Source organism: Streptomyces sp. NPDC056883 (assembly GCF_042788835.1).
Lineage (GTDB): Bacteria > Actinomycetota > Actinomycetes > Streptomycetales > Streptomycetaceae > Streptomyces > Streptomyces stoeckheimensis.
The window spans coordinates 266,291-322,846 of sequence record NZ_JBHUBS010000002.1 but is presented as its reverse complement, the minus strand read 5'-3'; the positions used below and the strand labels follow the sequence as shown (position 1 = coordinate 322,846).

Below are 56,556 nucleotides of genomic sequence, written 5' to 3'. Positions count from 1 at the left end.
CGGTGGCGGCCGAGCTGTGGCCGAGGGTGCTGGTCCCCTCGCCCGGTGAGGTGTGGCGGCAGTTCCTGCTGGCGTCCACCACGCACGACGGGGTCCGCGGCTACGGCGGCCACCTGCTGGTGGAGCACCTCGGGGTGAGCCTGGGCCGGATCGGCACCGGCTCCGCGTACGCCGTGCTGGCCGGGGTGCCCCTGGGGCTGCTGATCGGCACCATCCGGCCGCTCGCGGTGGTGCTGGAGCCGGCCGTGACCTTCCTGCGCACCCTGCCGCCGCTCGCGTACCTCTCGCTGCTCGTCATCTGGTTCGGCATCGACGAGGCCCCGAAGATCTGGCTGCTGGTAATCGCCGCGCTGCCGCCGATCGCCGCGGCCACGGCGGCGGCCGTACGGACCGTACCGGACGAACTCGTGGAGGCGGCAAAGGCGTTGGGCTCCGGTCCGGCATCCCTGCTGCTGTCGGTGCGGCTGCCCGCCGCGCTGCCCGAGATCCTCACGGGCATCCGGATCGCCGTCGGGGTCGCCTACACCTCCGTCGTGGCGGCGGAGACCATCAACGGCGTGCCCGGCATCGGCGGCATGATCCGCGACGCCCAGCGCTACAACCTGACGGCCCTGGTGATCGCCGGCATCCTCGCCATCGGACTGTCCGGGATCGTCCTCGACGCCCTGCTCCGCGGAATCGAGCGGTACGCCGTCCCCTGGCGCGGCCGCGGCTGACCGCCCGCACCTCCCCTCTCTCCCCAACCCCCTTCCTCACTACTGGAGTTCCGTCGTGCCCAGAAACGTATCCCGCCGCGCCCTGCTGCTGGCCGCCACCGTCGCCCTGACCGCTTCCACCACCGTCGCCTGCGGGGCGGACGGGGACGGACCGGCGGCCGGGCCGGGGCGGACCACCGTACGGATCGCCTACCAGGCGATACCCAATGCCGACCTGATCGTGAAGAACCAGCGGCTGCTGGAGCAGGCCCTGCCCGAAGCCGACGTGAAGTGGGTGAAGTTCGAGTCCGGCGGTGACGTCAACACGGCCGTGATCGCCGGTTCGGTGGACCTGGGCCTGGCCGGGTCGAGCCCCGTCACCAAGGGCCTTTCGGCCCCGCTGAACATCCCGTACAAGGTGGTGTGGATCCACGACCTGATCGGCGACAACGAGGCACTGGTCGCCAAGCCGGAGATCGGCTCGGTCAAGGACCTGGCCGGGAAGAAGGTGGCCACGCCCTTCGGCTCCACCGCCCACTACTCGCTGCTCGCCGCGCTGAAGGCCGCCGGGGTGGACGCGGGGGCCGTGCAGACCATCGACCTCCAGCCGCAGGACGCCCTCGCCGCCTGGAAGCGCGGGGACATCGACGCGGCGTACGTGTGGACGCCCACGCTCAGCGAGCTGACCAAGGACGGGAAGGTGCTCATCACGAGCCGGCAGCTCGCGGAACAGGGCAAGCCCACCGCCGACCTGGGCGTGGTGACCAACGCCTTCGCGGCCGCGCACCCCGAGGTGGTCACGGCTTGGATCAAGGCGCAGGACCAGGCCGTCGGGCAGGCCCGGACCGCCCCCGACCAGGCGGCGAAGTCCATCGGGGCGGAGCTCGGACTGCAGCCGGAGGAGGCGAAGCGCCAGCTCTCGGAGCTGGTGCTGCTGAGCGCGAAGGAGCAGACCGGTCCCGACTACCTCGGCACGCCGGGCGCCCCGGGGAAGCTGGCGGCGACCCTGCGCGACGCGGCCGTCTTCCTGAAGGAGCAGAAGAAGGTGGACGCCGTCCCGGACGAGGCCGCCTTCGGCCGGGCCCTCGCGGTGGAGGAGCTCGGCCGTGCCGCGCACTGATCCTGCGCCCGAGACCGACACCGCCGGTGCTGGTGCTGGCGATGCCGGTCTCGCCGTGGACCTCGCGCGGGTGTCGGTCCGCTACGGACCGGCGAAGCAACCGGTGACGGTGCTCGACGCGGTGGACCTACGGGTCCGCGCAGGCGAGTTCGTCGTCCTCGTCGGCCCCTCCGGCTGCGGCAAGACCACCCTGCTGCGGGTGATCGCCGGTTTCGCCCGCCCGGCCTCGGGCACCGCCCTGGTCCGCGGCGCGGCCCCGCGTCCCGGGCGGGGCGCGGGGGTGGTGTTCCAGCAGCCGAGGCTGTTCCCGTGGCGCACCGTCGGCGGGAACCTCGGCTTCGCGCTGGCCCGCCACGGGGTGCCGCGGTCCCAGCGGCCGGGCCGGATCGCCGAGTTGCTGGACCGGGTGGGTCTGCCCGGCATGGGCGGCCGGCGCACCTGGGAGCTGTCCGGGGGCCAGCAGCAGCGGGTGGCGCTGGCCCGCGCGCTGGCGGCGGAGCCCGAACTGCTGCTGATGGACGAGCCGTTCGCCGCTCTGGACGCACTGACCCGGGAGCGCCTCCAGGAGGAGGTCCGCTCCCTGGCCGGGCGGCTCGGCACGACCGTGCTGTTCGTGACGCATTCGGTCGAGGAGGCGGTGCTGCTGGGATCCCGCGTCCTGGTGATGGCGGCCGGGCCGGGCCGGGTGGTGGCGGACCTGCCGGTGCCGCTCCCCCGCGACCCGGCCACGGACCTCGCGGGGTTGCGGGCCTCCCCCGAGTTCGCCCGGCTGCGCGGCCGGCTGGCCCGGGAGCTGCGCCCCGGCTGACGGGTGCCGGGCCGACGGACGCCGGGCTGCCTGGCCGACCGGCTCCGTCCGCCGGGCTCCGGCCACCTGGCTCCGGGCTCGGGCTCCGGGCCGATCGGCGCCCGCTCCTCACACCTGGCCCGCCGCCAGGCTGCCTCCGCCCAGGGTGAGCGCGGTGTTCACCAGGCCGACGTGGCTGAACGCCTGGGGGAAGTTGCCGAGTTGGCGTCCGGAGACGGGGTCGTACTCCTCAGCGAGGAGCCCCACGTCGTTGCGTACGGACAGCAGCCGCTCGAAGAGCTCCCGCGCCTCCTTCTCCCGCCCGGTCAGGTACAGGGCGTCGGTCAGCCAGAACGAGCAGGCGAGGAAGGCCCCTTCGTCGCCGGGCAGGCCGTCCACCGAAAGCCCCTCGGTGCTGTAGCGGCGGACCAGGCCGCTGCGGCCCAGCTCCTCGCGCACCGCGTCGACCGTGCCGATGACACGGGGGTCGTCAGGCGGCAGGAAGCCGACGCGCGGGATGAGGAGGGTGGCGGCGTCCAGTTCGCGGGAGCCGTAGTACTGGGTGAAGGTGCGCCGCTCGGCGTCGTAGGCGTTCTCGCAGACGTCGCTGTGCACCGCCTCCCGCATGGCGCGCCAGCGGTGCACGTCGCCGGGAATTTTGGGGTTGAGTTCCAGGGTGCGCACGGCCCGGTCGGCGGCGACCCAGGCCATCACCTTGGAGTGCGTGAAGTGGCGGCGCGGGCCGCGCACTTCCCACAGTCCCTCGTCGGGGCGGTGCCAGTTCTGCTCCAGGAAGTCGAGGAGCGCGAGCTGGATCTTCCAGGAGTGCCACTCGGCGGGCAGTCCGGCGGAGCGGGCCACGTAGAGGGAGTCGAGGACCTCTCCATACACGTCGAGCTGGAGCTGGTCGACGGCCGCGTTGCCGACCCGGACGGGCGCGGAGGCCGCGTACCCCTTCAGCCAGGGCAGCTCGCTCTCCGGGATGCGCCGCTCGCCGCCGATCCCGTACATGATCTGCAGGTCCGCCGGGTCGCCCGCGACGGCGCGCAGCAGCCACGCCCGCCAGGCGCGGGCCTCCTCGAGGTACCCGGTGGCCAGCAGGGAGCCGAGGGTGAGGGTGGAGTCGCGCAGCCAGCAGTAGCGGTAGTCCCAGTTGCGGATGCCGCCGAGCTCCTCGGGCAGGGAGGTCGTCGCGGCGGCGGCGATTCCGCCGGTCGGGGCGTAGGTGAGGGCCTTGAGGGTGATCAGGGAGCGGATCACCGCCTCCCGGTAGGGGCCCTCGTACGTGCACCGGCCGGTCCATTCGCGCCAGTCGGCGAGGCTCTGCTCCAGGGCGGCGTACGGGTCCAGGGGCTCGGGGCGCGGTTCGTGCGAGGGGTGCCAGGTGAGCACGAAGGCGACGCGCTCGCCCGCGGCGACGGTGAACTCGGAGCGGGTGCTCATGTCCTCGCCCCACGTGTGCACGGGAGGTTCGCTGCGCAGCCACGCGGCGTCGGGCCCGGCGACGGCGACCCGGTCGCCCTCGCGGTTGCCGCCGCGCCGGACCCAGGGCACGACGTGCCCGTAGTCGAAGCGCAGGCGCAGGGTGCTGCTCACGGTCGATTCGCCGGTCAGGCCCTCGACGATCCGCATCAGGTCGGGCGCGGTGTCGCGCTGCGGCATGAAGTCGATGACCTTGAACGAGGCGCCGTCCCCGGTCTCCCAGAAGGATTCCAGGACGAGCGTGCCGTCGACGTAGCCGCGGCGGGTGCAGCGGGCGGAACCGGGGGCGGCGGCCGGGGCGATGCGCCAGTGGCCGTTCTCCTCGTCACCGAGGAGGGCGGCGAAGCAGGCCGCCGAGTCGAAGCGCGGCAGGCACAGCCAGTCGATGGACCCGTCGCGGCCGACCAGCCCACTGGTCATCAGGTCGCCGATGAGTGCGTAGTCTTCGATGGGTTGTGTCATTTAGGGCACTTTCCCCCGGATGCCCCCACTCAATCAGCCCGTCCGGGTCCCCGCGCAGCGCCGCCCCCGGGGCGGCCGCGCCCGCCGGCTCAGTTCCGCACGAGGAGGAGCACGCTCGCGGTCACGACGCCGAGGGCGACCGCGAGGGCGCCGTGGGCGAGGCGGTGGCCGCGCAGGACGGGCAGGAAGCGGTCGACGGCGTACCGGCCGGGGCCGGTGAGCGCGAGGGCGGCGGCGCCGGCGGTGAGCAGGAGCTCGTACTCGATGCCCTGCGGGGCGAAGAAGGAGCCGGCGCCGTGCACGGCGATCGCGTTGATCATGGTGCCGACCAGGGCGGCGCCCGCCAGCGGCGTGAGCAGTCCGAGGGCGAGGCCGAGCCCGCCGAGGGTCTCGGTCAGTCCGGCGAGGACGGCCATGGCATCACCGGCCGGGTATCCACTGGCGGTGAAGAACTGACCGGTGCCGCTGATACCGCCGCCGCCGAACCAGCCGAAGAGCTTCTGGGCGCCGTGGCCGGCCATGGTCAGGCCGAGGACCACCCGCAGGAGGAGCAGGCCGACGTCGTGGGCGGGGGTGGACAGCGCCGGGACGGAGGCGCGCGCGAGGGACACGGCAGGTTCGCCGGTTCGCGGCTTCGGCGTGGTGACGGAGGGGCTGGTCATGGGGGGGGTCCTTCCGGTCGGGCGGCCCGAGGGACAGGCTGCTCCCTGGTTGTTCAAATTCGAACGACTCACCCGACCCTAGCCCCGCATCCGCCGCTGATTCAAATTGGAACGCCACGTGTAGCCTGGTTCCATGGCTGAAACGAAATGGCTGGACGACCGCGAAATGCGGGCCTGGGAGGGGTTCCTGGCCGCTTCCGCCCTGGTCAACCGCCGTCTCGATCAACAGCTCAAGGACGATTCCGGACTCTCCCACCCGCAGTACGAGATCCTCGTGCGACTCGCCAGGGCGCCCGAGGGCGAACTGCGCATGACGGAGCTCGCCAACGGGCTCGTCAACTCCAAGAGCGGCCTGACCTACCAGGTCACGCAGATGGAGAAGGCGGGCCTGGTCCGGCGCCGCACCTGCCCTTCCGACGTCCGGGGGATCTACGCCGTCCTCACCGAGGCGGGCCGCGCCCGGCTCACGGAGGCCGCGCCGGGGCACGTGACCACGGTGCGGGAGGTCTTGGTGGACGTGCTCACCCCCGAACAGCTCGACGTGCTCGCGGACGGGCTGGGCGAGGTCAGCCGCCGGCTCCGGACCCAGGGCGCCTGATGGACGCGACGACCGTCTGGATCGTCGTGGCGGCGGTGGTGGCGGCCGGCCTGGCGGTCACCGCGGCCGTGCTCCTCGTACGGGTCTTCGCGGCCCGCAGGCTCCTGCGCGACGCGGGCATCCCCCTGCGCGACAAGGCGCTGTTCTGGGCCGCCGTGGCGTACACGGTCTCCCCGGTGGACCTGATCCCGGACCCGGTCTACCTGGACGACATCGGCATCCTGCTCCTGGCCCTGCGCTCCCTCCACGCGGCGGCCTCGGCAGGCCGCCCGCCCAAGGAACTCGACGCGGCGTAACGCCCGTCCGCGGCATCCGCGGCGTCCGCGCCCGCCGGCTCAGCTCACCCCGCGCGGGCGGAACTGGACGCTGATGCGGGGGCCGACCGGGCGGGCCGTCTTGGGGACGGCGTGTTCCATCGTGCGCTGGCAGGAGCCGCCCATCACCACCAGGTCGCCGTGGCCGAGGGGCAGGCGGAGCAGGGTGGGGCCGCCGTCGCGCGGACGCAGGGCCAGATCGCGGGGGTCGCCCACCGAGAGGATGGCGACCATCGTGTCCTCGGTGGCGGAGCGGCCGGTGCGGTCGCCGTGCCAGGCGACGCTGTCACGGCCGTCGCGGTAGAGGCACAGGCCCGCCGTGACGAAGGGTTCGCCCAGCTCGGGGGCGTAGTGCCGGCTCAGCGTGACACGGGCCTCGGCAAGGGCGGGGTGCGGCAGCGGGTCGGCCGCGCCGTAGTGGGCCAGCAGGCGCGGGACCGCCACCTCCCGCTCGTACATCTGCCGCCGCTCGGCATGCCACGGGACGTCGGCCGCGAGGCGTTCGAAGAGCGCGTCGGCCCCCGTCAGCCAGCCCGGCAGGTGGTCCACCCAGGCACCGGCGCCCAGCTCCGTGCGCCGGGCGCCCACCAGCGGGCCGAGGCGGATCTCGTCGCCCTGGTCGAAGAGCGAGCCCTGGAGTGCGTGCATGGGTCCAGGGTAACGCGCCATTCGAACATGTGCGCGAGTAGAGCGGGAGTAGGGCGTGCGCAGAGCCGTCCCGCTCACTTCCGCTTACGAATTGTCCCGAGGGGGCGGGGCGCAGGCCCCACAACAAGGGCCGTTCACCGCCCCCACGAAGCATTCGATGGTCGTTTCCTGGAAGAGGTCGGAGCGAGAGACCGGGCACCGATCCCCGTGGCACCGCAGCAACTGCGGACGAGAAGTCCACCACCGGTCATGAGGAACACACGATGAGCGCAATCGACGAATTCACCTCCCACACCGTTCCCGCGGTCCTCCACGAGTCCTACGCCTTCAGCTGCCTCGACTGCGGCCTCGGCTGGGAGAAGCAGTACGACGTCCAGCACTACATCGACGGCACCGGCGTCCAGCGCACGCTCTGCACGGTGGACGGCGACCGGGTCCCCTCCCCGCTGACCCGCTCCGAGTGCGCCGCCTGCGGCAGCCACGTCATCCGCATCCTGCGGGCCGGCACGGTCTCGCACGCGCACATGGCGATGACCAGCGGAGCCCGCCCGATGGAGATCCCCTCCTTCCTCTCCCTCCTGCACGGAGGCAAGTGACCGCCATGAGCACCGACACCGTCCCCACCGTCCCCGCCACACCCGCGTCCCTCACCCCGGCCGCCGGTGCGGCCACCGGAACCTCCTGCGGACCGGCCACCGGACCGGCCGATCCCGTCGCGCCGGAGGAACCCGAGGATTTCGAGCCCCCGGCCTCATGGCCGGACGGGCTCACCACCGCCGAGGCACACCGCCTCCTGCAGGAGCACGGTCCGAACGAAATCGCCGAGGAACACAAGAACCCCCTGCGGGAGTTCCTCGGCTACTTCTGGGCCCCCATCCCCTGGATGATCGAGACCGCGCTGATCCTCTCGATCGCCGTCCAGCACTGGGTCGACGTGGCGATCATCGGCGTCCTGCTCGTCGTCAACGGCGTGGTCGCCTTCATGGAGGAGCACGAGGCCGCCAACGCCATCGCCGCCCTCAAGCAGCGCCTCGCCACCGAGGCCCGCGTCCTGCGCGACGGGGTCTGGCGCACGGAGGCCGTCCGCGAACTGGTTCCGGGCGACATCGTCCGGGTCCGGCTCGGGGACGTCGTCCCGGCCGACGTACGGGCGCTGGGCGCCGGCACCCTCGACGTCGACCAGGCCGCCCTCACGGGCGAGTCCCTGCCCGTCGAGCGCGGCCGCGGCGAGACCCTCTACTCCGGATCCGTCATCGTCCGCGGCGAGACCGACGCCGTCGTCGAGGGCACCGGCGCGAACAGCTTCTTCGGAAAGACCACCGCCCTCGTCGGCGAGGCCGGCACGGTCAGCCACCTCCAGCAGGCCGTCCTGAAGATCGGCAACTACCTGATCCTGCTGGCCGTCGCCCTGGTCACCCTCACCATCATCGTCTCGGTGGCCCGCGGGAACCCGGTGCTCTCCGTCCTGGAGTTCGCGCTCGTCGTCGTCATCGCCTCCGTCCCGGTCGCCCTGCCGGCCGTCATGTCCGTGACGCTCGCCGTCGGCGCCCGCAACCTCGCCAAGCGCGGAGCGGTCGTCTCGAACCTGCCCGCCGTCGAGGAACTGGGCAGCATCGACATCCTGTGCTCCGACAAGACGGGCACCCTGACCGAGAACCGCCTCGCGATCCTGGATCCCTGGGTCCCGGACGGCGTCGACCAGGACGACCTGCTCGGCTCCGCCGCGCTGGCCTCCCGCGCCGAGAACGGCGACCCCATCGACCGGATCGTCATCTCCACCGCCACCGACCGGCTGACCGACTCCGACACCGGCTGGGCGCACGGCCTGCCGGTCACCGACTTCGTCCCCTTCGACCCGGTCACCAAGCGCACCGAAGCCACCGTCGCCTTCGGCCCCGGTCCCGGCCCGGCGCCGGACTCGTACCACGTGAGCAAGGGCGCCCCCCAGGTCATCGCCCGGCTCTGCGACGGGGACCCGGCCGCCGCGCACGTGGCGCGCATCGCCGACGAGTTCGCCGCGCGCGGCTTCCGCTCCCTGGGAGTGGCCCGTACCGACGAGTCGGGCGCCTGGCGCCTGCTCGGCATCCTGCCGCTGGCCGATCCGCCGCGCGAGGACACCGCGGACACCGTGGCCGCCGCGACGGAGCTGGGCGTCTCGGTGAAGATGGTCACCGGCGACCAGGTCGCCATCAGCCGGGAGCTGGCCCGCCAGATCGGGATGGGCGACAACATCCTGAACACCCACGCGCTGGACGACAGCCGGCCGGAGGCGGAGCTCGCCGAACTCGTCGAGATCTCCGACGGCTTCGCGCAGGTCTTCCCGGAGCACAAGTACCGCATCGTCAAGATGCTCCAGGAGCGCGGCCACATCGTCGGCATGACCGGCGACGGAGTCAACGACGCCCCGGCGCTGAAGCAGGCCGACGCCGGCATCGCCGTGGCCGACGCCACGGACGCCGCGCGGGCCGCCGCGGACGTGGTGCTGCTGACGCCGGGCCTGTCGGTCATCTCCCACGCGATCAGCCAGGCCCGGGAGATCATCCAGCGGATGGTCAACTACGCCACGTACCGCATCACGGAGACCATCCGGGTGCTCGGCCTGATCACCCTGACGATCGTCGCGTACAACTTCTTCCCGGTCACCGCGATGATGATCGTCCTGCTGGCCCTGCTGAACGACGGCGCGATCCTCACGATCGCCTACGACAAGGTCCGCGGCTCCCACAAGCCCGTGACCTGGGACATGCGCAGCGTCCTGACCGTGGCCACGGTGCTGGGAGTGGTCGGCGTCGCCGAAACCTTCCTGCTCTTCGTCCTCGGCCGTGAGGTCTTCCACCTGAGCGACGGCCTGATCCACTCCCTCGTCTACCTCAGCCTGTCGGTCTCCGGTCAGCTGACCATCTTCGTGACCCGCACCCGCGGCCGGTTCTGGACCTCCCCCGCCCCGGCCAAGCCCCTGGTCATCGCGGTCGCCGTCGCCCAGACCATCGCCACCCTCGTCACCGTGTTCGGCGTCGGAATGACCCCGCTCGGCTGGGGCTGGGCCGCCGCCGTCTGGGGCTACGCGATCTGCTGCTTCCTCCTGGAGGACCAGCTCAAGCTCGCCGCCCACTGGTTCCTGGACCGCCGCCCCGGCCTCCGGTCCGCCGCCCACTGACACGGCCGCCCCCTCGTGGGGCACTGGATGCGCGTCCCGTCCGGAACGGTTCCGGACGGGACGCGCACCGTGTCGCACGCCGGGCCGGACCACCTGCCGATGGCAGGGTGCTCGTACACGAAATACCCGAAGCAGGCACATATCGGCAGGTGAGGAGGGAGAGGGCCATGAGGTGGAACTCCTGGGGGCCCGTCGCCTGGGACCGGGCCGCCGCCCTCACCTGCCTGCTGATCACCGTCCCCTTCGAGGTCTACGCCGAGGTCGCGCACCAGTCCTGGGCCAGCCACCCCCTGCTGCGCTGGCTGGGGATCCTCGTTTCCTGCGCCGCACTGCTGTGGCGCAGGACCCGCTTCCCGCTCGCCGCCCTCGTGGTCCTGGCCGCGACCGCACTCAGTGCGAAGTTCATCGCCCTCTTCTTCCTCGCCTACGCCGCCGGCCGCCACCAACGCACCGCCTACGCCTACGGGTTCGGGGTGGCCGCCACCGCCGAACTCATCACGCTCAGCGCACTGGGCTCCGGCCCGCCCCTGATCCGCGAGAGCTCCCCCTCCAGCCTGGCCCTGCTGGCTTCCACCGTGGCCCTGACGAGCGTGGTGGGCGCGACCCGGAGCCGGCACCTGGCGGAGCGGGCCCACCTCCAGGAGGTGGCCCGGGAGCGGGCGGCCGAGGCGGTCAACTCCGAACGGCGCAGGCTCGTAAGGGAGTTCCACGATCTGCTCGGCCACGACGTGGCCCTGCTGAACATCCTGGTCGAATCGCTACGGAGCTCCGTGGGCGGCCGGGATCCGGCGGCGGACGGGCTCCTCGACGCGGCGCAGCGGCAGTGCGCGGCCGCCTCGGACCATCTGCGGGGCATGACCGCCGTGCTCCGGCTGCGCGAGCTGGACACCAGGGCGCCGGACGGCGTCGCGGGACTCGACGCCCTGAGCCGCTCGCTCGACAGCGTCAGGGCGGCGGGGGTCGACGTACGGCTCGCGGACGGGTTCGCCGAGGGCTTCGAGCGGCTGCCCGCGGCCCACCGGGAGGCAGCCCGCCGGGTGGTCACCGAGGGGCTGACCAACATCCTGCGGTACGCGCCGGGTTCGGCGGTGCTGCTGTCGTTGCGGGCGGATCCCGCCGGTTGGACGCTCGACGTCCGCAATGGGCCGCCGGGAGCGCCCGTACGGTCGCTCGCGCCGGGCACCGGTCTCGGGCAGGCCGGGCTCCGCGGCCGGCTGGAGTCGCTGGGCGGCGGGCTCGAGGCGGGGCCGGTCACCGGGCCCGCCGACCCGCATGCCGGAGCCGATTCCGGTGCCGGTGCCGACGAGGCCCTCCGGGGCGACGGCTACCTGCTGCGCGCCCACGCCCCCCACCCACCCGAAGGAGCAGAGCAGTGATCCGTATCGTGATCACCGATGACGAGGACGTCATCCGCGCGGGACTGCGCACCATCCTCGCCGTCCCGGACGAGATCGAGGTCGTGGGCGAGGCGGGTTCGGGCTCCGAGGCCCTACAGGTCGTCGCGGCGCACTCCCCCGACGTCGTCCTCCTCGACCTGGCCATGCCCGACGGCCCGGACGGCGCCGAGACCGCCCGGCTGTTGCGCGAGGAGCACCCGGGCCTCGGCATCCTCATCCTGACGACGATCGCCGACGAGGAACAGGTGGCCAGGGTCTGGCGGGCCGGCGCGGACGGCTACCTGCTGAAGACCGCCTCGGGCGCGGAGATGCGCGAGGCCGTGCACAGTGCGGCCGGCCACCGCGCCGTGCTCAGCCCCGACGTGATCTCCACCGTCATGAGCCGGTTCGCCACCCACCACCATCCGGCGCCGACGCCCGAGGTAATGGCGCGCGTCCACAGCCTCTCCCAGGGCGAACTGCGCTGCGTGGTCGCGCTGGCCGACGGACTCGGCAACCGGGAGATCGCCGACCGGCTCGGCCTCGCGGAGGGCACGGTCAAGACCCATCTCTCGCGCGCCCTGCACAAGTGCGGCCTGGACAACCGCACGCAGCTCGCCCTCCTCGCCAACGACCAGCGCGAGCTCCTGACCGGGCTCCTCCACTGACGGGCCTCCTGCACCGACGGGCTTCCCGCGCCGGGAGGTAAAGGAGTCGACAGCGCGCCCCGGTGCCCGGCAGAGTGGCCGCCCGTGACGAGCAGTGAACTGTGGACCCGCGCGACCGCCGACCGCTACGACGCCGAGGAGACCGAGATGTCCTCGGCCGCCGTTCTCGGCCCGACCCTCGACTTCCTCGCCGAGCTCGCCGGAGACGGCCGGGCACTGGAGTTCGCCATCGGGACCGGACGCGTGGGCGTCCCGCTCCGGGAACGGGGCGTGCCGGTCGTGGGCGTCGAACTGTCCGAGCACATGGCGGCGGTGCTGCGGAACAAGGTCGACGAGGAGACCCTCCCGGTGGTCATCGGGGACATGGCCACCACCGTCGTTCCCGGCGGGTTCGCCCTCGTCTACCTCGTCTACAACACGATCACGAACCTGCTCACCCAGGACGAGCAGGTCGAGTGCTTCCGCAACGCCGCACGTCATCTGGAGCCCGGCGGCCGGTTCGTCGTCGAGCTGGGCGTGCCTCCGCTGCGGTTCCTGCCGCCCGGCCAGGTCGCGGTGCCGTTCGACGTCTCCGAGCAGCATCTCGGCTTCGACACCTTCGACCTCGTCGAGCAGGTGCTCGTCTCGCACCACCTCACCCGCGACGGCGACGACGGCCGCTACCGCCGCGACAACTCCCGGCACCGCTACGCCTGGCCTGCCGAGCTCGACCTGATGGCACGGATCGCCGGGCTGGAGAGGGAACGCCGCGTCGGGGACTGGGACGGGGCTCCGTTCACCCGGGACTCCGCGAAGCACGTCTCCGTGTGGCGCAAGCCGGCCTGAGGCCGGCCGCCGGGCGATCGCCGGGCGGCCCCGTGGGGAATCCCCTCCCTTGCGGGAGGGGATCGCCGGTCACTTCAGGTAGGGGCCGGCGGCGCCCACCTTTCCGGGGGCGGCGTTGCTGCCGCCCAGGTCGAGGACGTAGACCCGCAGGTTGCCCTTGCCGGGGGCGGGGACGGACAGGGTGCCGCCGGTGACGGTCTTCACGTCGCCGGTGACCGCGTCCTTGTACGTGCCGTTGGGTACGCCCGTGTACGTGGCGGCCCCGGTGACGGCCACCAGGGCGAAGCTGTCCACGCCGCCGGCGGTGTCGGTGTAGCGGCGCTTGAAGGCCATGCCGCCCGAGACGCCTTCGGTGGAGTACTGGCCCATCTGGAGCGCGGGCACGGCGCGGCGGATCTCGTTCAGCCGCTGGAGGTGCTTGACGAGGGGGGATTCCAGGGTGGCTGCCACGGGCCCGGTGGCCGAGGCGACCTTCGAGAAGCCGGAGGCGGTGACCGATCCCGCGATCTTGTCCCCGTAGTAGGCGCGGCCGGTGCCGGCGAGCGGGCAGGTCGGGCCGCAGTCGATCTGCTTGCCGGCCTGGAACTCGGTCTCGGAGCCGTAGTACAGGGTCGGGATGCCGCGGAAGGTCCACATCAGGGCCATGTTCTCGGCCCAGGCGTCGGTGCCGCCGGCGTAGCGGGTGGAGGACTTTCCGGGGCCGAAGTCGTGGCTGTCGACGTAGACGACGTTGTAGGTGGCGTCGTTGTAGCTGTCGTCGGAGTCCTTGCCGTTCTGGAAGGCGTTGCCGGCGTCCCCGAAGTTCATGTGCATGCGCATGTCGATGACGTTCATGCCGGAGAACTTGCTGTGGTCGGGGGCGTGGTAGAGGTTGCCGTTGAGGAAGGCGTTGGTGCTGGTCGGCTGTTTGGCCGGGTCGTTGTCGGTCGTGTACTGCTGGACGGCGGCGGTGGCGTCGTCCGCGCTGTAGGTCGCCGACTCCTTCCAGGTGTAGTACTGGGCGGACTGGTTGGCCGAGCCGCGGTTCCACTTGTCGTTGACGAAGGAGCCGACCTCGCCGAACACGTAGAAGTCCTGGGCCTTCTGGGCGCCGAACTGCTGGGCCACGCGCTGCTGGATGGCGGGCAGGAAGCGCCGGTTCCAGGTGACGCGGGGGATGTGCACGGCCGTGTCCACGCGGAAGCCGTCGACGCCCATGTCGATGTACTTGTTGTAGGCGCCGATGAGGTAGTTCTGCACGGTCGCGTTCTCGGTGTTGAAGTCCGCGAGGTCCTCGTGGATCCAGCAGGAACGGGCGTCCTCACCCTCCCAGTTGCCGATCCAGCACTGGTGGAACAGGGCCTTGGGGAACATCCCCGAGGTCGGGTTCGGCCACTGGCAGTTGTAGATCGTGTAGCCCTCGGCGCTCTTGTACTGCGTGGCCGCGCCCCAGTTGACGCAGGTGTTCCCGGTCGGCTCGGCCGTGGACCACAGGTCGCCGTTGTAGTAGGACTTTCCGCTCTTGGGGTCCACGGTGAGGCCGTCGTACTCGAAGCCGGCCTGCTTCTCGTCGTAGTACCAGGACCACTGCGCGTCGCGCACGCCGTAGACGGTCGGGGTGAACAGGCCCTTGGCTCCCCAGCGGGAGCTGTGGTTGTAGACCACGTCCTGGTAGATCTTGACGCCCTTGGCGTGGGCGGCGTTGATGAGGTCCTGGTAGGAGGCGCCCGCCGATTCCAGGCGGGGGTCGACCTTGTAGAAGTCGTAGCCGTGATAGCCGTGGTAGTCGTAGTCGGAGCGGTTCAGGACGACCGGGGTGATCCAGATCGCGGAGAAGCCGAGGGCTTTGACGTAGTCCAGCTTCTCGACCAGCCCCTTGAAGTCCCCCCGGAACATGGGGTCGTTGTTGGCCGCGTTCCCGGACTTCACGTGCTGGCTGCCGCCCCGGTTGTTGGCGCCGTCGCCGTCGTTGAAGCGGGCGGTGAGCACGAAGTAGATCGGGTCCTTGCGCGGGTCTCCGCCCAGCGGCGCCGATCCGGCCGGGGCCGGGGGCCGGGTACCCGTGGTCGCGACCGCTGCGGCGGAGGAGGCGGAGAGGTTCCCCGCGGCGTCCACCGCCCTGACGGTGTAGGTGTAGGCGGTGCGCTCCTCCAGGGCCGATTCGGTCAGGACCGTGGAGGTGACGGAGGTGACGGAAGTCCCCTTGGTGCCCCCTGAGCGGGTGACCTGGTAGCCGGTCACTCCCCGGTCGTCCGTGGCGGCGTCCCAGGTCACGACGGTGGACACGTCGGTGGCGGCGGCCCGCAGGCCGGTGGGCGCCGTGGGCGCGGTGGTGTCGGGTACGACGGCGGCGCACGGGTCGGCGGCGTTCGCCGTGACCGTGGCGTCCTTCACCGTGGACAGGCCCGTGCCGAGGGCGTAGTTCCTGCCGCTGTTGTTGTCCCAGGTGCCGTTGCCGTTGTTGAAGGCGGCGGCGAGTCCGGCGGCCGAGCCGAGCGGGACCGTCTTCTTCACCCAGCCCGTGCACGCCGGCTCCATGCCGATGCCGGGGACCGTGGTCCAGGAGCCGCCGGTCGGGGCCCAGTGCAGGTTGACGGTCGACCAGCCGACCGTGCTCGTCGCGTAGTAGACGGTGGCGCTCGCGCCGGTTCCCGTTCCGTTGCCGGGGTCCGCGGCGCAGGGGTCGCTGTGGGCCACGACCCCGTCCTTGACGGTGATGACCCCGGTGCCGAGGGCGTAGTTCTTGCCCCCGTTGTTGTCCCAGGTCCCCTGGCCGTTGTTGAAGGTCGCCTGGAGGCCGGCAGCCGCGCCGAGGCTGACGGTCTTCTTCACCCAGTCGGTACAGGCGGCTTCCATCCCGGTGCCGGGCACGGTCGTCCAGCTGCCGCCGTCGGGTGCCCAATGCAGGTTGTAGGCAGCCCAGTTGCGGGTCTTGGTGTAGTAGAAGACCGTCGCCGTGCCGTCACCCGAGGCCGTCACGGCGGCAGGGGCCGCTTCGGCGAGAGAGGCTCCGGCGGCCGGCAGCGCGGCCGCCAGACATCCCGCGACGGCCAGGGCCAGGGCCGTGGACCGCCCTCCGGGATGTGATCGCGTACGTGATCTCAAGGTCTGCTCCTCGAAGCGGGGCCCAACAGCCCTGCAGCTCCGCGGCATTGAAAACTTGCCGCAAGGTTTTGCGGGGAGGTTATCCGTGTGTCACCAGCGCGTGAACCCCTCGTGAACCGAAAATCTCGCCACCGACCACACTGAGGCGACCTCTGTGGACCCTTTATGGGGAGAACCACCGCAATGGCTTGCAGCAATTTTCGCCACGCGGGAACGGGGGCGGCGGCGCCCGGCACGAGGAGGGGCTGCATCAGGGAAGTCGATAAGTCGACATGAGTGACGTACGTGCGCCCTCACGGAACGGTCGCCCCGGGAGCCACCGTCAGGGCGGAGCCTCCGGGGGCGACCCGTGAGGCTCCGCCGCTACGCTCCTACCGGCCGCCGCGCAGGGTTTCGATCTCGCGGCGTTCGCGCTTGGTCGGGCGGCCCGCACCGCGGTCGCGGATGCCGACCACCGCCGCCTCGACCGGGGTCGGCGGCGGCGGGCTGTTGTCGGTCAGGCATTCCGCGGCGGCCGGAGCGCCGACCCGCTTGGACACCGGACGCCGGACCACCACGATGCGCTCGCGCCCCGCATGGAAGAGGCGCACCTCGTCCCCGGCCCGCACCGCCTGCGCCGGCTTCGCGCGCTCCCCGTTGACCCGCACGTGTCCCGCCCGGCACGCCGTGGCGGCGATCGCCCGCGTCTTCGTCAGCCGGACCGACCAGATCCACACGTCGACCCGCGCCGACCCCGAGCCCGCGCCTGCCGTTCCCTCTTCAGCCATGCCCCGACTTTAGCGAGGCGAGCCGGACCGGACCGAGCCCGTGGAAGCGGAATCGTTTTTGGCGGTTACGACAAGGTCGCTGGTATCTGCCATGGATATCATCCCAATGGAATTGCAAATGCCGCACACGTGCCCCTACCTTGTCGCACATGCAGTCCTACACCATCGGTCAGGCGGCCCGTCTCCTGGGCGTCAGCCCGGATACCGCGCGCCGCTGGGCCGACGCCGGCCGCGTCGCGACCCATCGCGACGAGGGCGGTCGCCGGCTGATCGACGGCCGCGCCCTGGCCGCCTTCTCCATCGAGGTGGCGCAGGGGGCACACACCGAGGACGGCGAGACCTACACCTCGGCGCGCAACGCCTTCCCGGGCATCGTCACCGCCGTCAAGCTCGGCGACGTGGCCGCCCAGGTCGAGATCCAGGCAGGTCCCCACCGCCTGGTCTCCCTCCTCACCCGGGAGGCCGTCGACGAGCTCGGGCTGCAGGTCGGCATGCGGGCCACCGCCCGCGTGAAGTCGACCAGCGTGCACATCGACCGCGCCTGACCCCGCCCGGCACCACCCAGTCCAGCACCGCCCAGCACCGCTCAGCACCGCTCAGTACGACGCGTCCCCACCCGCTCCGCCCGTCACCGGCGCGGGTCACCACCGCGCGCATCCGGCACCAGGCCGGCCGCCGACCCGACCGAGGAGCACCAGCTCATGTCCCCGATCCTGCCCCTGAACCGCCGCACCGCCGCGCTCGCCCTCTCCGCCGCCCTGCTCGTGCCGGCGCTCGCCGCCTGCGGCAGCAGCGACGACAAGAAGGACGCGGCCGCCTCCCCGAGCGCCTCCGCGTCCGCCGAGCCCAAGGCCGCAAATCTGACGGTCCTCGCCGCCTCTTCCCTCACCGACGTCTTCAAGACCGCCGGCGCGGCGTACGAGAAGGCGCACCCGGGCACCAAGATCACCTTCTCCTTCGCCGGTTCGCAGGAGCTCGCCGCCCAGGTCAAGCAGGGCGCCCCGGCCGACGCGCTGGTCACCGCCGACACCAAGACCATGACGGGTCTGCTGGCCGAGACCAACGACCCGGCGATCATCGCCAAGAACCGTCTGGTCATCGCCACCGGCAAGGACAACCCGTTCAAGATCGCCGGCCTCAAGGACCTCGCCGACACCAAGATCAAGGTCGTGCTGGCCGCGCCCGAGGTCCCGGTCGGCCGCTACAGCAAGCAGATCCTCGACGCCCAGAAGATCGAGGTGAAGCCGGTCTCCCAGGAGCCCAACGTCCGCGCCGTGCTGAGCAAGGTCGAGCTGGGCGAGGCCGACGCCGGTCTCGTCTACAAGACCGACACCCTCAAGTCCGGTGACAAGGTCGCCGTCGTGGAGATCCCGGACGCCGAGAACGCCGTGGCCTCGTACCCGGCCGCCTCGCTCAAGGGCTCCAAGAACGCCGAGGCCGCAGCTGCGTTCGTGGCGTGGCTGACCACCCCGGAGGCCCAGAAGATCCTCCAGGACGCGGGCTTCCAGAAGCCGTAACCGGCTGACGGTCCGGTGACGGAGAGGGACCGCCCGGTCCGGGGGGACGGGCGGTCCCTCTCCGTTTGCCTCCCGCCGCACTACGCTTCACACGCCGCCCGGGGCGTCCCGACGTCCCCGGCGGCGTCCCGACATCCCCGGCCAGGAACCCACATGAGCAGACTCCGTACCCGCCGCGCCCGGCCCCCCGTGGCTCTGGCGCTCCCCGCGCTGCTCGCCGTGGCGTTCCTGCTGATGCCGCTCGTCGGCATCCTCACCCGCACCCACTGGAGCGATCTCGGCGCGCACCTCACCAGCCCCGGTGTGGTCGAGGCGCTCCGGCTCTCGCTGATCGTGTCCCTGTGGGCGCTCGGCTTCTCCCTCCTCCTCGGGGTGCCGCTCGCCTGGCTGCTGGCCCGCGTCGAGTTCAAGGGCAAGGCTCTGGTGCGTTCGCTGGTCCTGCTGCCCATGGTGCTGCCGCCCACGGTCGGCGGTGTGGCCCTGCTGCTCGGCTTCGGCCGGCGCGGGCTGCTCGGACCCTGGCTGGAGGGCACCTTCGGCATCACGCTGCCCTTCCACACCTCCGGTGCGGTCGTCGCGGCCACCTTCGTCGCGATGCCCTTCCTCGTGATCAGCCTGGAGGGCGCCCTCGCCGGGCTCCGGCCGAGCTACGAGGAGACCGCAGCCTCCCTCGGTTCCACGCCGCTGCGCGTGTTCTTCACCGTGACGCTGCCGATGGTGGCCCCGGGCCTGATCGCCGGAGCCGCGCTGACCTGGGCGCGGGCGCTCGGCGAGTTCGGCGCCACGATCACCTTCGCCGGCAACCTTCCGGGCACCACCCAGACCCTGCCGCTCCAGGTCTACCTGCTGCTCCAGGACCAGCCCGAAGCCGCCACCTCGGTGTCCCTGCTGCTGCTCGTGATCGCCATGGCCGTACTCATCGCCCTGCGCGGGAGGTGGACGGGAACCCCCGTCGCCCGCAAGGACCCCGGTGCGCCGGTGGTCGCCGAGGAAGCCGCCGGTACGGAGCCCGTGGGCCCCGTACCGCCCGGGTCCCCGGCCGACGGCGGGCACTGGCCGCTGCGCGCCACCGTGACCGGTTTCAACGAACTCACCCTCGACGCCGAACCCGGCACCACCATCGCCGTCGTCGGCGAGAACGGCGCCGGCAAGACCACCCTGCTGCGCGCCCTGCTCGGCCTGACCCCCCGCGCCCACGCCGAGCTCCGGCTCGGCGACGCCGATGTGACCGGCCTGCCCCCGCACCGGCGCCACGTCGCCTGGGTCCCCCAGGACGGGGCGCTGTTCCCGCACCTGAGCGCGCTCGCCAACACCTCCTACGGGCTGCGCGCCCGCCGGGTGCCCCGGGCCGTGGCCCGGGCCGAGGCGCAGGCCTGGCTGGACCGGCTCGGCGTCGGGCACCTCGCCCACCGCAAGCCCGCCCAGCTGTCCGGCGGGCAAGCCCAGCGGGTGGCGCTGGCCCGCGCGCTGGCCGCCCGGCCCCGGCTGCTGCTGCTCGACGAGCCGCTCGCCGCCCTGGACCAGACGACCCGCGCCCATGTCCGGCACACCCTGCGCACCCATCTGGCCGGCTTCGGCGGGGTCTGCCTCATCGTCACGCACGACCCCGTCGAGGCGGTGTCCCTGGCCGACCGGGTCCTCGTACTCTCCGACGGGCGGACCCTGCAGGACGCTCCGCCCTCCGAGGTGACCCGGCACCCGCGCTCCCCGTGGGTGGCCCGGATGCTGGGGCGCAACGCCTGGCCCGGCACGGCCTCGGCCGACGGGCTGGAACTCGCCGCCGGGGGCCGCCTGGTGGTGGCCGAGGCGCTGCCCGTGGGCGCGCAGGCGCTCGCCATCATCGGCCCCGAGGCGGTATCGGTGCACCGGGACCGCCCGGGCGGCAGCCCTCGTAACGTATGGCCCGGCACCGTACGGGAGATCACCTCGGTCGGCAGCCGCCTACGCGTGCTCGTCGGCTCGGACCAGGCACCCGACCTCGTCGCGGAGATCACCCCCGAGGCCGCCGCCGAGCTGGGACTCGTCGACGGCGCCGCGGTGTGGACCAGCGTGAAGGCGACCGAGGTCACCCTCGTACGGCTCTAGGGCACCCCGCCCCGGAGTACGGCCCTAGGCGCCCACGTAGGTGGCCAGGTGCTCGCCGGTGAGGGTGGTGCGGCCTTCGACCAGGGCGGTGGGGGTGCCCTCGAAGACGATCCGGCCGCCGTCGTGGCCGGCTCCGGGGCCGAGGTCGATGATCCAGTCGGCGTGCGCCATGACCGCCTGGTGGTGTTCGACGACGATCACCGACTTGCCCGAGTCGACGAGGCGGTCGAGGAGGCCGAGGAGCTGCTCGACGTCGGCGAGGTGCAGGCCCGCGGTCGGCTCGTCGAGTACGTAGACCCCGCCCTTGTCCGCCATGTGCGTGGCCAGCTTGAGCCGCTGCCGCTCACCGCCGGAGAGGGTGGTCAGCGGCTGACCGAGGCTGAGGTAGCCCAGGCCCACGTCCGCGAGCCGCTCCAGGATCTTGTGGGCGGCCGGGGTGCGCGCCTCGCCGGCGCCGAAGAACTCTGCCGCTTCGGTGACCGGCATCGCGAGAACCTCGCTGATGTCGCGGCCGCCGAGGTGGTGTTCCAGGACCGAGGCGTGGAAGCGCTTGCCCTCGCACTCCTCGCAGGTGGTGGAGACGCCGGCCATCATCGCCAGGTCCATGTAGATGACCCCGGCGCCGTTGCAGGCGGGGCAGGCGCCCTCGGAGTTGGCGCTGAACAGGGCCGGCTTGACGCCGTTGGCCTTGGCGAAGGCCTTGCGGATCGGGTCGAGCAGGCCGGTGTACGTCGCCGGGTTGCTCCGGCGGGAACCCCGGATCGCCCCCTGGTCCACCGAGATCACGCCCTCGGTCACCGGGATCGAGCCGTGGACGAGCGAGCTCTTGCCGGAGCCGGCGACGCCGGTGACCACGACGAGCACCCCGAGCGGTACGTCGACGTCGACGCCCCGCAGGTTGTGCGTCTTCGCTCCGCGGATCTCCAGCTTTCCGTTGGGCTCGCGCACCGTCTCCTTGAGGCTCGCGCGGTCGCCGAAGTGCCGGCCCGTGATGGTGTCGCCCGCGCGCAGCCCCTCGACGGTGCCCTCGAAGCAGATGGTGCCGCCGCCTTGGCCCGCGCCGGGGCCGAGGTCGACGACGTGGTCGGCGATGGCGATCGTCTCCGGCTTGTGCTCCACGACGAGCACCGTGTTGCCCTTGTCGCGCAGCCGCAGCAGGAGGCCGTTCATCTGCTGGATGTCGTGGGGGTGCAGGCCGACGGTGGGCTCGTCGAAGACGTAGGTGACGTCGGTGAGCGAGGAGCCGAGGTGGCGGATCATCTTGACGCGCTGGGACTCGCCGCCCGAGAGCGTGCCCGAGGGCCGGTCCAGGGAGAGGTAGCCCAGCCCGATCTCCACGAACGAGTCGAGGGTCTGGCGCAGTGTGGCGAGGAGCGGTCCCACCGAGGGCTCGTCGAGGTCGCGGACCCATTTCGCCAGGTCGCTGATCTGCATCGCGCAGGCGTCGGCGATGCTGATCTTCTTGATCTTCGAGGACCGGGCGCCCGCGTTGAGCCGGGTGCCCGCGCAGTCGGGACAGACACTGAAGGTCACCGCGCGCTTCACGAACGCCCTGACGTGCGGCTGCAGCCCCTCGACGTCCTTGGACAGCATCGACTTCTGGAGCTTGGGGATGATCCCCTCGAAGGTGAGGTTGATCCCGTCGAACTTGACCTTGGTCGGCTCCTTGTGGAGCAGGTCGTGCAGCTCGCGCTTGGTGTACTTGCGGATCGGCTTGTCCATGTCGAAGAAGCCGGAGCCTGCGTAGATGCGGCCGTACCAGCCCTCCATCGTGTAGCCGGGGATGGTGAGGGCGCCCTCGCTCAGCGACTTGGTGTCGTCGTACAGCGCGGTGAGGTCGATGTCGTTGACCGAGCCCCGGCCCTCGCAGCGCGGGCACATGCCGCCGGTGATGCTGAAGCTGCGCTTCTCCTTCACGGTCTGCCCGGCGCGCTCGATGGTGACGGCGCCGGCCCCGCTGATCGAGGCCACGTTGAAGGAGAAGGCCTTGGCCGAGCCGATGTGCGGCTTGCCGAGCCGGCTGAAGAGGATGCGCAGCATCGCGTTCGCGTCGGTGGCGGTGCCCACCGTCGAGCGGGGGTCGGCGCCCATCCGCTGCTGGTCGACGGTGATCACGGTGGTCAGCCCGTCGAGGACGTCCACCTCGGGCCGTGCCAGGGTCGGCATGAAGCCCTGGACGAAGGTGCTGTAGGTCTCGTTGATCAGCCGCTGCGACTCGGCGGCGATCGTGTCGAACACCAGGGAGCTCTTGCCCGAGCCGGACACGCCGGTGAAGACCGTGAGCCGTCGCTTGGGGATCTCGACGCTGACGTCCTTGAGGTTGTTCACCCGCGCACCGTGTACGCGGATCAGGTCGTGGACGTCGGCGGCGTGCGGCTCGGGGGACTGCGCGTCCGTCCTCGTGACCTTGCTCATCGTGTCTCCATACTGTCGGGCTGACGCCGCTCCGTCGGGCGGCGCCGCCTGCGCGGTCGCGGCAACGCTCCCCTGTCTACCCGATCGGCGGTGTGCTCCGGGGGCGGCACCAGGTAAGAGGGGCGGTGGATCTCAGCGCTTGCGCGGCTGGTGGAACCGGAGCATGTTGCCGGCGGGGTCGCGGAAGGCGCAGTCGCGGACGCCGTAGGGCTGGTCGATCGGCTCCTGGAGCACCTCGCCGCCGGCGGCCCGGATGCGTTCGAAGGTGGCGTCGCAGTCGTCGGTGCTGAAGATGACACCGCGCAGCAGGCCCTTGGCCAGCAGTTCCGTCATGGCCTCGCGGTCTTCGGACGAGGCGTTGGGGTTGGCGACGGGCGGTTCGAGGACGATGTCCACGTCGGGCTGCGCGGGCGACCCGAGGGTCACCCAGCGCATGCCCTCGAAGCCGACGTCGCCCCGGACTTCGAGACCGAGGACGTCCCGGTAGAAGGGGATCGCCGTGTCGTGGTCGTCGACGGCGATGAAGCACTGCGAAAGGTTGATATCCATGGGTTTCACGCTACGGGCGGGTGGGCGGCCGGGGCTTCTCCGTTCCTGACCGGTTCACGGTTCACGGTTCACGGGTTCACGGGTTCACCGGCCTGCGGCCGGCAGGACGGAGAGCCAGTCGCCCGCGGCGAAGGCGTCGGCGCCGATCACGGTGCGGCCGGTGCGCGGGGCCGCCACCGTGAGCACGCCCTCCGTCCGGCCGGCCGCGAAGCGGGGAGCGCCGACGGTGAGGACCACGGCCCGCTTGCCGGTGGCCCGGCGGAACTCCGCCAGGAGGCGCAGGCGCAGGGCGGCCTCCTTGCGGTCGACGGCCTGCGGTGCGTACGGCTCCACGACGGCCAGCGCACCCGTGCCCGGCTCCCGGGCGGCCGTCGCGAGGGCCGCGCGCAGGGCCTTGATCCGCTCCAGCCCGCCGCCGGCGAGGGTGGGGCGCGTGGAGCCGAGCGGCAGGAACCGTACGCCCCGGTGCACGAAGGCCGGGCGGCCGGTGCCGGTCAGTGCGAAGTCGACGGCCGCGGTCCGGGCCGAGGCCGAGGCCGGCCGGGCACCGGCGGGGGCGACCGCGAACCGCCAGGGCCGGGCGTCCACCCGGGCCGCCGTGGCCACGATCGGATCGGGAGCGTCGGCGGTACGGACCACCCCGGTCGGCGGCGTCCGCGCCGCCAGGGTGTCCAGCAGCAGCCGCGGGGCGACGGGCTTGACCGGATCCTTGGCCGCGCCTCCCGTACGGGCCTTGGCGCGGGCGGCAGTGGGGGCGGTGGCCGCGAGCCGGGTCACGGCGAACGGGCGCTCCGCCATCGCCGGGAGCGGCAGGTCGATCTCCCGCCAGCCGGTCCAGTCCACGGCGGGCCCGCGCAGGATGACGGCGGCCCCCTCGCCGTCGGCGAGTTCCACTGCGGGCCGGGCCCCGGAACCGTCGCCGTTCACCCAGAAGGAGAGCGAGCGGGCCAGCTCGGGGACCCGGAGGGGACGGGGCGGGGTCGCCGCGGCAGTACCGCCCCCGGCGGGCGGTGCGAGGGCGAGCCCCCGGCCGGTCCGGCCCACCCCGGCCGCGGCGCCGGAACCGGTCCAGCGGGCGGCGTCCTCCAGATCCGCGAGCGGCACGTCCGACAGGCCCACCCCGAGCGCCAGCCGGGCCTGGATGCCGCGCGCCGTGGCGCGCAGTTCACCCGTCGCGTTCGGGACTCGGGCGGTCACCGTGAATCCGCCCTGCCCGTCGTCGGCCACCTGCCACCGGGAACGGTCGAAGTCGAGCTCCACGTCACGGGGTTCGACCACCGCGGCGGCGCCCTGCGCGTCGTACCCGGTCAGGACGAAGCGCGCGGTCTCCCCTTCCTCCGCGAGCCCGATCCGCTCCGGCACGGCCCGGACCCGGGTCGGCTCCCCGAGCACGTCGAGGCGGAGCGCCCCGCTCGCCGCGCCGAGGCCTGCCCGCACCTCCACCGGACCGGGGCCCGACGCACGCAGGGCCCCGCCGGAATCGATCCGGCCCCGGCCCGCCGGGAGGGACCATCCCGGAGGCGTCGGCTGCGCGGGCACCGGGCCGAGCTGCGCGTCGTAGGGGGTGGCCCTGAGGGTCCGGGTCAGGCCGGGGAAGGCGCGCGCCGCGCCGCCGACGGGCTCGATCCGGTAGCCGGTGGCGCGCCCGGTGCCGGCCGGGGCGGTCAGGACCAGGCCGTTGGGGACCGGGCGACGGCGGCCGTCGGACGGGGAGTTCTCCACGGTCAGGGCCGCCTCCCCGGTCAGCGCCGCGAGCAGGGTCGAGGAGCCGCCGCCGTCCAGGTTGAGGGCCTCGTGGGCGCCGAGACGGTGCATCAGCCGGCCGAGCGCCGTCAGGGTCAGGCCTCCGCTGTCGCGTTGGCGGCCGTCGACGGTGACCAGGCGGGCCCGGCGGCCGTCGCGGGAGAAGCCGACGGCGGTGCGCGGCGCGGCCGCGTTGTTCGGCTCGCCGTCGTGGTTCTGCGGGACCCCGGCCACCACGAGCGCCTCCCGGCCGCCGACCGCGCTCGCCGGGAGCGGCCCGCCCCCGACCGGCACCGGCCGGGCCGCCACGGCGACCGCGTCGCCGGGGCGCAGGGCGGCGAGTTCCGGCGCCGCCGTGCCCGCCGCGACCAGCAGGGTGGTCCCGGGTGCGGGACGCTCCCGGCGCGCGGGACGGCGTACCGCCGCGCGCACGGCCGCGACCCGGCCGTCGCGCAGCTCCACCGCCGGTCCGGACGCGGGGAGTCCGTCCGCCGGCCAGTCGGCGGTGTAGGCGGCGAAGCCCTCGGCGGGCGGCCGCGCGGTGTTGAAACCGGCGAGCGGGCGGACCGCGCCACCGGGCAGGGTGACGCTCCCGTCGAGGATCAGGCGGAGCACCCGGCCCGGCCCGCCGGCGCCGAATCCGACGGCCTGTCCTGCGCCGGGCGAAGCCGCGTGCAGCAGCCGTCCGGCGCCGATGCCTGGGCCGAGCGGGGCGCCCGTACCCCGGATGTCGAAGAAGTCGCCGTTCACGGCGGCGACCACGCGGCGGCCCGGCCCGGCGGGGTGGCGGGCGGCGGAGTCGGAGACGGTGGCGAGCCCGCGGCCGCCGAGGTACTCCACACGCACGCCGGAGCCCGCGCCCGCGCCTGTACCCGCACCCGCACCCGCACCCGCACCCGCACCCGCCAACTGCACGTCGAGTTCGTCGATGCGCAGCCACCGGTCGGCTTCGAGCCGGTCGTACGACTCCAGCCGCACCCCGGGGGCGATCTGCCGGGCGGTACGGGCCGTCTCGATCCCCTCGCCCTTGCCGTGCCCGGAGGCGTGGGCCGGCGAGGGCGCCGGGGCCACGAGCAGCACGGTGAGCAGGGCCGGCAGCATGACGGGCAACAGCGGGCGCAGGGGGGACATCCAGGCAGGATCGGCCAACCCCGCACGTATAAGCACATGAACACAGCGCGAGTCCGGTGACTATCAGCCATTCGCCCCCACCGGCCCCGCGAAGCCGTCCCGGCGATCGCCCGGAGCCCCTCGCTCTGCTGCGCCCGCCCGGGGGGCTCGCGACGGCGGCCACCGCCGCCGCCGGGTACGGGGTGGTGCTGCTCACGTCCTCCGTCCTCGCGATCCGCTTCGTGCGCGGGCTGACGGCGATGCAGATCGCCAAGGCCGCGCAGGGCCCGGGCCGCCCGTAGGCGGCCGAGTAACCCGTCAACCCACCCAACCCACCCACCCCCGTTCCGGCCCGGCTCCCGCTCAGCGCCGCCCGCCCCCGGCGGCCCCGCGCGCCTACACGGCGCCGGGCTCCCGGGACGGGAGGGCGGGAGACTGGACGGCGAACTCGCACCACACGCACTTCCCGCCGCCCCGAGGCTCCACGCCCCAGGAATCCGCGAGCCGGTCCACCAGCATCAGGCCGCGCCCCGACACCGCCCAGTCGTCGGCCTCCCGGCGCCGGGGCAGCGCGCTGCTGGTGTCCTCCACCTCGATCCGGATCCGGCCCTCCGGGGTCAGCCGCATGCTGACCCCGCCGACACCGTCCGTGTGGACCAGTGCGTTGGTCATCAGCTCGTCCGCCGCCAGCTCGATCTCGTCGGCCTGCTCCCACGCACCCCATGCCGCGGCGGCGGCCCGGATCAGGTGGCGGGCCATCGCCGGGGCGTCCGGGTCCCCGGGGGTGAGGCGGTGGCGCAGCGGGCCGCCGCCGCGCGGGAGCGGGGTGCCGCGCCGGCGCAGCAGGAGCAGGGCCATGTCGTCCCCGCCGCCCGAGTCCCCGACCAGGTCGCACAGCAGGTCGGCGAGCTCCTCCACGTCCGCAGGTCCGTCCCGGACCGCCTCCATGAGCTCGTGCAGACCCGTGTCGGGGTCGCCGCCGGGCCGTTCGGTCAGACCGTCCGTGCACAGCAGCAGGGTGTCCCCGGGGTGCAGTTCGAGGCTGGTGACGGGGTATCCCGTACCGGCGGCGCCGGAACCACCCGGGTCGCCTGAAGCACCCGGTCCGCCGCCGGAGGCACCCGCACCGGGCGCACCCTGCTCGCGCACCGGCAGGCCCAGCGGCAGCCCGCCCGCCACCTGCACCCGGTGGCAATTCCCGTCGCCGCGCCGCACCACGGGGTCGAGGTGCCCGGCACGGACCAGCCGGGCCATCCCGCTGGTGAGGTCGATGTCGGCGTACGTGCACGTGGCGAAGCGTTCCGTCTCCAGGTCCCGCAGGAAGGCCGAGGCCCGCGCCATGGCCGCGCCGGGCGTGTGGCCCTCGGCGATGTACGCGCGCAGCGCGATGCGCAGCTGGCCCATGACGGCGGCGGCGTCCGTGTCGTGGCCCTCCACGTCGCCGATCATCACGCCGACCCGGCCCTCGCCGAGGGGGACCACGTCGTACCAGTCGCCGCCGATGTCCCGCCCCATCCGGGCGGCCCGGTACCGCACGGCGATCTGCGCGCCCGCCACCTCCGGGATCCGGCGCGGCAGCATGGCCGTCTGGAGTCCCTCGGCGAGGTCGTGCTCCTGCTCGAAGAGGATGGCCCGCTGGAGGCTCTGCGCGATGCCGCTGCCGAGGGCCATCAGCACGTTGCGCTCCTCGGCGTCGAAGTCGCCCTCCCGCGTGTAGAGCAGTCCGAGCGCGCCGACGGGCCGGCCCTGGGCGATCAGCGGCAGGTAGACCCCGCTGCGGACCGCCAGCGGCTCGATGTACGGCCACAGGTCCGGGTAGCGGCGCTGGAACTCCTCGCGGGAGGCCAGGTAGACCGGCAGCAGGGTCCGTACCGCCTCGCTCATCGGCAGCGGCGCGTCGATCCGCGTGTACTCGGTCTCCGGTACGTACGCCCCGAGCTGCCCCTCCGCGACCAGGTGGATGCGGCCGCCGTCGACCACGCCGAGCATGACGCTGACCGCGCCGAGGTGGCCGAGGGCCTCGGGGTCCTTGAGGACGTCGGTGACGTCGTTGACGGTGCGGGCGTGCGCCAGGATCGCCGTGGTGCGCTCGATGACCCCGGTCATGCGGCGCCGGCCCTCGTCGCGCTCACCGGCCGCGCCGGGCTCGCCGGGGTCGTGGACGGCGTCGCGGAGGATCCCGATGATCCGGTACGGACGCCCCTGCGGGTCCCGCAGGATGCGGCCCTGGACATGGGTCCAGCCCGGGGCGCCTTCGCGGTCGCGGCTGCGTACGTAGGCCCCGTAATGACTGTGTCCGGCCTTCAGCGCCTGGGCGACCCGCGCGTCGAGCCGGGCCTCTTCGCCGGGCGCGAGGCGGGCCCGCAGTCCGGCGGGGGTGCCGGTGAACTCCTCGGGGCGCAGGTCGAGGACCTCGAGGGCGGTGGTGTCCAGGAACATCTGCCCGCTGTCGAGGTCCCAGTCGAAGGTGCCCATGTGGTTGAGCGCGAGGCTCGTGTCCGTCCGGGCAGGCCACTCGACCTGGGGGGTCACTCCCCTTTCGGCCACACCTTCAGGGTCTCACTCTTCGCCGGTCCGTGCCGGTGCACTGGAGCCTGCCGGGACGGTACCCCGGCAAGGGCGCGGGTTCGCGGTACGCGAAGGACGGGTGCGGCGTGTCGAACGGGCCCCGCTCCCCTTGTGCGCTAGTGGCACCCCTGGACGCCGGACAGCAGGACGAAAAAGGACCAAAGTCCCGGCCTGTCGTGACTTTCGCCGAATAGGCGACTTGTACGATCTCGCGAAGATCGATCCGTTCATGATCATCTTTGCTGGCGTCAGGAACCCCCCGGAACGGGGTCGTTGACGCCCACGGCTGTGTGGGGTGTGGCTTGTCGCAAGCGCCGAAGACGACCGGAGAACCGGCCGGAATACCGAGGGGAGGGGCGGAAAGGACGGAGGACGGGACCCAGACCCCCGGACACATATCCGCCCCTCTCACCGACTCCGACTCCGACTCCGGTTCCGGCTCCGGCTCCGGCTCCGGCTCCGGTCCGGCCTCCGGGCACGGGGCCCGTACCGGGCGCGGGAGTCTGGTCGTGCGTCCGTACCGGGATCCGCTCGTCCTCGGGCCGCTCTTCCGTGACGAGGGACCGGGCGAATCCCGCGCCACGACCGCCGCGGGCCCCGACGGCCCGGGTGGCCCGGGCGTCCCCGCCGGACCCCGCCGGTCCGACCCCGCGCCGGGGGACCCGGACACCCTTCGGCAGGCCCCCGTCCGCGCGGCGATACCCCGGCCCGCCCCTCCGGCCACGGCGGCTCCGGCCCACCCCCGGACCCTGCCCGCCGTGCTCGACCCCGAGCTCACCGAACACCCCGCGCGGGCCTGTTCCGGCTGGTGGGCCCTGCTCATCGCCGCGCTCGCCGCGGGCGGCGCCGCCGTCCTCGCGCGGTTCGAGGAGCTCCGCCCCTCCGCCTCCCCCGCCGAGGCCTGGCCCCTGGCCGTCGTCGCGTGCTGCGCGCTCCTCGCGCTCGCCGCGCTCTGCGGACTGCGGCGCGGCCGCACCGGCCAGGCCTGGTCGCTGACCCTGTTCGGCCGCTACCGCGGCACGATCCGGCGTACCGGCCTCATCTGGTCCAACCCGTTGCCCCGCCACACCCGCGTCGACGTCCGGCTGCGCCACTGGCGCAGCGAGCCGCTCTGCGTCGTCGACTCCGAAGGCACCGCGCTGCGGTCCGTCGTCCTCGTCGTATGGCGGGTCAGGGACACCGCCCGCGCGTTGCTGGCGGTCGACGACCACACCGCTTACCTGCGCGGACAGGTGGAATCCGCGACCGCCCGGGTGCTCTCCCGGATGCCCGCCGACTCCTTCGGCCCGGAGCCGGACGCACCGGAAACCCTGCGGGACACCGAGGCCGTCGGCGACGAGCTGACCCGGCTGCTCGCCGCCGAGTGCAAGGCCGTCGGCGTCGAGGTCTTCTCCGCCCGGCCGCTGCACGTCGAGTACGCCCCCGAGGTCGCCGCCGCGATGCAGCGCCGCCGGGTGGCCTCGATCGACGCGCGGCACCGGGACTCCGTCCTCACCTCCGTGCTCGACGCCGTCGACGACACCGTTCACCGGATGTCGGACCGCGGGCTCGTGAGCCTGGACGACTACGAACGCAAGGCCCTGGTCAAGGACTTGACCGTGGCCTTCTACACGGCGCGCGGCCCTGCCGCCGACGCGCGTTGACAACACCCCCGATGGAAAAGGAATCATGCATGCGCACGCCCGAGTTCACCGAAGAAATACCCGACAGCTGTGACTGCACCGGCTGCGCACGCGGCACGACGGCCATGACGGCCGCCGCGACCCGCCGCCGCTGCACCCTGCGCGGCGCCGTGGTCGCGGCCGTCGGCGCCACGCTGCTGATGGGCACCGGAGTGGGCACCGCATCCGCAGAGCCGGCCCCGGCGCACGCCGGCTGGGACGGTTCGAAGTACTGGTACAAGGACGCGACCGGCTGGTGGCGCTGGACCCAGCACTACAGCAAGTACGTGGCGAACAGCGGCGGTTCCTCCGCCTCTTCCTCCTCCTCTTCTTCCTCCTCGTCCTCCTCCTCGTCCTCCTCCGTACGCACCTCCGAGCCGACCTTCCGCGGCCGCGCGGGCTGGGACGCGACGGACCGCGTGTACTGGTACAAGGACTCCACCGGCTGGTGGCGCTGGACCCAGCACAAGGACAAGTACGAGCGCTTCGCCGGCGGCTCCGGCTCCGGCTCGGGCGGTTCCGGCTCCGGCTCGTCCGGTTCCTCGGGCTCCTCCGGCTCTTCGGGCTCCTCCGGAACGCCCATCCGCCAGGGCACGGAGGGCGCCATCTCCTTCGCCAACAGCCACCTCGGCGACCCGTACGTCTGGGGCGGCAACGGCCCCCGCGGCTGGGACTGCTCGGGTCTGGTCCAGGCCGCGTACCGCTCCGCGGGGATCACCCTCCCCCGCGTGGCCTCCGACCAGTACCGGGCCACCACCCCGATCTCCCGCTCCGAGCTGCGCCGCGGGGACCTGGTGTTCTGGACCTCGAACGGCAGCACCTCGGGCATCCACCACGTCGCCATCTACCTCGGCGACGGCAAGTACATCGAGGCCCCCCGCCCGGGCAAGCAGGTCCGCGTCTCCAGCTTCAGCGCGTACAACCCGAACCTGTACGGCCGCGTCCGCTAGCAGCGTCCGCAGGGCCGGGACACGGCAAGCACCAGACCTCCCCGAGGGCCATCGGCCCTCGGGGAGGTCTGCGTGTCGGGCGGGGTTCTACTGGTTGTTGTTACCGGCCGGGCCTCCGTCCGAACCCTGGTCGGTGTCGTCTCCGGGCCCGACCGGGGAGGGCGGGGGCGGCGGCGGGGCCAGTGAGGTGGCCGGCGGCGGGGGCGGAGGCGGCGGCGGGGGCGCCTGGGTCGGCGGCGGGGGCGGGGGCGGCGGCGGGGGCGCCTGGGTCGGCGGCGGGGGCGGCGGGGGCTGGACTTCGGGCTCCTGCGAGATCAGCGGCGGGGGCGTCGCCTTCGGCGGCTCGGGCCGCGCCGAGGTCGCGGGGGGCTCCGGCCTCACCACGCTCTTCGAGGGCGTCGGCGCCACCGCACTCTTCGAGGGCGACGGGGTCGGCGCCGGCGACGTCCGGCTCGCGGACGGGGAAGTGGAGGCCGACTTGGACGGCGAGACGGAGGGCGAGACGGACGGCGACTCGGACGGTGACTCCGAGGGCGACTCCGACCCGGTCACCGACGCCGACACGGACTCCGAAGGCGACTCGGAGGGGGACTTCGACGGTGACTCGGACGGTGACTCCGAGACCGACTCCGAAGGCGAGACCGACGGGGACTCCGACGGGGACTCGGACGGGGACTGAGACGGCGACTCGGACGAGGACTCGGACGGCGACACCGACGGGGACGGCGATGTCGGCGACGGGGAGGTGCCCGTCGGCGAGGGCGAAGTGCCCGTCGGGGACGGCGAAGTGAAGGTCGGGGTCGGCGACGTGAACGTCGGCGACGGCGGCGGGGTGGTGAAGATCGGGGTCGGGATCACCGGCGGCGGGATCGGCCGGTCGTGGCGGCCCTGGTGGTGGCCCCGGTCACGCTCGTACCAGCGGCTGTTGCCGTAGTCGTAGATCACGAACTTGTTCACGATGGTCACGGACGGCGCGATGACCACGACCCGCGAGGGCTGGTACGAGGTCCAAGGCTGCCCGAACCGCTTCGGGTTGGCCTTCAGCGCCACCGGCGGCCCCAGCGGGTTCCCGCAGGCGCACCGCACCCGCGGCACACCCCGGTCGTCCACGAGCACGGCGGTCCCGGCCTGGAGCACCGACTGGTAGCTGGTGGAGCGGCCGTCCACGTAGCCGTGGTTGGTGACCCTGGTGTCCACCCGGAGCTGGACCGGGGTGAGGGAGCGCAGGTACGACGGCACGGCCGTCGGCTGGATGCCGAGCGACGAGGCGAAGGCCGCGTTCTTGGCGGGCTGCGCCGAGAGGACCCGGATCTGCTTCTCGACGTCACAGGCGGGCACGTTCGGCGTGCCCCCGTACAGCTCGGGCGAGGCGCCGCTGACGCTGCGGGTGGTCGTGGTCGCCGCGGACGACGCGGGCTTCTCCGGCGGCTTGGATTCGGGCTTCTTGTCCGGCGTCGAGGGCGGCGGGCTCTCGGGCGGCGCCGTGGCCTGCTTGGCCGCCGTGGACTCGGTGAAGGGGTCGGGCCCGGAGGCCGCCGCGGGCTGCAGGAAGACCTCGTTGCCCGCGGAGGTGGTGGTACCCCCGCCCCCGCTGGGCCTGGTCAGGACGACGGCCAGGGTCACGGCGGCGGCGAGGGCGACGATCGTGGTGGCGAGCCGGGGTACGGAGCGCCACCAGGGCTTGTGCGGGGGCTCGGGGGGCCCGGGGGGCACCCCGCTCCCGGATCCTCCGGGAGGGGCCGGCGGCGGAGGTGGCGGAGGCCCTTCCCGGCCCCCGGACAGGGGACCGGACGGCGGGCCCGTGGGGCGCCCGGACGACGACGACGGCGGCTGCGAGGGCGGCTGTGACGGCTGTGTCGGCCACGGCGGCTGCTGGCCGGAGGGTTGTGTGGTCACGGGCTCTTCTTCCCAGGCGGAGGGGTTCCGGTCCCCTGTGGACGTTCCGCTGCGGACCCGTCGGTTGCTGCTCCGTGCTTCCTCCGTGAACGTTCCGTTATGGAACTTCTGCGGGTCATCAGCGGAAATCTCCGGATTTCGTGCACTCCTGGCGACCATTGTGTGCGCCGTCCGGGTGGTGGCCGCAAGCGGAGCTGCCTACGGTGGCAGGGTGAGCCCTCCAACGGCACCGGCCGCGCGAGCCTGGCGCGACGCCCTGGTCGCGGTCCTCGCAGGCTTCGTGGTGATGGCCGTCGTCGCCGCCGCGGGGCTCGCCCTCGCCGGCGCCGGCGATCTGCCCGGCGGCGCGTTCCCGCACGTCGTGGCCGCCGTCGTCCTGATGGCCGCGGGCGGGTCGGTCGAGGTGACGGGCGGGGCCGGCTTCCTGGCGGGGGCCGACGCGAGCCTGTCCGTACTCCCCCTCTCCGTCAGCCTGGCCGGCGCGCTGACCGCCGGCTGGCTCTTCCTGCGCCCCCTGCACAACCGTGCCGTGGCGGGCGTGCGCGAACTCCTCGCCCGTGCCGTGCCCTTGGTGCTCCTCTGGCTGGCGGCGCTGACCGGAGTCGCCCTGCTGTCCCGCCAGAACTTCGCGGTCTCCACCGGCGATTCGGTCCTCGGCGACATCGGCGAAGTCCTCGACGCGGGCCCGACGGTGGGATTCGAGGCCGCGATCCCCGCCAGCCTGGGCTACGGACTGCTGTGGATCCTGGGCCTGTTGCTGGTCTCCCTGCTGGTGTCCCGGCGCGCACCGCTCCCGACGGGACTGGTCCGCTTCCACGCGGCGGTGCGGCCCGCGGCCTTCGCCGTGGTCGCGCTGCTCCTCGCGTACGTCGTCGTCGGGATCGGCGTCGGCCTGGTCGTGGCGGGGACCCAGGGGCACGCGGACCGCACCCTGGCCGTGATCCTGCTGGGCCTGCCCAACCTGGTCTGGCCCGCCCTGACCCTCGGCTTCGGCGGAGCCTGGGAGGGCAAGGCCGAGGGACCGTTCGGGCTGCCCGTACCCAAGGTCCTGGACGAGGTGCTGCGCGTCACCGGCCGGGACTCCGGCGCGGCCTCGGACCTGTCCACCATCGACGTGGCCTCGCTCGCCGAGCGGGACTCCCGGGCGTGGTGGCTCGTCGTGCTGGCCGTCGTCCTCCTGCTCGCCGCCGGCGCCCTGGCCGCCGCCCGCTCGCCCGCACACGTCCGTCCCTGGCAGCACGCCCTCCACCTGGCCGTCGCCCTGGCCCTGGCCACCCTGGTGGTCTGCCTGCTGGCCCGGATCCAGGCCCAGTTCGGCCTCACCCTGCTGGGCCTCGGCGACGTCGACGACCTCAGCGGCACCGTGGAACTGCGTCCGCTGCTCTGGCGCACGGTCGGGCTCGCCTTCCTCGCGGGCGCCGTGGCGGGTTTCCTGGGCGCCCTGTTCCCCCGCCGCCGGCGCGAACCCGGCCGCCGGACCCCCGCCGAGCCGGCCGGTCCCGCCGCCCGCTGACCCTCTGCCCCTCTGCCCCGCGGATCGCTGCCCCCTGCCCCCCCCTGCCCCCTGCCCCGCTGACCAGGCCGCCCGCACCGGCCGCCCACCCCGACCACCCGTTGCGCCGTTCGAGTGAACAGACGCATATCGGCTCATCGGGGGATCGTTTCCGCATGACACGCTCGTCTCCGTGAACATGACCAAAGGCCTGTTCCGGCCGCTTCACGCCGCTGGCCTGATCGCCCTCTCCGCACTGGCCCTGACCCTCTCCACCGCCCTGCCCACGCAGGCGACCGGCCCCGGCGCCCGCCACCTCTCCGGCGATACCGGCCGCAAGGACTCCTCGGCGCAGGCGGTGTCCGTCAGCAGGGTGTTCTGTCCCCGCGGCACGGCCGTGCAGTCCGGCGGGTACTCCACCACCCACTGGGACCACGGCCGCGACGGCACCCTCCGGCACACCGTCCTGGCCTCCCACCCCGTCGTCGACGCGGACGGCCGCAAGGGCTGGTACGCCTCGGCCGCACACGCCGAGGTCACGGCCCACGTCGTGTGCGCGCCCTCGCCCGACCAGGACTAGGACCCAGGGCCAGAGCCCGCCAGAGCCAGCACCAGGGCCAGAACGAGGACTAGAACACCGGCAGCGCCCACCTGGGCGGCGGTGGCGGCGGCCCGTCGGAGGCCGCCCGGGCGGGCATACGGTCGGGCGCACGGACGAAGGCCGCCGCCCCGGGGCCCGCGCCCTCCCCCGCACCCGCGTGCCGCAGCGCCCCCGTGAACTCCAGGCAGCTCCCCCACCGGTCCTCGGGCGCCTTCGCGAGGGCCCGGGCCAGCACCTCGTCCACCCCCGGCGGAAGGCCTTCCCGCCGCGAGGACACCGCCGGTGGCGGATCGTACTGGTGGGCCCAGAGCAGCGCCATGTCGTCGTCGCGCTCGAAGGGCGGGCCGCCGGCCAGGGTCTCGTAGACCACGCACCCCAGGCTGTAGACGTCGCACCGGCCGTCGACCGGCTTGCCTGCGATCTGCTCGGGCGCCACGTAGTCCAGGGTCCCGACGAACTGCCCGACGCTCGTGAACCCGGTCAGCGACAGCGACTTCTTCGTCAGCCCGAAGTCGGTCAGGTAGACGTGCTCGGGGTGTTCGCTGTCGGTGCCGCCCGCGACGAGGATGTTGCCGGGCTTTACGTCCCGGTGCACCAGGTCGTGGGCGTGCGCCGCGTCCAGGGCCGAGGCGACCTGGCCGGCGATCCGGGCCGCCGCCTCCACGGGCAGCGGGCCCGTCCGGTCCAGCATGGCCCGCAGGTCCTGGCCGGGCACGTACCGCATGGCGATGTACAGCATCCCGTCGGTCTCCCCCGCCTCGAAGACGGGCACGATGTGCGGGTGGTCGATGGCCGCCGCCACCTTCGACTCGTGCGCGAACCGCTTCCGGAAGACGTCGTTGCGCGCCAGTTCGGGCGCGAGGAGCTTCAGGGCGACCGTCCGGTCCAGCCGTACGTCGTGCGCGCGGTAGACGACCGCCATCCCCCCGCGTCCGATCTCCGCCTCCACCACGTACCCGGCGATCTGCCGCCCCCGCAGGTCGGACTCCCGCCCGCGGAACGGCTCCGCAGCCGGATCGGAGCCCATCAGCCCGCCTCCGGCCGGGGCAGATCCACGATCTTCGTGGGCTCGTGCGGAACGTCTCGTACGTCGCCACGGCCCTCGGTGTCGGCTTCCGGCGGCGGCGTCTGCGGCACGGGCGGGGCACCGGGTCCCGCGACGACCGCGTAGGTGGCCAGGCGGCTCCCGTCCCCGTACATCCATCGTCCCGCCGTCTCGTCGAAGAGCCACACGGACTCCCCGTCGACCACGACGCCGACGCGCAGTCCCCGCAGGGACCGGCGGAAGGATTCGGGGTCGAGCCGCCCGGAGGCGAGGTCGGTGACGGCCCGCCGGTAGCGTTCCAGTTCCTCGGCGCACCGCGTGAGCAGCGGCTGCGGGTCCTCGACGCGCGTCAGCGGACGCCCGCCCGTCGGCGGGGGCTGCGGCACGGCGAGCAGCAGGCGTCCGTCGACCCACGCGGACCATCCGTTGGCGCACAGGATCTCCCCCCATTCCCCGCGCCGGGAGAGCAGCCGTACGGGGAGGAAGGCGTCGAGCGCCGCCGTCGGGCGGGACAGGTCCGGGGTCTCCCATGCGGGGAGTCCGTCCTGCGGAACGATGTGGGTGGGCCGGAAGTCCGCGGCTTGGCCGGGGCTGGTCATCGCGGCTACTTCCGCATGATGGCGGGCTCGTGGCGGCGCAGCACCCGGCCCACGAGTACGGCGAACAGCACGGCCAGTCCGATGAGCGCCGCCACCTCCGTGACCCACAGGCGGGGCTTGTGGTCGAACATCGGGTCCTGGGTGATCTTGCCGGGCACGATGGCGCCGAGGTCGATGGTGGCCGCCATCGCTCCCATGGCCCAGCGGGCCGGCACGAACCAGGCGAACTGTTCGATGACGGGGACCCCGGTGAGTTTCAGCAGGGAGCCGCAGAAGACGACCTGCACGATGGTGAGCAGGACCAGCAGCGGCATGGTGACCTCTTCCTTGCTCACCAGGGCGGAGATCAGCAGTCCGAGCACCATGGCGGTGACGGACAGCAGGGCGACGACGAAGGTGATCTCGATCAGCGGGGGCAGGAAGAGGCCCTTGCCGCCGGGGGCGTTGGTCTTGACCCCGGCGAGGCCGACGAGGGTGAGGACCACCGCCTGGCCGATGGTGATGGCGCCGAGGACCACCACCTTGGACATCAGGTAGGCCGACCGGGAGAGCCCCACGGCGCGTTCGCGCTGGTAGATGACGCGTTCCTTGACCAGTTCGCGGACGGCGTTGGCGGCTCCGGTCAGGACCCCGCCCACGCACAGGATGAACAGGGCGTTGAGCGCCGTCTCCGCGGTGAGTTCACTCCCGGCCAGGGCCCGGGCCATGGCTCCCATGACGAACGGCAGGGCGACCATGATGATCAGGAAGGTGCGGTCGGCGCTGAGCACGGCGGCGTACCGGCGGATCAGGGTGGAGAGCTGCGAACCCCAGCTCTGGGCCTTGGGCGGAGGCTTGGGTGCGACGCCCGCGGCCCGGTCGCCGGGGCCCGCGAGCGAAACCCGGCCGGCGACGTCGACGTAGCGGCGGTGCAGCGGCGAGGCGCGGTGCTCCCCGGCCCAGTCGCGCTCGCGTTCGTTCTCGAAGGCTTCGAAGGCCTCGGGCCACTGCTCGAAGCCGAAGAAGCCGAGCGCCTCGTCCGGAGGCCCGTAGTACGCGATGCGGCCGCCGGGCGCGAGGACCAGGAGGCGGTCGCAGACGCTCAGGTTGAGCACGCTGTGGGTGACGACGATGACCGTGCGGCCGTCGTCGGCGAGGCCGCGCAGCATGTTCATCACCGAGCGGTCCATGCCCGGGTCGAGCCCGGAGGTGGGTTCGTCCAGGAAGAGCAGGGAGGGCTTGGTCAGCAGTTCCAGGGCTACGGAAACCCGCTTGCGCTGGCCGCCGGAGAGGCTGTGGATGGGCTGGTCGGCGCGCTGCTGGAGGCCGAGTTCGCCGATCACCTCGTCGACCCGGGCCTCGCGTTCGGCCTTGGCGGTGTCCTGCGGGAAGCGCAGCTCGGCGGCGTAGGCGAGGGCGCGGCGCACGGTGAGCTGGGCGTGCAGGATGTCGTCCTGCGGGACGAGGCCGATGCGGCTGCGCAGCTCGGCGTAGTCCCGGTAGAGGTCGCGGCCGTCGTAGAGGACCGTGCCGTGGTCGGCCGGGCGCAGGCCGGTCAGCGCGCCGAGCAGGGTGGACTTGCCGGCGCCGCTGGGGCCGACCACCGCGAGCAGGGTGGTGGCGCCGACGGGGAAGGAGACGCCGTCGAGGAGGATCTTGCGGCCGTTGTCGACGGCCACGCGCAGGTCCTGCACGTCGAGGGAGACCTCGCCGGTGTCCACGTACTCCTGGAGCTGGTCGCCGACCAGGCAGAAGGCGGAGTGGCCGATGCCGACGATGTCGCCCTCGCCGATGGCGGCGGCCCCGCCGAGACGGGCGCCGTTGAGGTACGTGCCGTTGTGGCTGCCGAGGTCCGCGATCTCGTACCTGCCGTCGGGGCGGGCGCGCAGTTCGGCGTGGTGGCGGGAGACGACGAGGTCGTCGATGACGAAGTCGTTGTCGGGGGCGCGGCCGATGCGGACGGCGGCCTGGGGGGCCAGCGGGCGGACCGAGGTCGGCCGCCGGAAGGTGGTGGTCATGTCCGGGCGGGAGACCGAGGAGGGCCCGGCTGCGGCGGGTTCGGCGAAGCGGACGCGCGGTCCGTCGGCGGCGCTGCCGAAGCGCAGTTCGCTGCCGACGCCGACCGCCCACTCGCGGACGCGGTGTCCGTCGACCCACGTTCCGTTGGTGCTGTCCTCGTCCTCCAGCGTCCAGTGGTCGCCGTCCGGACGCAGGATCGCGTGGTGCCAGGAGACGCGGGCGTCGTCGAGGCAGATCTCGCAGAGGGGGTCCCGGCCGACGTGGTACGTCCGGCGGGGGCTCATCGCGGTGGAACCCCTGTCCGTTTCCAGGAGGAGCTCTGGCGCGTTCGGCACACCGGGGCGCTGGGCCATGGGGCGATTTTCCCACGATCCGGCGCACCCGGCATAACCGCAGGTCAGACCGACGTTATGGGTAATGACAACGGTCCCCGTTGCAGCCTTTGCCCATAGTGTCGAGGTGCGCTTCACTTCAGGCGAAGCGGAACGCGCGAGCGATTCGCCACGACTCACGGGGGACACCATGAGCGCGCACGATCACGCGCCCCACGACCACGACACCGCCGGCACCACCGCTCACGAAGGCCACGGAGGCCACGGTCACGCGGGGCACAGCCACGGGGTCGCCGCCGACGCGGACCGGCGCTGGCTCGGCATCGCCCTCGGCCTGATCACGGGCTTCATGGCCATCGAGGTGGTCGTCGGCGTCCTGGCGCACTCCCTGGCCCTGATCTCCGACGCCGCGCACATGCTGACGGACGCCGTCTCGATCGTCCTCGCGCTGATCGCGATGCGGCTGGCGGCGAGGCCGGCGCGCGGTGGTTTCACGTACGGCCTCAAGCGTGCGGAGATACTTTCCGCACAGGCCAACGGCCTCACCCTGCTGCTGCTCGCGGTCTGGCTGGCGTACGAGGCCGTACGACGGCTGCTGGATCCGCCGCCCGTGGAGGGCGGGCTGGTGCTGGTGACGGCGCTGGCGGGCATCGTCGTCAACATCGCGGCGGCCTGGTGCATCTCGAAGGCGAACCGCACCTCCCTGGCCGTCGAGGGCGCCTACCAGCACATCCTCAACGACCTGTTCGCCTTCATCGGCACCGCCGTCGCCGGTCTCATCGTGCTCACCACCGGGTTCCGGCAGGCCGACTCGATCGCCTCGCTCGTCGTGGTGGTCCTGATGGTCAAGGCGGGCTACGGGCTGGTCCGCGAGTCCGGCCGGATCCTGCTCGAGGCCGCCCCGGCCCACGTGGACCCGGACACGGTCGGCGACCGGCTGGTCGGCCAGCCGCCGGTCACGGAGGTCCACGACCTGCACATCTGGACCATCACCTCCGGTCAGGCCGCGCTGTCCGCGCACGTGCTGGTGGCCCCGGAGGGCGACTGCCACGCCGTACGCCGGGACCTGGAGGCCCTGCTCGCGAAGGAGTACGGGATCACGCACACCACCCTCCAGGTGGACCACGCGCAGGACTCCTTCCTCACCGTGGGCCGCCCCGGCGAGGACCGGTCGGCCGACGCGCACTGTGCGGACGCCCACGGCCCGGTCCACCGCCAGGGCCCGCACGACCACTGAGCCCCGGCCCGGGCCGCTGCCCGAACCGCTGCCTGAGCCGCGCCCGGACGGGGTAGGGATGGGCCCATGACCGCGAAGCGCAGCGCCGGACTGCTCCTGTTCCGCCAGAATCCCGGGGCCGGGGTGGAGGTCCTGCTCGGCCACATGGGCGGCCCGCTCTGGGAGCGCCGCGACGCGGGCGCCTGGGCCATCCCGAAGGGCGAGTACGGGCCCGAGGAGACCCCGCGCGACGCCGCCCGCCGGGAGTTCGAGGAGGAGCTCGGGCTGCCGCCGCCGGAGGGTCCGTACCTGCCGCTGGGCGAGGTGCGGATGACCAGCGGGAAGCTGGTGACCATCTGGGCGGTGCGGGCGGACCTGGATCCGGCCCTCGCGGTGTTCGGCACCTTCACCATGGAGTGGCCGCCCAGGTCGGGGCGGACGGGGGAGTTCCCCGAGCTGGACCAGGTGGCGTGGTTCGCTCCCGACGTGGCCAGGACCAAGCTGGTGGTGGCTCAGATCCCGTTCCTGGAAAGGCTGTTGGATCTCCTGGCGAAAGAGGGTTGACCTGACCTTTACTTGCCAACAAACCCCACCTGCATGGACATTGCACGTATGACGAACGTCGTGCTGGTGGGAACCCTGGACACCAAGGGTGTGGAGTACGGCTGGCTGCGCGAGAGGCTGCTGCGCACCGGCGTCGAAGTGATCACGGTCGACACAGGAATCATGAACGAGCCCCGGGTGCCCGCCGACGTACCGCGCGAAGCGGTTGCGCGGGCCGCGGGAACGGAACTGTCCGAACTGCGCGCGGCCGCCGACCGGGGTGCGGCCGTGACCACGATGGCCCGGGGCGCGGAAGCGACCCTCTTACGCCTGCACGCCGAGGGCCGGCTGCACGGAGTCCTCGCGATCGGGGGCAGTGGCGGGACCTCCATCGCCACTCGGGCGATGCGCGCCCTGCCGCTCGGCGTTCCGAAGGTGATGGTCTCCTCCATGGCGTCCGGGGACGTGGCCCCTTACGTCGGATCGGCGGACATCACGATGATGTACAGCGTCGTGGACATCGCGGGGATCAACAGCATCTCGGCGCCGGTCCTGGCCAATGCCGTCGCGGCCGTGGCCGGGATGGCCGAGTCCTTCGCGCGCTCCGCCACGGAGTTGCACCGGCCGGCCCTGCTGGGCTCGGGACCCCGGCCGCTGATCGCGGCGAGCATGGCGGGCGTGACCACGATCGGCGTGGACGCGGCCCGGGAACGGCTGACCGAACTGGGCTACGAGGTACTGGTCTTCCACGTCAGCGGCACCGGCGGCCGGACCCTGGAGACCCTGGCCGGCCAGGGCATCTTCGCGGGTGTCCTCGACCTCACCCTCAGCGAGCTCGCCGACGACCTGTGCGGCGGCATCCTCACCGCCGGGCCCGACCGGCTCAGCGCCGCCGGGCGGGCCGGGATCCCGCAGGTGGTGAGCCTGGGGGCGCTGGACATGGTGAAGTTCGGCCCGATGGAGAGCCTGCCCGAACGGGTCCGGTACCGCCGGGTCCGCGTCCACAACCCCTCGATCACGGTGATCCGTACGACCGAGGCCGAGTGCGCCGAACTCGGCCGCCGGGTCGCCGCCAAACTCCGTGCGGCCACCGGCCCCACGGCCGTCTGCGTACCCCTGCGCGGACTGTCCACGCTCGGCGCCCCCGGCGGGCCCTACCACGACCCCGACGCCGACGGGGCGCTGTTCTCGGCACTGCGCGACGGGCTGCGGGGCAGCGCCGCCCGGATCCACGACTACGACACGCACATCAACGATCCGGAGTTCGGGCGGGCGGCGGCCGACCGGCTGCACTCCATGATCGGGGCGCGGGCGGCGGCGGCCTGACGCCCGACCCCTGGACAGGGAACCGGCCGTGGCGGAAATGTGTCCCAGGTGATGGCCGGTCCCTGGAACGACCAGCTCCGGGGCGCGGTCACGCCACGGCAAGGGGGAAGGCATGAACGGCGTGTGGTCGGTTCCCGGTTACTCGGAGGTCCGCGAGCTCGGTTCGGGCGCCAGCGGCCGCGTGGTCCTCGCGGTCCACGAGGGCACCGGCACGGCCGTCGCGGTGAAGTACCTGAACGACCGGATGCTCGAGAACCCGGTCTTCGTCCGGGAGTTCCGGGCCGAGGCCCAGCTGCTCGGCGCCCTGCGCTCCCCCTACGTGGTCGGGCTGTACGAGTACGTCGAGGCGCCCGGCGGCGCCGCGATCGTCATGGAGCTCGTCGACGGCATCCCGCTGAACGCCCTGCTCAAGCAGTGCGGACGGACCGGACCGGAAGCGGCGCTGGTGCTGCTGAAGGGTTCCCTGCTGGGGCTGGCCGACGCCCACCGGGCCGGTGTGGTCCACCGGGACTACAAGCCGGCGAACGTCCTGGTCGCGGCCAACGGGACCTCCAAGCTGGTGGACTTCGGGATCGCCACCCCCCTGGGCACGACGCCCGGGGCGGCGGGCACCCCCGCGTACATGGCCCCGGAGCAGTGGCAGGGCCGGCCCGCATCGCCCGCGGCCGACGTGTACGCGGCGACGGCGACCTTCTTCGAATGCCTGACCGGCCGCAAGCCGTACGACGGCCAGAACTTCGCGGAGCTCGCGGTCCAGCACATCGAGGCTCCGGTCCCGGAGACCGAGGCGCCCGAGCCGGTGCGCCCGCTGATCCGGCGGGGACTGGCGAAGGCCCCCGAACAACGGCCCGGGGACGCCGATGCGTTCGTCGCGGAGCTGGAGGCGGTGGCCCTGGCGGCGTACGGGCCCCAGTGGGAGGAACGCGGACAGCGCAAGCTGGCCGCGCTGGCGGCCCTGCTGCCCCTGCTGTTCCCCTCGGCGGGCGCCCCGGCGCAGGGCGCCACCGCCCTGGCCACCACGGTCCTGCCGCCGCCTCCCCCGGGCTGGTCCCCGGGCGGGCGCGGGCTGCTCGCAGCGGGAGCGGCGCTCGTGCTCGGGCTGGTGGCCGTGCTCGGCTACCAGGCGGTGGGCTCCGAGCCGGGCGGCGCGATGGCGCTCAACGCCTTCGCGACGTCGAGCGCGTCGGCGCCGGGCCCGGTCGCTCCGGCGCCCGGGCCGAGCCTTTCCACGTCGCCGACGGCCACGGCCACACCGACACCGTCCGCGTCGCCGTCGGCGAGCCCGAGCCACACGATGCCGACCCCCACGCCGACACCGACGCCGAAGCCGAGCTGGACGGTGACCAAGTCCCCGACTCCGTCCGCGACCCCCACGCCGACCCCGACCCCGTCTCCGTCCCCGAAGGTCAAGATCTCCGCGGTGAACGTCACCTCCTTCCGGCAGACGGGCCCCGGCGTCACCGAGGCCGCCTTCTCCGTGGAAAGCGACGGTGCGGGACCGTACACCCTGGTCGTCGAGTGGTTCACCGGTGACGACAAGGGCGCCCTGACCGTGCCCGACGGCCGCCAGACCGTCGCGTTCGGGCCCGGGAGCCCCGGTACGCAAACCCTGGCGCACACCTTCGCGCAGGGCGCCGGCTGCTACTGGAGCGTCCGCGCCACCACGCAGCCGGCCGCCGCCAACCAGAGTTCCGTCCAGAGCATCTACATCCGGGGGTGCAAGCCGGCATGAGCGATCCCCACGCCCCGCAGGGCGACGACGACTACAGCGCCACCGTGCTCGGCAGCCACTGGATCACCGGACCGCCCCGGGGCACGGAGCGGACCGAACGGCTCGGCCTCGCCGGCGGCACCGACCGGACCGGTACGGCCGAACGGACCGGCCCGACCGCACGGTTCGACGTACCGGTCGGGGCCGTGCCGGACCGGGTCGAGGGTTCGGTCCTGCGCTTCGGACCGGGGGTGACGGCCGCGCTGCCCGCGCCGTTCCCGCTGTACCCCGCCCCGGCCCCCCGCCGGCGGAGCGAGTGGCGGCGCTACACCCTGGCCGCCGTGGTCCTGATCGGGGTCCTGTGCTACCTGGGCTGGCAGCGCTTCGGCCCGGCCCTGGAAGTCCGGGACCTGGCGGTGTCCACCGATGCCGCCGGCGCTGCCGATGCCAGGGGGCCCGGCTGCGACGGGACCGCCGACGTGGTGGCCGTCGTACGGACCAACGGGCGGCCGGGGGTCCTCACGTACCGCTGGCTGCGCAGTGACGGCACGCGCTCGGAGCAGCTCAGCGAGCGGGTGCCGAGCGGCCGCAAGGAGGCCCGCCTCCACCTGCTGTGGACCTTCCAGGGCGCGGGCACCTACCCCGCGAAGGCCGAGCTGGAGCTCGTCTCCCCCGTACGCCGGACGGCCGCGGCGGAGTTCACCTACCGCTGCCGCCCCTAGGCCCGAGAGAGACGGCCTAGGCGGCCGGCAGGCGGATCACCGCGAGCCCGCCGTCGAGGTCCACGCGGGAGCGGGGCGGGGCGCCGTCCTCCTCGTCGTCGCGCATGATCAGCGCGCTCTGCCGCTCCTTGAGCTCGTTCTGCTTGCCGGGCGAGAAGCTCGCGTGCAGCTGCTCGAAGCCCGTCGAGGACATCTGTCCCTTGCGGCCGTTCCGGCGCCAGGGCAGCAGGCCTGCGCGGCCCGCGCGCTCCAGCGCGAGGTCGAGGAAGGCGATGGCCGTGAGCAGCAGCGCCAGCCCCGGGAGGGTCATGAAGACGACGAAGGCCATGGCCCGACCCTAACCCCGGTCCTCCTTTCGGCCAACGGTCCGGACCCGCCGACCGGTCCTTAAGGCCGGGGCGATCGTGGCCGTGCGACCGAGGCGCCGCCACCCCCGCCCCTGGTTGACTCGAACGTGTCGGCAGGGCATCAGGGATGCGGCCCTCCCGGCACCTTCACTGCCACGTTCCAGCCGGCGATACACCCCAAAGGAACGTGGCCGTCCCGCACGGATGCCAAGTCCGCGCGGGAGGCCCGCAGCCGCTTTGGGGAGTGGCTGCGGGCCATTTCTGCCTGCCCGTCCGTGGCGGGCAGGCAGCTCGGGCGGCTCCCTTGCGGGCGCCTCCCCGTCAGAAGCGGGCGTGCGCGGTGATGTCCGCCGCGAACTCTCCCGTCATCGCCGGAGTCACCGTCGGCCGGCACTGCGCCACCGCCGCCAGGTAGTCCTCCGTGCTCGCGCCCAGCTGGGCCGCCGCCGCGCCGCGCGCGCCCACCGCCTCCAGGTCCCGCTCGAAGGACACCTGCGCGGCGATCCGCGCCGCGTGCTCGATGTCGGCCGGGGTGAACAGTTCGCTCGCCGCCACCAGCGCCGCCACGTCCACATCGGGACGGCCCGCCGTGTACCGGGCCCAGATCGCGGCGCGGGCGCCGTGGTCCGGGGTGCCGATCGGGATCAGGTAGTCGAAGCGGCCGGGGCGCAGGAAGGCCGGGTCGAGGGAGCGGATGGAGTTGGTCGCGCAGACCAGCAGCCGTTCGTCTCCCTCGCGGAAGCCGGGTATCAGCTTGAGCAGCTCGTTGGTCACGCCGTGGATCCCGCCGGGCTGGGCGGGCTCGGTGCGCACGGGCGCGATCTCCTCGACCTCGTCGATGAAGACGAGCACCCGTTCCAGCTCGGCGATGCGGGCGAACGCGTCGCGCAGCGCGGCCGCGAGGTTGCCCTCGTCGGCGAGGCGGGAGGGCAGCAGTTCCACGAAGGGCCAGCCGAGCCGGGAGGCGATGGCCCGGGCGAAGGTGGTCTTCCCGGTGCCGGGCGGGCCGAAGAGGGTGATGGCGCGCGGCGGCCGCACCCCGTGCGCGGCGGCCCGCTCGGGCTCGGCGAGCGGCAGCACCACGCGCCGCTCGATGAGGTCCTTCTCGGTCTCCATGCCGGCGACCTTGGCCCACAGGTCGCTCGGCAGGAAGCGGCCGCCGAGGTCGTCCAGGAGACCGGCGGCCGGACCGTGCAGCGGCTCGGTCTTCTCGAAGTAGGCGACGGCGGGCTGCCGGGTGTAGCCGGCGTTGAGCAGTCCCTCTCCGAGCAGGTCCTCCTCGGGCAGGACGTACGCGATGCGCCCGACACGGGCGGCGATCAGCCGTCGCTCCAGCTCCACGAGCAGGGCGCTGGCCAGGCCGCGGCCGCGCCAGCCGGCGGCGATGGCGATGCGCATGACCCAGGCGCGTTCGCCGGTGACGCAGGCGAGGGCGGCGCCGATGGGGACGCCCTGGTGGACGGCGACCACGCAGGGCTGCCGGTCGGTGAGGGCGCTGATGCATTCGGCGAGTGAGAAGACCGACTCCTGGCCGAGTTCGGCCGTGGTGTCGATCAGATGGACAACGGCCGCGAGATCGCTCTCGCGGTAGTCGTGGATCAGCCAGTTCACCGGGTACCGCCCCTCGTTCGTGCTCCTGCGTGCCTGCCGTGTGCCTGTCGCGCACCTTGCTGCCGCGAGGCTAGGGGCGAGGGGGCCCCTTGATCACGCTCCGTCGTGCACAACAGCCGGTCCGGGAACCCTCCGTATCGTCCATAGACTGGTGCTTTCCGCCCGAACATCTGCCCGAGGATCGTCACGCTTTCATGAGTTCCCACATGTCCACCGGTATCCGACGGCCGTATCTCGTGTGGCTGGTGCCGGTCCTCTGGACCCTGTCGCTCGGGTTGTGGGGGCTTTCCCGGCAGAACAGCGTGTGGCGGGACGAGGCCGCGACCTGGCAGGTCGCGGAGCGCTCCCCCGGTGAGATCTGGCACCTGCTCGGCAACGTGGACGCCGTCCACGGCCTGTACTACCTGCTGATGCACCTGCTCTTCGAGGTGTTCGGGGCGAGCACGACCACCCTGCGCCTGCCCTCGGTGCTGGCCGTTGCGGTCGCCGCCGGCTGTGTGGCGCTGATCGGGCGCCGGCTGGCGGGCCCGTGGGCGGGGCTGGGCGGCGGGCTGGCCCTCGGGCTGCTGCCGGCCGTGCAGTTCCAGCTCCAGGAGGGCCGGTCGTACGCGCTGATCGCGGGCGGGGCCGGACTGTCGACCTTGCTGCTCGTCTCGCTGATCGCAGGCACCGGAGCCGTCGGCGGAGCCGGTCCCGGGCGGCGGACCGGGCCGCGCTGGACGGCGTACGGGGCTCTCGTGCTGGTCTGCGCCCTGCTGAACTGGTTCTCCCTGCTGATCCTGCCCGCCCACGCGCTGACCCTGTGGTGGGCGCGGGCCCGGCGCGGTGTCGTGGTGCCCTGGCTGCTCGCCTCCGCGGCGGCCGTGGCGGGGGCGCTGCCGCTGATCCTGTTCAGCCGCACCCAGTCCGGGCAGGTCTCCTGGATCCCGCCGCTGACCTGGCACATGCTGATCGGCCCGGGCGTCCTGCTGGCGGTGGGCGCGCTGGGTGCGTGGGCGGACCGCGCGGGCGGACCGCGGACCGGCCTCCCGGCCCGGCTGACGGCCGCCTCGGTCGGACTGCCGCTGCTGGCGGTGCCCCTGCTGGGGCTGGCCGCCGTCTCCCTGGTCCAGCCGCTGTTCCTGGACCGGTACGTGCTGTTCTCCATGCTGGGTCTGGCCCTGCTGATAGGCGCGGCGCTGGGCGCGGCCGTACGGGCCCTCGCGCCCCGGTACCCGAGGGCGTCGGGCGCACTCGTGCCCGTCGTGGTCGCGGCCTCGGCGGTGGCGCTGCTGCCCGTGGCCCTGGCCGACCGGTCTCCGGCCAGCCGGGTGGACGACGTGCTGGCGGTGGCCGGGGAGGTGTCCGAGCTGAAGCGGGACGGCGACGCGGTGCTGTTCATCCCGGCGGCCCGGCGGGACACGGCCTTGGTCTCGCCCGGGGCGTTCGCCGGCCTGAAGGACATCGCCCTGTCCCGGGGCCCCGCGGAGTCGGGGACCCTGAAGGGCGAGGAGGCCGACCCGGCACGGATCTCGGCGGCCCTGCGGGAGCAGCGGCGGGTCCTCCTGGTGACGGACTCGGGGAAGGGGGCCAAGCCCCCGGGCTCCCCGGCGGACCGGGCGAAGGCGGCGGTCCTGCGGGCGGAGTTCACCGTGGTGGAGGACCGGCAGGTCCGGGGCCGCCGGGTGACGGTGTACGAGCGACGCGGCTGACGGCGGGGTTCAACAGTCGAACCACACAGTGAGCCGGACGTTCTCCGCCCCGTACAGCCCGGCGAGGGTGTCCATCACCGTCCACACCGGCTTCCACTCCCCGTCGGGGCTGATGGCGTCGCGCCGGTTGATCCGTCCGATCCGGTAGCGGAGATCATCGCCGTCGGGCCACTCCGTGCCCTCCGGCCAGTCGTGCGCCTCGTACCTGAACAGCCTGCCGGGGTCGCGGACCACCGTCAGCCCCGTCACCTCGGCGACCCGCCCGTCCCAGGCCCTCTTGCCCGTCATCACCCAGCCGTCCTCGGTGCGCCGGTACTCGTGGATGCGTTCGTCGACCCGCTCCGCCGGCTCCGACCAGTCGACCCGCTCGATCTCCGCCCAACTGATCCAGGTGGGGCTGTGCCCGTCCGATCCCCAGTCCGCGAACTGCGCACGTACTCGTTCCGAGGCGTCCTCCGGAAGCCCCCGGTCCTCGGCGAGCGGCCGGAAGCCGGCGAAGTTGCGCATCCCGAAGAGGCAGCCGAAGGCGTCGTAGTTCCGCCCGTGGTAGAGCAGGTCGATGTCGATGGCCGCGGTCCACAGCCGGTCGTCCTCGTCCAGGCACTCCACGAACCCGTGTATGTCGGTCCCCATGGGCCGTGATTCTCCGGGCAGTGCGGCCCGGCCGCCAAGGGGGTTTCGGGGCCGGTGATTCACAGGGGATTCATATGGATTCCCGGGCTCCGGTCACAGGTTCCCCCGCGAGGCTCGGAGCATGATCCAGTTGCTCCCCTCCCGACCGGACCGCCGCTCCCGCGCCCGTGCCCGTGGCCGGCGCGCTGCACGGATCCTGCTCGCCCTGGCCGCCATGACGGCCCTGCTCGGCGTCGACGTCCCCGACGCGTCGGCCGAACCGCCGCTCGGCGTCACGGTCACGGCCGCGGCCGACGCGGCGGCCGGGCGGGTCGGTGCGCTCTTCGCGGGCGGCCTCGACGGCGGCCACTTCTGCACGGCTTCCGTGGTGCGCAGCCAGGACCGGGACGTGATCGTCACCGCCGCGCACTGCCTGGGCAGCCCGGACACCACCTACTTCGCCCCGGGCTACCGCGACGGGGAGGCCCCGTACGGTCTGTGGAGGCTGACCGGCACGTACGTGGCTCCGGGCTGGACGGACGGCGAGGACCCCGACGAGGACATCGCCTTCGCGACGGTGGCCCCGGCGGACGGCGGGCAGGCGGACGGCCGGCGGATCGAGGACGTCGTCGGGGGCTTCCCCGTCGCCGCGCAGCAGCCCGCCGATGCCACGGTGTCCGTCGTGGGCTACCCGAGCGGCGACGAGTCCCCGCTGTACTGCGCCAACACGACGACCCTGTTCTCCGAGACCCAGCGCCGCATCGAGTGCCCGGACCTCAGCGGCGGCACCAGTGGCAGCCCCTGGCTCGTCGACGGCGCCCTGGCGGGCGTCCTCGGGGGTTACGAGGGCGGCGGGACCGTGCCGGAGGTCTCGTACAGCGCGGTCATGGGCGACCAGGCGGTGGAGCTCTACCGGGAGGCGTCCGACAACGGCTGAGCGAACCAGGTCGGCTCGTCCTTCAGCGCCTGGCGGATCCGGTCCACCGCGAAGGACTCCAGCGGCTCCGGCAGCGCGTCCGGTTCGAACCAGGCCACCTCCAGCGACTCGTTGTCGTTGACCCGCGCCTGCCCGCCCGTGGCCCGGCAGCGGAAGGTGATGTCCTGGAACTGGCAGACGTCCCCGTTCGGGTAGGTGATCGGCGGGAGCATCTGCACCAGCACCACCCGGTCGGGTACGCACCGCACCGCCGTCTCCTCGTACACCTCGCGCACCGCCGTGTCGGCCGGCTGCTCCCCGGGCTCGGCGATGCCGCCGACCACCGACCAGCGGCCGGTGTCGGCGCGCCGGCCCAGCAGGACCCGCCCCAGGTCGTCGATGACGACGGCGGTGACCCCGGGCAGCAGCAGCAACTGGTGACCGGCGGTGGCGCGCAGGGTGCGGATGAAGTCAGGTGTGGTCATTCCCCGACCCTACGAGGCCCTGCGCATCCGGCGTGCGAACGACCAGCCGAGTCCGGCCGCGGCCACGGCCAGCAGGAGGTACTCGGCGAGCGGGCCGAAACGGGTGGCCGGCGTCTGAGTGGAGCGCAGCGGGATCTCCGCGACCAGGGCGTCGGCGGTGAACATCTTCGTCTGCTGCACGATCTCGCCGTCGGGACGGATCACGGCGCTGACCCCGCTGGTGACGGGCACCAGGACCGTCCGGCTGTGTTCGACGGCCCGCACCCGGTCCATGGCGAGCTGCTGGTAGGTCATCTCGGTGCGGCCGAAGGTGGCGTTGTTGCTGGGCACGGCGATGACCTGGGCTCCGGCCTGGACGGTGGAGCGGACGGCGTCGTCGAAGGCGGCCTCGTAGCAGGTGACCATGCCGACCCCGCTGCCCGCCATGTCGAAGACCCCGGGCTCCTTGCCGGGGCCGAAGTCGCGCCGCACCCGGTCCACGTCGGAGCTGAAGAGCCGGACGAAGGAGCGCATCGGGATGCGCTCGCCGAAGGGCTGGATCTTGCGCTTGTCATAGGTGTCGACGGGGCCCTTGACCGGGTCCCACAGGATCATCGTGTTGCGCAGCGGGCCGGTCTCCGGTGCCAGCACGGAGCCGATGGCGACGGGCACCCCGATGGTCTTGACCGCGTTGTCGATGACGGCGTAGGCATCGGGCTCGGCGTACGGGTCGATGTCGGAGGAGTTCTCCGGCCAGACGACGAAGTCCGGTTTCGCGACCTTGCCGAGCTTGATGTCCTCGGCGAGCTGGATGGTGCGGTTGGCGTGGTTGTCCAGGACCTGGCGGCGCTGGGCGTTGAAGTCGAATCCGGCGCGCGGGACGTTGCCCTGGATGACGGCGGCCGTCACCGTGCCGTCCTCGGCGGCGTCCGAGACGAGCGGCCGGGCGGCCAGCGCCCCGGCGAGCGGGGCGGCCACGGCGGTGGCGGCGAGCAGAGCGGCGGTGGCCCGGCGGGTGTCGGCTCCGACGCGCACCACCTCGTACAGCCCGAATCCGCACAGGGCCACGGCGAAGGAGAGCAGCGGGGTGCCGCCGAGCGCGGCGAGCGGCAGGAGGACCCCGTCGGGCTGGCCGAAGGCGAGTTTGCCCCAGGGGAATCCGCCGAAGGGGGCCCGGGCGCGCAGCGCCTCGCCGGCGATCCAGACGGCGGCGCCCCACAGCGGCCAGCCGGGGAGCCGGCTGACGAGGGCGATACCGAGGGTGGTGAGGCCGACCAGCAGGGATTCGAGGGTGACGAGCGCCAGCCACGGCACCGGGCCGACGCCCTCGCCGGTCCAGACGAGCAGCGGCAGCAGGAAGCCGAGGCCGTGCAGCACGCCGAGGCCGAAACCGGCCCGCGCGCGGCGCCCGTACAGGCACCAGCCGAGCAGGGCGAGGGCGAGGGGGGCCAGCCACCACAGGGTGCGGGGCGGGAAGCTGAGGTAGAGGAGCACTCCGGAGAGGACGGCGCACGCGGGCCGCGCGAGCCGGCCGGCCCACCGTCGCAGGAACGACCCCGCCACGGGCTCCGGCACCGACCCCTGCCCTTGGTCGTTCCCGGCATCGTTCCCGGCATCGTTTCCGGCGTCGTTCCCGGCCGCGCGGGTCGCACTGCTGCTCATCTGGCGGAGTGTACGTCCCCTCGCTGTGCAGGTGACGGAGTCAGTGGGCCAGGGCACGCAGATGGGTGCGGATCACACGGACCGCGTTCTCCGCGTCGTCGACCGTGACGGTGAACAGCTTGCCGTCGCCGAGCCGCAGCTCCAGGCCCTCGCCGCGCCGGACGATGACGGCGGTCCCGCGCTCGGGGCGCCAGCGGTAGCCCCAGCCGCCCCACTGTTGGGGGGTGATCCGGGGCAGGTACTCGGCGGCCTCCACCTCCGTGAGCCGGATCCTGCGGCGCGGCAGCCCGATGTGCCCGCAGCGCACCTCGACGGCTTCGGCGTCGACGGTGACGGCGGCGTGCACGAAGGCGAGGGTGCCGAAGAGGATGAGCAGGCCCGCGGCGAGACAGCCGATCACCGCCATGAGCAGCGCGACGATACCGGCGCCCCAGGCATGGTCGACGGCGATCTCGATCCCGAGCGCCAGAAAGGCCGCACCGGCTCCGGCGAGCAGCCACTGCACACGGTTGGATGCCCGGCCCGTCCAGAGCGGCCCCGGCGGGTGACCCGTCATGTGTAGCAGCGTACTCACGTTCCGCAGGGCCGCCACCGACCTCTGGACGCGAATGACGTGGACCGGAACCGCCCGGCCGGGGCGGGCCACCGGAGCGGGCCACCGGAGCGGGCCGCCGGCGCGGGCTATCCGGGCAGCAGGCCGACGAGCGCGTCGCGCAGGGCCGGGCGGCGGACGGTCATGAAGCGGTGCAGGGTGCGGGAGCCGAATGCCATCCGCTGGGCACTGCGGCGGCGTTCGCCGTCGTACGCGCGCAGTGCGGCGGGCAGGCCGCCGGGGCCGTGGGCGGTGACGGCTCGGGTGAGGGCCTCCGCGTCGAGGAGCGCGGTGCAGGCGCCCTGGCCGAGGTTCGGGGTCATGGCGTGGGCCGCGTCGCCGACGAGCGCCACCGGTCCGGGCCCGGCCGTGCGGGTGAAGGAGGGCAGCGCCGGGTGGAGGTGGCGCATCCGGTAGCGGATCCAGGTCTGCGGGTCGGTGTCGGCGAGCACGCGCGGGATGGGATCGTGCCAGTCGGCGAAGGCGGCCCGCAGTTCCTCGGCCGTGGTGGCCGCGGGAACGGTGGCGTACCAGTTGGTGCGCCCGGGTTCGACGGGTGTCATCCCGAAGAAGCGGCCCCGGCCCCAGGTCTCGCCGTACACCCCGGTCTCGAAACCGGCGGTGCCGATCCAGGCCGTGGTGCCGAGCTCGCGCGGCCGTGCCCCGCCCTCGAAGCGGGCGGCGCGGACCGCGCTGTTGATCCCGTCCGCGCCGACGAGGAGGTCGGCGCCCCGCGCGGCCGAAGCCTCGTACGCCCGGCCGTACGCGACCTCCGTGCCGCCGAGCCGTGCGAGCTCGGCGTGCAGTACGTCCATCAAGTGGGGCCGGGAGATGAGGAGTTCAGGGCGGCCAGCCTTGCGTTCGATCCGCTCCAGCGGGAGGGCGGCCAGCACCCGGCCGTCGGGGCGCCGGATCTGCGCGTCGCGGTACGGGACCGCACGCGCCCGGAGCGCATCGCCCAGACCGAGCCGTTCGAGGGCCGTCTGGGCCGCGGGGTGGATACCGAAGGCGGTTCCGTACCGCTCCGGCTCGGCACGGCGCTCCAGGACGGCCACCTCCCACCCGGCCCGCCGCAGACCGATTGCGGTGGCCAGGCCGCCCACCCCGGCGCCGACGACCACCGCCGACCCCGTCCCGGCACTCCCGCCCGTGGCACTCGCACCCATGGCACACCCCTCGCTCGAATCGCTCCCCAGCCGATCGACCACCACATCTGTGGTGCCACACTTGTGGTACCACGGTTGTGGTTAAGCTGACAAGGTGAACCAGGACCGAAGGGACCGGCTGCGCGACGCGGCCATCGCCGTGCTCTCCGAGGCGGGCGGGCGGGGCCTGACGCACCGGGCCGTCGACGCTGCGGCCGGCGTGCCGCTCGGCACCGCCAAGAACTACTTCCCGACCCGCGAGGAACTGCTGCGCGCGGTAGCCGAGCGCTGCCTGGAGCAGTACCGGGAACTCGCCGCCGGGCTCGCCGGGGCCGGCCCCGGGCCCGGCGACCGGGCCGGACTCGCCGCGCTGCTCGCCGGACTGCTCCGCGATACGGCCGGAGCCGGCCGGCCGCGCGTCGTGGCGTACATGGAGCTCCAGGCGGAGGCGACCCGTCGACCGTGGCTGGCCGCACTGCTGGACCCGATCGCGGCGGCGGACTTCGCGGCGTTCGGGCAGCTGCTGGCCACCGCCGGACTGCCGGCCGGTCCGGAGGAGACCCGCGCGCTCACCCTCGCCCTGCACGGAGCCGTCCTCCACCTCCTGACGGGAGCCCCGGCCACCCTGGCCGCGGCCGGGCTGGACGACCTGGACGCCTTCGCCCGCGGCGTACTGGACCGCGGATGCCCCGGCCCGCCGGAGGAGAGCCCGTGACCGAAGGAGGGGAACCCGTGACCGACCGGCTCGACCGTGCCGTCGGGGCCGTGCTCGGGTCGGCGGTCGGGGATGCGCTCGGGGCTCCCTACGAGTTCGGGCCCGCCGGGCAGTTGGGTGCGCGCGGCGAGGAGATGCGCGGAGGCGGTGGCTGGGATCCGGGCGAGGCCACCGACGACACGCAGATGGCGGTGCTGGTCGGTGAATCGCTGCTGGAGTGCGGCGGGCTGGAACTCCCCGACGTCTTCGACCGGTTCCGGCGCTGGGCGGCCGGGGACCCCAAGGACATCGGACTGCAGACCGAAATCGTGCTGACCGGAGGCGACCATGGACGCCGCCCGGCGGATCGCCGCGCTCACCCACGGGGACCGGGCCGCCTGGGAAGGGACGGCCGTCCTGCACGAGCTCGTACGTGTGGCCCTGGACGGCGATGACCCGCTCGGCGCGCTGCCCGCGACGCTGGAGCAGGTGCACCCGGACCACCGCGAGCGGTACGCCCGTGTCCTGGCTCCGGACTGGCACCCGGACCTGGCCACCGAGTTCAACGGGGCGGTGTGGCCCTGCCTGGGCTCGGCGGTGTGGGCGCTGCGGACCACGACGGGCTTCGCGCAGGCCGTACGGGCCGCCGTGGACCTGGGCGGCGACACCGACACGGTGGCGGCGGTGACCGGCACCCTGGCCGGGGCGCGGTACGGCGCGGGGGCGGTCCCGGAGTCCTGGACGGCTCCGCTGCACGTACCCGTGCCGGGCTACGGGGACCACGTTCTGGACGCCGCCGGGCTACGGGAACTGGCCCGGCGCCTCGCGACGGCCGGGGCGGCCTCCGCCGCCCGGGAGGCGTAGGTCCGGGCGGCGGGTGCGGCCCGTCAGGCTCCCGTGGTGGAGCCCGGGCGGATGATCATCAGGACGGTCACGGTGGCCCAGAGCAGGTTGAAGACTCCGGTGAGCATCGCGAGACGAGCGGCGGACCGGGCGGCGGGAGCTCGTCCTTGCTCCGGCTCCTGCAGGGCGATGAGGGCGGCGTCCTGGCCCGGGAGGATCAGCAGGGCCAGGACGGCGGCCGCCGCGGTGGTCAGCACGATCGAGGCGATCAGCCACCCGCTGCCGAGGACTCCGAGGCTGTCGGCCGTGAAGAACCCGAGGACGGGAACCGCCGTGCCGACGGCCGCGTAAACACGGCACACGCGGTGCAGGAGCCGCAGGTTCGCGAGGGCGTCGTGGTCACCCGGGGCACCCGCTGCGCCCGTGGCGCGGCGCAGCGCCGCGGGGAACATGCTCGCGGCGACGGCGACCGGCCCGATGGCCAGAACGGCGGCGAGGACGTGCAGGGAGAGGAGGAGCTTCGTCACGGGCGCGGCTCCGCGTCCGTCCGGAGGCCGGTGGCGCGGCGCCGGCCCGTGACCTTGGACGCCGGCAGGCGGCCGGCCTTGGAGGTCCCGGCCAGGGCGTCGCCGGTCACCGTCACGGCGAAGGCCAGGTTCAGGCGCATCGGCTTGGTGACGGCCTGCTTCCAGGTGAGCCGGTCGCCGTCACCACCGCCGTCGAGGTCGGGGGCGGGAGCGAGGGTGAGGTCGTCGAGGGAGACCGCCTCCCCCGCCCCGCGGGCGATCCCGGTCAGGACGCCGTCCTGGCGCAGGAGCTCGACTACGGCGTTGATCCGGCCGATGGGCGTGGAGACGGTCAGGTCCCAGGTTCCTTCAACGGACATGGTGGTTCTTTCCTAGAGGTGCGATGCGATGCGGTGCGGTGCGGGGCGGGGCGGGGATGCGGGCGCGGGGGTGCGCCGGTCAGAAGCCGACGGGGGCCGGGCCCCGCTCGCGCCAGACGGTGCCGCGGCGTTCATGGGCGAACAGTTCCTCCACGGCCTGCGCGATCCTCGGACCCACCTCCCGCTCCAGCAGGTACAGGCCCAGGTCGAGCCCGGAGGTGACACCGGCGCCGGTGACGAGGTCCCCGTCGTCGACGAGGCGGGCGCGCACGGCGTGGACGCCGGTGGCGTCGAGCACGTCCAGGCCCAGATGGTGGGTGGTGGCGTGGCGGCCCTCCAGCAGGCCGGCCATGGCCAGGACGAGCGAGC

General features: G+C 73.3%; 48 protein-coding genes and 2 pseudogenes (2 of these 50 only partly in view). 27 read left to right on the top strand and 23 right to left on the bottom strand.

What is annotated here, in order from left to right; translation table 11 throughout:
- The 3 genes in view from ACFRU2_RS06825 to ACFRU2_RS06815 are tightly spaced (at most 55 nt apart) and all read left to right on the top strand, a layout consistent with a single transcriptional unit that may run on beyond the window.
- On the top strand, positions 1-716 hold the 3' portion of the coding sequence (locus ACFRU2_RS06825; protein WP_382968530.1) for an ABC transporter permease. Its footprint begins 160 nt before the window's first position; only the last 716 of its 876 coding nucleotides appear in the window; the start codon falls outside the window, past its left edge; the stop codon is at positions 714-716.
- 55 nt (positions 717-771) lie between these two features.
- Entirely contained in the window at positions 772-1,815 is a 1,044-nt protein-coding gene (locus tag ACFRU2_RS06820) for a glycine betaine ABC transporter substrate-binding protein (protein WP_382968527.1), read from the top strand.
- Positions 1,802-2,623, top strand: coding sequence for an ABC transporter ATP-binding protein (locus tag ACFRU2_RS06815; RefSeq protein ID WP_382968525.1), 822 nt, complete (start codon positions 1,802-1,804; stop codon positions 2,621-2,623). Before ACFRU2_RS06820 ends, ACFRU2_RS06815 begins: the two co-directional genes overlap by 14 nt.
- Before the next feature lie 108 nt (positions 2,624-2,731).
- On the opposite strand, the gene ACFRU2_RS06810 is transcribed toward ACFRU2_RS06815, so the two are convergent.
- The gene (locus ACFRU2_RS06810) at positions 2,732-4,546 is read right to left on the bottom strand and encodes a glycoside hydrolase family 15 protein (protein WP_382968522.1); all 1,815 of its coding nucleotides are present in this window, start codon (positions 4,544-4,546) and stop codon (positions 2,732-2,734) included.
- A gap of 89 nt (positions 4,547-4,635) precedes the next feature.
- Positions 4,636-5,208, bottom strand: a complete 573-nt coding sequence (locus ACFRU2_RS06805; RefSeq protein WP_382968521.1) for a DoxX family membrane protein — start codon at positions 5,206-5,208, stop codon at positions 4,636-4,638.
- 133 nt (positions 5,209-5,341) lie between these two features.
- Here ACFRU2_RS06805 and ACFRU2_RS06800 point away from each other — a divergent pair, with 133 nt between their 5' ends.
- Positions 5,342-5,806, top strand: a complete 465-nt coding sequence (locus ACFRU2_RS06800) for a MarR family winged helix-turn-helix transcriptional regulator (protein ID WP_382968518.1) — start codon at positions 5,342-5,344, stop codon at positions 5,804-5,806.
- Entirely contained in the window at positions 5,806-6,102 is a 297-nt protein-coding gene (locus ACFRU2_RS06795; protein ID WP_382968516.1) for a YkvA family protein, read from the top strand. Before ACFRU2_RS06800 ends, ACFRU2_RS06795 begins: the two co-directional genes overlap by 1 nt.
- A gap of 39 nt (positions 6,103-6,141) precedes the next feature.
- Here ACFRU2_RS06795 and ACFRU2_RS06790 read toward each other — a convergent pair whose 3' ends face one another.
- A complete protein-coding gene (locus ACFRU2_RS06790; RefSeq protein ID WP_382968513.1) occupies positions 6,142-6,768 on the bottom strand; it encodes an alpha-ketoglutarate-dependent dioxygenase AlkB in 627 nt (208 codons plus the stop codon).
- 263 nt (positions 6,769-7,031) lie between these two features.
- Here ACFRU2_RS06790 and ACFRU2_RS06785 point away from each other — a divergent pair, with 263 nt between their 5' ends.
- The 5 genes from ACFRU2_RS06785 (at position 7,032) to ACFRU2_RS06765 (ending at position 12,794) form a co-directional block, all read left to right on the top strand.
- A complete protein-coding gene (locus ACFRU2_RS06785) occupies positions 7,032-7,364 on the top strand; it encodes a hypothetical protein (protein WP_382968512.1) in 333 nt (110 codons plus the stop codon).
- Between the two features lie 5 nt (positions 7,365-7,369).
- Positions 7,370-9,925, top strand: coding sequence for a plasma-membrane proton-efflux P-type ATPase (locus tag ACFRU2_RS06780; RefSeq protein ID WP_382968509.1), 2,556 nt, complete (start codon positions 7,370-7,372; stop codon positions 9,923-9,925).
- 167 nt (positions 9,926-10,092) lie between these two features.
- A complete protein-coding gene (locus ACFRU2_RS06775; protein WP_382968507.1) occupies positions 10,093-11,301 on the top strand; it encodes a sensor histidine kinase in 1,209 nt (402 codons plus the stop codon).
- Positions 11,298-11,969, top strand: coding sequence for a response regulator (locus ACFRU2_RS06770; protein ID WP_382968505.1), 672 nt, complete (start codon positions 11,298-11,300; stop codon positions 11,967-11,969). The genes ACFRU2_RS06775 and ACFRU2_RS06770 overlap by 4 nt, the downstream gene beginning before the upstream one ends.
- Positions 11,970-12,053: 84 nt before the next feature.
- Positions 12,054-12,794, top strand: coding sequence for a class I SAM-dependent DNA methyltransferase (locus tag ACFRU2_RS06765; RefSeq protein ID WP_382968502.1), 741 nt, complete (start codon positions 12,054-12,056; stop codon positions 12,792-12,794).
- Positions 12,795-12,863: 69 nt separating this feature from the next.
- Here ACFRU2_RS06765 and ACFRU2_RS06760 read toward each other — a convergent pair whose 3' ends face one another.
- Both ACFRU2_RS06760 and ACFRU2_RS06755 read right to left on the bottom strand, forming a co-directional pair.
- Positions 12,864-15,878 carry a carbohydrate binding domain-containing protein gene (locus ACFRU2_RS06760; protein WP_382968500.1) on the bottom strand — a complete coding sequence of 1,005 codons (3,015 nt, stop codon included), beginning with the start codon at positions 15,876-15,878 and terminating at the stop codon, positions 12,864-12,866.
- Positions 15,879-16,249: 371 nt separating this feature from the next.
- Positions 16,250-16,645, bottom strand: a complete 396-nt coding sequence (locus ACFRU2_RS06755; RefSeq protein ID WP_243340813.1) for an RNA-binding S4 domain-containing protein — start codon at positions 16,643-16,645, stop codon at positions 16,250-16,252.
- A gap of 149 nt (positions 16,646-16,794) precedes the next feature.
- On the opposite strand from ACFRU2_RS06755, the gene ACFRU2_RS06750 reads away from it, so the two are divergent.
- From ACFRU2_RS06750 to ACFRU2_RS06740, 3 genes are all read left to right on the top strand, one after another.
- Positions 16,795-17,190, top strand: coding sequence for a molybdopterin-binding protein (locus ACFRU2_RS06750; RefSeq protein WP_274547382.1), 396 nt, complete (start codon positions 16,795-16,797; stop codon positions 17,188-17,190).
- Between the two features lie 156 nt (positions 17,191-17,346).
- Positions 17,347-18,162, top strand: coding sequence for a molybdate ABC transporter substrate-binding protein (gene modA / locus ACFRU2_RS06745; RefSeq protein WP_382968496.1), 816 nt, complete (start codon positions 17,347-17,349; stop codon positions 18,160-18,162).
- Positions 18,163-18,315: 153 nt separating this feature from the next.
- Positions 18,316-20,247, top strand: a complete 1,932-nt coding sequence (locus ACFRU2_RS06740) for an ABC transporter permease (RefSeq protein WP_382968493.1) — start codon at positions 18,316-18,318, stop codon at positions 20,245-20,247.
- Positions 20,248-20,271: 24 nt separating this feature from the next.
- Here the strand turns inward: ACFRU2_RS06740 and ACFRU2_RS06735 are convergent, their stop codons facing one another.
- The 3 genes from ACFRU2_RS06735 to ACFRU2_RS06725 all read right to left on the bottom strand — a co-directional run bounded on the left by ACFRU2_RS06735 (position 20,272) and on the right by ACFRU2_RS06725 (position 26,085).
- Positions 20,272-22,662, bottom strand: coding sequence for an ATP-binding cassette domain-containing protein (locus tag ACFRU2_RS06735; protein ID WP_382968491.1), 2,391 nt, complete (start codon positions 22,660-22,662; stop codon positions 20,272-20,274).
- A gap of 132 nt (positions 22,663-22,794) precedes the next feature.
- Positions 22,795-23,211, bottom strand: a complete 417-nt coding sequence (locus ACFRU2_RS06730) for a VOC family protein (protein WP_382968488.1) — start codon at positions 23,209-23,211, stop codon at positions 22,795-22,797.
- A gap of 84 nt (positions 23,212-23,295) precedes the next feature.
- On the bottom strand, positions 23,296-26,085 hold the full coding sequence (locus ACFRU2_RS06725; protein WP_382968486.1) for a phosphodiester glycosidase family protein: 2,790 nt from the start codon (positions 26,083-26,085) through the stop codon (positions 23,296-23,298).
- Positions 26,086-26,141: 56 nt separating this feature from the next.
- Here ACFRU2_RS06725 and ACFRU2_RS06720 point away from each other — a divergent pair, with 56 nt between their 5' ends.
- Positions 26,142-26,366: a hypothetical protein gene (locus tag ACFRU2_RS06720; protein ID WP_382968484.1), complete on the top strand. Its 225-nt coding sequence runs from the start codon at positions 26,142-26,144 to the stop codon at positions 26,364-26,366.
- Between the two features lie 94 nt (positions 26,367-26,460).
- On the opposite strand, the gene ACFRU2_RS06715 is transcribed toward ACFRU2_RS06720, so the two are convergent.
- A complete protein-coding gene (locus tag ACFRU2_RS06715; RefSeq protein ID WP_382968482.1) occupies positions 26,461-28,611 on the bottom strand; it encodes a SpoIIE family protein phosphatase in 2,151 nt (716 codons plus the stop codon).
- A gap of 530 nt (positions 28,612-29,141) precedes the next feature.
- Here ACFRU2_RS06715 and ACFRU2_RS06710 point away from each other — a divergent pair.
- Together ACFRU2_RS06710 and ACFRU2_RS06705 are read left to right on the top strand one after the other, a co-directional pair.
- Entirely contained in the window at positions 29,142-30,275 is a 1,134-nt protein-coding gene (locus ACFRU2_RS06710; RefSeq protein WP_382968480.1) for an SPFH domain-containing protein, read from the top strand.
- Positions 30,276-30,304: 29 nt separating this feature from the next.
- Positions 30,305-31,243 carry a C40 family peptidase gene (locus tag ACFRU2_RS06705; protein ID WP_382968477.1) on the top strand — a complete coding sequence of 313 codons (939 nt, stop codon included), beginning with the start codon at positions 30,305-30,307 and terminating at the stop codon, positions 31,241-31,243.
- Between the two features lie 489 nt (positions 31,244-31,732).
- On the opposite strand, the pseudogene ACFRU2_RS06700 reads toward ACFRU2_RS06705, so the two are convergent.
- Positions 31,733-33,025: pseudogene (locus tag ACFRU2_RS06700) on the bottom strand (DUF6777 domain-containing protein); the annotation flags it as partial.
- 325 nt (positions 33,026-33,350) lie between these two features.
- Here ACFRU2_RS06700 and ACFRU2_RS06695 point away from each other — a divergent pair.
- Both ACFRU2_RS06695 and ACFRU2_RS06690 read left to right on the top strand, forming a co-directional pair.
- Positions 33,351-34,652: a streptophobe family protein gene (locus ACFRU2_RS06695; protein WP_382968474.1), complete on the top strand. Its 1,302-nt coding sequence runs from the start codon at positions 33,351-33,353 to the stop codon at positions 34,650-34,652.
- A 172-nt stretch (positions 34,653-34,824) separates the two neighbouring features.
- Positions 34,825-35,211, top strand: coding sequence for a hypothetical protein (locus tag ACFRU2_RS06690; protein WP_382968471.1), 387 nt, complete (start codon positions 34,825-34,827; stop codon positions 35,209-35,211).
- 49 nt (positions 35,212-35,260) lie between these two features.
- On the opposite strand, the gene ACFRU2_RS06685 is transcribed toward ACFRU2_RS06690, so the two are convergent.
- The 3 genes from ACFRU2_RS06685 to ACFRU2_RS06675 are packed head-to-tail and all read right to left on the bottom strand — an operon-like array spanning position 35,261 to position 39,227.
- The gene (locus tag ACFRU2_RS06685) at positions 35,261-36,259 is read right to left on the bottom strand and encodes a serine/threonine-protein kinase (protein WP_382968468.1); all 999 of its coding nucleotides are present in this window, start codon (positions 36,257-36,259) and stop codon (positions 35,261-35,263) included.
- Positions 36,259-36,876, bottom strand: a complete 618-nt coding sequence (locus ACFRU2_RS06680) for a hypothetical protein (protein ID WP_382968465.1) — start codon at positions 36,874-36,876, stop codon at positions 36,259-36,261. The genes ACFRU2_RS06685 and ACFRU2_RS06680 overlap by 1 nt, the downstream gene beginning before the upstream one ends.
- 5 nt (positions 36,877-36,881) lie before the next feature.
- Positions 36,882-39,227, bottom strand: coding sequence for an FHA domain-containing protein (locus tag ACFRU2_RS06675; RefSeq protein ID WP_382968463.1), 2,346 nt, complete (start codon positions 39,225-39,227; stop codon positions 36,882-36,884).
- Between the two features lie 169 nt (positions 39,228-39,396).
- Here ACFRU2_RS06675 and ACFRU2_RS06670 point away from each other — a divergent pair, with 169 nt between their 5' ends.
- From ACFRU2_RS06670 to ACFRU2_RS06650, 5 genes are all read left to right on the top strand, one after another.
- Positions 39,397-40,443: a cation diffusion facilitator family transporter gene (locus tag ACFRU2_RS06670; protein ID WP_382968460.1), complete on the top strand. Its 1,047-nt coding sequence runs from the start codon at positions 39,397-39,399 to the stop codon at positions 40,441-40,443.
- A gap of 66 nt (positions 40,444-40,509) precedes the next feature.
- On the top strand, positions 40,510-40,986 hold the full coding sequence (locus ACFRU2_RS06665) for an NUDIX domain-containing protein (protein WP_382968457.1): 477 nt from the start codon (positions 40,510-40,512) through the stop codon (positions 40,984-40,986).
- Positions 40,987-41,034: 48 nt separating this feature from the next.
- Entirely contained in the window at positions 41,035-42,291 is a 1,257-nt protein-coding gene (locus tag ACFRU2_RS06660) for a Tm-1-like ATP-binding domain-containing protein (protein WP_382968454.1), read from the top strand.
- 112 nt (positions 42,292-42,403) lie between these two features.
- Entirely contained in the window at positions 42,404-44,023 is a 1,620-nt protein-coding gene (locus tag ACFRU2_RS06655) for a serine/threonine-protein kinase (RefSeq protein WP_382968451.1), read from the top strand.
- On the top strand, positions 44,020-44,724 hold the full coding sequence (locus tag ACFRU2_RS06650; protein ID WP_382968449.1) for a hypothetical protein: 705 nt from the start codon (positions 44,020-44,022) through the stop codon (positions 44,722-44,724). The genes ACFRU2_RS06655 and ACFRU2_RS06650 overlap by 4 nt, the downstream gene beginning before the upstream one ends.
- A 16-nt stretch (positions 44,725-44,740) precedes the next feature.
- On the opposite strand, the gene ACFRU2_RS06645 is transcribed toward ACFRU2_RS06650, so the two are convergent.
- A complete protein-coding gene (locus ACFRU2_RS06645; RefSeq protein WP_382968446.1) occupies positions 44,741-45,052 on the bottom strand; it encodes a DUF6191 domain-containing protein in 312 nt (103 codons plus the stop codon).
- Positions 45,053-45,392: 340 nt separating this feature from the next.
- Positions 45,393-46,682, bottom strand: a complete 1,290-nt coding sequence (locus ACFRU2_RS06640; protein ID WP_382968443.1) for an ATP-binding protein — start codon at positions 46,680-46,682, stop codon at positions 45,393-45,395.
- A 206-nt stretch (positions 46,683-46,888) separates the two neighbouring features.
- On the opposite strand from ACFRU2_RS06640, the gene ACFRU2_RS06635 reads away from it, so the two are divergent.
- The gene (locus ACFRU2_RS06635; RefSeq protein WP_382968441.1) at positions 46,889-48,373 is read left to right on the top strand and encodes a hypothetical protein; all 1,485 of its coding nucleotides are present in this window, start codon (positions 46,889-46,891) and stop codon (positions 48,371-48,373) included.
- 9 nt (positions 48,374-48,382) lie between these two features.
- Here ACFRU2_RS06635 and ACFRU2_RS06630 read toward each other — a convergent pair whose 3' ends face one another.
- A complete protein-coding gene (locus tag ACFRU2_RS06630) occupies positions 48,383-49,006 on the bottom strand; it encodes a hypothetical protein (RefSeq protein WP_382968438.1) in 624 nt (207 codons plus the stop codon).
- 121 nt (positions 49,007-49,127) lie between these two features.
- Here ACFRU2_RS06630 and ACFRU2_RS06625 point away from each other — a divergent pair, with 121 nt between their 5' ends.
- Positions 49,128-49,922: a trypsin-like serine peptidase gene (locus ACFRU2_RS06625; protein WP_382968435.1), complete on the top strand. Its 795-nt coding sequence runs from the start codon at positions 49,128-49,130 to the stop codon at positions 49,920-49,922.
- Here ACFRU2_RS06625 and ACFRU2_RS06620 read toward each other — a convergent pair.
- From ACFRU2_RS06620 to ACFRU2_RS06605, 4 genes are all read right to left on the bottom strand, one after another.
- The gene (locus ACFRU2_RS06620; protein WP_382968433.1) at positions 49,895-50,386 is read right to left on the bottom strand and encodes an NUDIX domain-containing protein; all 492 of its coding nucleotides are present in this window, start codon (positions 50,384-50,386) and stop codon (positions 49,895-49,897) included. The two genes, ACFRU2_RS06625 and ACFRU2_RS06620, sit on opposite strands and share 28 nt — an antisense overlap.
- A 9-nt stretch (positions 50,387-50,395) precedes the next feature.
- Entirely contained in the window at positions 50,396-52,027 is a 1,632-nt protein-coding gene (gene lnt, locus ACFRU2_RS06615; protein ID WP_382968430.1) for an apolipoprotein N-acyltransferase, read from the bottom strand.
- Between the two features lie 40 nt (positions 52,028-52,067).
- A complete protein-coding gene (locus ACFRU2_RS06610) occupies positions 52,068-52,583 on the bottom strand; it encodes a hypothetical protein (RefSeq protein ID WP_382968427.1) in 516 nt (171 codons plus the stop codon).
- A 125-nt stretch (positions 52,584-52,708) separates the two neighbouring features.
- Positions 52,709-53,785, bottom strand: coding sequence for an FAD-dependent oxidoreductase (locus tag ACFRU2_RS06605; protein WP_382968424.1), 1,077 nt, complete (start codon positions 53,783-53,785; stop codon positions 52,709-52,711).
- Positions 53,786-53,879: 94 nt separating this feature from the next.
- Here ACFRU2_RS06605 and ACFRU2_RS06600 point away from each other — a divergent pair, with 94 nt between their 5' ends.
- Together ACFRU2_RS06600 and ACFRU2_RS06595 are read left to right on the top strand one after the other, a co-directional pair.
- Positions 53,880-54,479, top strand: coding sequence for a TetR/AcrR family transcriptional regulator (locus ACFRU2_RS06600; RefSeq protein ID WP_382968422.1), 600 nt, complete (start codon positions 53,880-53,882; stop codon positions 54,477-54,479).
- Positions 54,449-55,322 (top strand): annotated as a pseudogene (locus ACFRU2_RS06595) (ADP-ribosylglycohydrolase family protein). Before ACFRU2_RS06600 ends, ACFRU2_RS06595 begins: the two are co-directional and overlap by 31 nt.
- A gap of 23 nt (positions 55,323-55,345) precedes the next feature.
- On the opposite strand, the gene ACFRU2_RS06590 reads toward ACFRU2_RS06595, so the two are convergent.
- The 3 genes from ACFRU2_RS06590 to ACFRU2_RS06580 all read right to left on the bottom strand — a co-directional run.
- The gene (locus tag ACFRU2_RS06590; protein ID WP_382968419.1) at positions 55,346-55,828 is read right to left on the bottom strand and encodes a DUF2269 family protein; all 483 of its coding nucleotides are present in this window, start codon (positions 55,826-55,828) and stop codon (positions 55,346-55,348) included.
- Positions 55,825-56,187 (bottom strand): hypothetical protein, encoded by a 363-nt coding sequence (locus ACFRU2_RS06585; RefSeq protein WP_382968417.1) that lies wholly within the window; start codon positions 56,185-56,187, stop codon positions 55,825-55,827. Before ACFRU2_RS06585 ends, ACFRU2_RS06590 begins: the two co-directional genes overlap by 4 nt.
- Before the next feature lie 79 nt (positions 56,188-56,266).
- On the bottom strand, positions 56,267-56,556 hold the end of the coding sequence (locus ACFRU2_RS06580; protein ID WP_382968414.1) for a DJ-1/PfpI family protein. The gene runs 406 nt beyond the window's last position; only the last 290 of its 696 coding nucleotides appear in the window; the start codon falls outside the window, past its right edge — the gene reads right to left on this strand; it ends in the stop codon at positions 56,267-56,269.

Bases quoted from the DNA above. Each gene is read 5' to 3' on its own strand.
- ACFRU2_RS06810 (WP_382968522.1), bottom strand. From the start codon at position 4,546: ATGACACAACCCATCGAAGACTACGCACTCATCGGCGACCTGATGACC.
- ACFRU2_RS06805 (WP_382968521.1), bottom strand. From the start codon at position 5,208: ATGACCAGCCCCTCCGTCACCACGCCGAAGCCGCGAACCGGCGAACCT.
- ACFRU2_RS06800 (WP_382968518.1), top strand. From the start codon at position 5,342: ATGGCTGAAACGAAATGGCTGGACGACCGCGAAATGCGGGCCTGGGAG.
- ACFRU2_RS06795 (WP_382968516.1), top strand. From the start codon at position 5,806: ATGGACGCGACGACCGTCTGGATCGTCGTGGCGGCGGTGGTGGCGGCC.
- ACFRU2_RS06790 (WP_382968513.1), bottom strand. From the start codon at position 6,768: ATGCACGCACTCCAGGGCTCGCTCTTCGACCAGGGCGACGAGATCCGC.
- ACFRU2_RS06785 (WP_382968512.1), top strand. From the start codon at position 7,032: ATGAGCGCAATCGACGAATTCACCTCCCACACCGTTCCCGCGGTCCTC.
- ACFRU2_RS06780 (WP_382968509.1), top strand. From the start codon at position 7,370: ATGAGCACCGACACCGTCCCCACCGTCCCCGCCACACCCGCGTCCCTC.
- ACFRU2_RS06775 (WP_382968507.1), top strand. From the start codon at position 10,093: ATGAGGTGGAACTCCTGGGGGCCCGTCGCCTGGGACCGGGCCGCCGCC.
- ACFRU2_RS06755 (WP_243340813.1), bottom strand. From the start codon at position 16,645: ATGGCTGAAGAGGGAACGGCAGGCGCGGGCTCGGGGTCGGCGCGGGTC.
- ACFRU2_RS06750 (WP_274547382.1), top strand. From the start codon at position 16,795: ATGCAGTCCTACACCATCGGTCAGGCGGCCCGTCTCCTGGGCGTCAGC.
- modA (WP_382968496.1), top strand. From the start codon at position 17,347: ATGTCCCCGATCCTGCCCCTGAACCGCCGCACCGCCGCGCTCGCCCTC.
- ACFRU2_RS06740 (WP_382968493.1), top strand. From the start codon at position 18,316: ATGAGCAGACTCCGTACCCGCCGCGCCCGGCCCCCCGTGGCTCTGGCG.
- ACFRU2_RS06735 (WP_382968491.1), bottom strand. From the start codon at position 22,662: ATGAGCAAGGTCACGAGGACGGACGCGCAGTCCCCCGAGCCGCACGCC.
- ACFRU2_RS06730 (WP_382968488.1), bottom strand. From the start codon at position 23,211: ATGGATATCAACCTTTCGCAGTGCTTCATCGCCGTCGACGACCACGAC.
- ACFRU2_RS06725 (WP_382968486.1), bottom strand. From the start codon at position 26,085: ATGTCCCCCCTGCGCCCGCTGTTGCCCGTCATGCTGCCGGCCCTGCTC.
- ACFRU2_RS06705 (WP_382968477.1), top strand. From the start codon at position 30,305: ATGCGCACGCCCGAGTTCACCGAAGAAATACCCGACAGCTGTGACTGC.
- ACFRU2_RS06685 (WP_382968468.1), bottom strand. From the start codon at position 36,259: ATGGGCTCCGATCCGGCTGCGGAGCCGTTCCGCGGGCGGGAGTCCGAC.
- ACFRU2_RS06680 (WP_382968465.1), bottom strand. From the start codon at position 36,876: ATGACCAGCCCCGGCCAAGCCGCGGACTTCCGGCCCACCCACATCGTT.
- ACFRU2_RS06675 (WP_382968463.1), bottom strand. From the start codon at position 39,227: ATGGCCCAGCGCCCCGGTGTGCCGAACGCGCCAGAGCTCCTCCTGGAA.
- ACFRU2_RS06670 (WP_382968460.1), top strand. From the start codon at position 39,397: ATGAGCGCGCACGATCACGCGCCCCACGACCACGACACCGCCGGCACC.
- ACFRU2_RS06665 (WP_382968457.1), top strand. From the start codon at position 40,510: ATGACCGCGAAGCGCAGCGCCGGACTGCTCCTGTTCCGCCAGAATCCC.
- ACFRU2_RS06660 (WP_382968454.1), top strand. From the start codon at position 41,035: ATGACGAACGTCGTGCTGGTGGGAACCCTGGACACCAAGGGTGTGGAG.
- ACFRU2_RS06655 (WP_382968451.1), top strand. From the start codon at position 42,404: ATGAACGGCGTGTGGTCGGTTCCCGGTTACTCGGAGGTCCGCGAGCTC.
- ACFRU2_RS06650 (WP_382968449.1), top strand. From the start codon at position 44,020: ATGAGCGATCCCCACGCCCCGCAGGGCGACGACGACTACAGCGCCACC.
- ACFRU2_RS06645 (WP_382968446.1), bottom strand. From the start codon at position 45,052: ATGGCCTTCGTCGTCTTCATGACCCTCCCGGGGCTGGCGCTGCTGCTC.
- ACFRU2_RS06635 (WP_382968441.1), top strand. From the start codon at position 46,889: ATGTCCACCGGTATCCGACGGCCGTATCTCGTGTGGCTGGTGCCGGTC.
- ACFRU2_RS06630 (WP_382968438.1), bottom strand. From the start codon at position 49,006: ATGGGGACCGACATACACGGGTTCGTGGAGTGCCTGGACGAGGACGAC.
- ACFRU2_RS06625 (WP_382968435.1), top strand. From the start codon at position 49,128: ATGATCCAGTTGCTCCCCTCCCGACCGGACCGCCGCTCCCGCGCCCGT.
- ACFRU2_RS06620 (WP_382968433.1), bottom strand. From the start codon at position 50,386: ATGACCACACCTGACTTCATCCGCACCCTGCGCGCCACCGCCGGTCAC.
- lnt (WP_382968430.1), bottom strand. From the start codon at position 52,027: ATGAGCAGCAGTGCGACCCGCGCGGCCGGGAACGACGCCGGAAACGAT.
- ACFRU2_RS06610 (WP_382968427.1), bottom strand. From the start codon at position 52,583: ATGACGGGTCACCCGCCGGGGCCGCTCTGGACGGGCCGGGCATCCAAC.
- ACFRU2_RS06605 (WP_382968424.1), bottom strand. From the start codon at position 53,785: ATGGGTGCGAGTGCCACGGGCGGGAGTGCCGGGACGGGGTCGGCGGTG.
- ACFRU2_RS06585 (WP_382968417.1), bottom strand. From the start codon at position 56,187: ATGTCCGTTGAAGGAACCTGGGACCTGACCGTCTCCACGCCCATCGGC.